General features: G+C 43.8%; 51 protein-coding genes (2 of these 51 cut by a window edge). 20 read left to right on the forward strand and 31 right to left on the reverse strand.

Annotated features, from left to right (window positions below; translation table 11 throughout):
- The 10 genes from BLT53_RS15965 to BLT53_RS16010 all read right to left on the reverse strand — a co-directional run.
- On the reverse strand, positions 1-332 hold the beginning of the coding sequence (locus BLT53_RS15965) for an ABC transporter substrate-binding protein (protein ID WP_090236195.1). Its footprint begins 1,123 nt before the window's first position; the window shows 332 of its 1,455 coding nt (coding positions 1-332); its start codon is at positions 330-332; its stop codon lies off the left edge, out of view.
- 21 nt (positions 333-353) lie between these two features.
- A complete protein-coding gene (locus BLT53_RS15970; RefSeq protein ID WP_425284710.1) occupies positions 354-1,286 on the reverse strand; it encodes a carbohydrate ABC transporter permease in 933 nt (310 codons plus the stop codon).
- Positions 1,287-1,378: 92 nt separating this feature from the next.
- Complete coding sequence (locus BLT53_RS15975) at positions 1,379-2,308, reverse strand: ABC transporter permease (RefSeq protein ID WP_090236198.1); 930 nt, start codon at positions 2,306-2,308, stop codon at positions 1,379-1,381.
- 249 nt (positions 2,309-2,557) lie between these two features.
- The gene (locus tag BLT53_RS15980; protein ID WP_090236200.1) at positions 2,558-5,668 is read right to left on the reverse strand and encodes an alpha-mannosidase; all 3,111 of its coding nucleotides are present in this window, start codon (positions 5,666-5,668) and stop codon (positions 2,558-2,560) included.
- A gap of 17 nt (positions 5,669-5,685) precedes the next feature.
- Positions 5,686-7,569: a beta-N-acetylhexosaminidase gene (locus BLT53_RS15985; protein WP_090236944.1), complete on the reverse strand. Its 1,884-nt coding sequence runs from the start codon at positions 7,567-7,569 to the stop codon at positions 5,686-5,688.
- A gap of 32 nt (positions 7,570-7,601) precedes the next feature.
- Positions 7,602-8,231: a YesL family protein gene (locus BLT53_RS15990; protein ID WP_090236201.1), complete on the reverse strand. Its 630-nt coding sequence runs from the start codon at positions 8,229-8,231 to the stop codon at positions 7,602-7,604.
- Positions 8,232-8,256: 25 nt separating this feature from the next.
- Positions 8,257-9,585, reverse strand: a complete 1,329-nt coding sequence (locus BLT53_RS15995) for a glycoside hydrolase family 125 protein (RefSeq protein ID WP_090236203.1) — start codon at positions 9,583-9,585, stop codon at positions 8,257-8,259.
- A 10-nt stretch (positions 9,586-9,595) separates the two neighbouring features.
- Entirely contained in the window at positions 9,596-12,301 is a 2,706-nt protein-coding gene (locus BLT53_RS16000) for an alpha-mannosidase (protein WP_090236208.1), read from the reverse strand.
- Between the two features lie 259 nt (positions 12,302-12,560).
- Positions 12,561-15,554: an endo-beta-N-acetylglucosaminidase gene (locus BLT53_RS16005; RefSeq protein ID WP_090236210.1), complete on the reverse strand. Its 2,994-nt coding sequence runs from the start codon at positions 15,552-15,554 to the stop codon at positions 12,561-12,563.
- Positions 15,555-15,622: 68 nt separating this feature from the next.
- On the reverse strand, positions 15,623-18,295 hold the full coding sequence (locus BLT53_RS16010) for an endo-beta-N-acetylglucosaminidase (RefSeq protein ID WP_090236945.1): 2,673 nt from the start codon (positions 18,293-18,295) through the stop codon (positions 15,623-15,625).
- Between the two features lie 539 nt (positions 18,296-18,834).
- On the opposite strand from BLT53_RS16010, the gene BLT53_RS16015 reads away from it, so the two are divergent.
- From BLT53_RS16015 to eat, 4 genes are all read left to right on the forward strand, one after another.
- Positions 18,835-20,253 carry an ethanolamine ammonia-lyase reactivating factor EutA gene (locus BLT53_RS16015; protein ID WP_090236211.1) on the forward strand — a complete coding sequence of 473 codons (1,419 nt, stop codon included), beginning with the start codon at positions 18,835-18,837 and terminating at the stop codon, positions 20,251-20,253.
- Positions 20,254-20,280: 27 nt separating this feature from the next.
- Positions 20,281-21,651 carry an ethanolamine ammonia-lyase subunit EutB gene (locus BLT53_RS16020; RefSeq protein ID WP_090236212.1) on the forward strand — a complete coding sequence of 457 codons (1,371 nt, stop codon included), beginning with the start codon at positions 20,281-20,283 and terminating at the stop codon, positions 21,649-21,651.
- A 15-nt stretch (positions 21,652-21,666) separates the two neighbouring features.
- Positions 21,667-22,377, forward strand: coding sequence for an ethanolamine ammonia-lyase subunit EutC (eutC, locus tag BLT53_RS16025; protein WP_090236213.1), 711 nt, complete (start codon positions 21,667-21,669; stop codon positions 22,375-22,377).
- Between the two features lie 159 nt (positions 22,378-22,536).
- Positions 22,537-23,895 carry an ethanolamine permease gene (gene eat / locus BLT53_RS16030; protein WP_090236215.1) on the forward strand — a complete coding sequence of 453 codons (1,359 nt, stop codon included), beginning with the start codon at positions 22,537-22,539 and terminating at the stop codon, positions 23,893-23,895.
- A 53-nt stretch (positions 23,896-23,948) separates the two neighbouring features.
- Here eat and BLT53_RS16035 read toward each other — a convergent pair whose 3' ends face one another.
- Positions 23,949-24,533, reverse strand: a complete 585-nt coding sequence (locus tag BLT53_RS16035; RefSeq protein ID WP_090236216.1) for a LysE family translocator — start codon at positions 24,531-24,533, stop codon at positions 23,949-23,951.
- A gap of 111 nt (positions 24,534-24,644) precedes the next feature.
- On the opposite strand from BLT53_RS16035, the gene BLT53_RS16040 reads away from it, so the two are divergent.
- From BLT53_RS16040 to BLT53_RS16065, 6 genes are all read left to right on the forward strand, one after another.
- Complete coding sequence (locus tag BLT53_RS16040) at positions 24,645-25,202, forward strand: helix-turn-helix domain-containing protein (protein ID WP_090236217.1); 558 nt, start codon at positions 24,645-24,647, stop codon at positions 25,200-25,202.
- A 203-nt stretch (positions 25,203-25,405) separates the two neighbouring features.
- Positions 25,406-25,756 carry a group-specific protein gene (locus tag BLT53_RS16045; RefSeq protein ID WP_342027864.1) on the forward strand — a complete coding sequence of 117 codons (351 nt, stop codon included), beginning with the start codon at positions 25,406-25,408 and terminating at the stop codon, positions 25,754-25,756.
- 110 nt (positions 25,757-25,866) lie between these two features.
- Positions 25,867-26,337: an NUDIX domain-containing protein gene (locus BLT53_RS16050; RefSeq protein WP_090236218.1), complete on the forward strand. Its 471-nt coding sequence runs from the start codon at positions 25,867-25,869 to the stop codon at positions 26,335-26,337.
- A gap of 207 nt (positions 26,338-26,544) precedes the next feature.
- Positions 26,545-27,081 carry a DinB family protein gene (locus BLT53_RS16055; RefSeq protein WP_090236219.1) on the forward strand — a complete coding sequence of 179 codons (537 nt, stop codon included), beginning with the start codon at positions 26,545-26,547 and terminating at the stop codon, positions 27,079-27,081.
- 191 nt (positions 27,082-27,272) lie between these two features.
- On the forward strand, positions 27,273-28,034 hold the full coding sequence (locus tag BLT53_RS16060) for an STAS domain-containing protein (RefSeq protein WP_090236221.1): 762 nt from the start codon (positions 27,273-27,275) through the stop codon (positions 28,032-28,034).
- Positions 28,035-28,140: 106 nt separating this feature from the next.
- Entirely contained in the window at positions 28,141-28,662 is a 522-nt protein-coding gene (locus BLT53_RS16065) for an MEDS domain-containing protein (protein ID WP_170834374.1), read from the forward strand.
- Positions 28,663-29,000: 338 nt separating this feature from the next.
- On the opposite strand, the gene BLT53_RS16070 is transcribed toward BLT53_RS16065, so the two are convergent.
- Positions 29,001-29,321: an antibiotic biosynthesis monooxygenase family protein gene (locus BLT53_RS16070; RefSeq protein ID WP_090236223.1), complete on the reverse strand. Its 321-nt coding sequence runs from the start codon at positions 29,319-29,321 to the stop codon at positions 29,001-29,003.
- Between the two features lie 269 nt (positions 29,322-29,590).
- Here BLT53_RS16070 and BLT53_RS16075 point away from each other — a divergent pair, with 269 nt between their 5' ends.
- The gene (locus BLT53_RS16075; RefSeq protein ID WP_090236225.1) at positions 29,591-30,190 is read left to right on the forward strand and encodes a hypothetical protein; all 600 of its coding nucleotides are present in this window, start codon (positions 29,591-29,593) and stop codon (positions 30,188-30,190) included.
- On the opposite strand, the gene BLT53_RS16080 is transcribed toward BLT53_RS16075, so the two are convergent.
- The 3 genes from BLT53_RS16080 to BLT53_RS16090 form a co-directional block, all read right to left on the reverse strand.
- Positions 30,183-30,749, reverse strand: a complete 567-nt coding sequence (locus BLT53_RS16080) for an HD domain-containing protein (protein WP_090236226.1) — start codon at positions 30,747-30,749, stop codon at positions 30,183-30,185. The two genes, BLT53_RS16075 and BLT53_RS16080, sit on opposite strands and share 8 nt — an antisense overlap.
- Before the next feature lie 20 nt (positions 30,750-30,769).
- Entirely contained in the window at positions 30,770-32,626 is a 1,857-nt protein-coding gene (locus tag BLT53_RS16085; protein ID WP_090236227.1) for an EAL domain-containing protein, read from the reverse strand.
- 67 nt (positions 32,627-32,693) lie between these two features.
- Positions 32,694-33,449, reverse strand: coding sequence for a CBS domain-containing protein (locus BLT53_RS16090; RefSeq protein ID WP_090236229.1), 756 nt, complete (start codon positions 33,447-33,449; stop codon positions 32,694-32,696).
- Between the two features lie 155 nt (positions 33,450-33,604).
- On the opposite strand from BLT53_RS16090, the gene BLT53_RS16095 reads away from it, so the two are divergent.
- From BLT53_RS16095 to BLT53_RS16105, 3 genes are read left to right on the forward strand one after another with little or no spacing between them, the layout of a single operon-like run.
- On the forward strand, positions 33,605-35,149 hold the full coding sequence (locus tag BLT53_RS16095) for a PTS transporter subunit EIIC (protein WP_090236230.1): 1,545 nt from the start codon (positions 33,605-33,607) through the stop codon (positions 35,147-35,149).
- Positions 35,142-35,822 (forward strand): N-acetylmannosamine-6-phosphate 2-epimerase, encoded by a 681-nt coding sequence (locus BLT53_RS16100; protein WP_090236232.1) that lies wholly within the window; start codon positions 35,142-35,144, stop codon positions 35,820-35,822. Before BLT53_RS16095 ends, BLT53_RS16100 begins: the two co-directional genes overlap by 8 nt.
- Positions 35,823-35,835: 13 nt before the next feature.
- A complete protein-coding gene (locus tag BLT53_RS16105; protein ID WP_090236233.1) occupies positions 35,836-36,651 on the forward strand; it encodes a MurR/RpiR family transcriptional regulator in 816 nt (271 codons plus the stop codon).
- Between the two features lie 310 nt (positions 36,652-36,961).
- Here BLT53_RS16105 and BLT53_RS16110 read toward each other — a convergent pair whose 3' ends face one another.
- Genes BLT53_RS16110 through BLT53_RS16125 form a run of 3 tightly spaced genes read right to left on the reverse strand, consistent with a single transcriptional unit; the run spans position 36,962 to position 38,865 of the window.
- Positions 36,962-37,318 (reverse strand): hypothetical protein, encoded by a 357-nt coding sequence (locus tag BLT53_RS16110; protein ID WP_090236235.1) that lies wholly within the window; start codon positions 37,316-37,318, stop codon positions 36,962-36,964.
- A gap of 17 nt (positions 37,319-37,335) precedes the next feature.
- Positions 37,336-38,478, reverse strand: coding sequence for a pre-toxin TG domain-containing protein (locus BLT53_RS25465; protein WP_244520435.1), 1,143 nt, complete (start codon positions 38,476-38,478; stop codon positions 37,336-37,338).
- A gap of 15 nt (positions 38,479-38,493) precedes the next feature.
- Positions 38,494-38,865: a hypothetical protein gene (locus BLT53_RS16125; RefSeq protein WP_090236237.1), complete on the reverse strand. Its 372-nt coding sequence runs from the start codon at positions 38,863-38,865 to the stop codon at positions 38,494-38,496.
- 252 nt (positions 38,866-39,117) lie between these two features.
- Here BLT53_RS16125 and BLT53_RS16130 point away from each other — a divergent pair, with 252 nt between their 5' ends.
- From BLT53_RS16130 to BLT53_RS16155, 6 genes are all read left to right on the forward strand, one after another.
- Positions 39,118-39,681, forward strand: a complete 564-nt coding sequence (locus BLT53_RS16130) for a glycerol-3-phosphate responsive antiterminator (protein WP_090236238.1) — start codon at positions 39,118-39,120, stop codon at positions 39,679-39,681.
- Between the two features lie 139 nt (positions 39,682-39,820).
- Positions 39,821-41,083, forward strand: a complete 1,263-nt coding sequence (locus BLT53_RS16135) for a PTS galactitol transporter subunit IIC (RefSeq protein ID WP_090236240.1) — start codon at positions 39,821-39,823, stop codon at positions 41,081-41,083.
- A gap of 14 nt (positions 41,084-41,097) precedes the next feature.
- Positions 41,098-42,603 (forward strand): FGGY-family carbohydrate kinase, encoded by a 1,506-nt coding sequence (locus tag BLT53_RS16140; protein ID WP_090236241.1) that lies wholly within the window; start codon positions 41,098-41,100, stop codon positions 42,601-42,603.
- A gap of 20 nt (positions 42,604-42,623) precedes the next feature.
- Positions 42,624-43,382: an SDR family NAD(P)-dependent oxidoreductase gene (locus BLT53_RS16145; RefSeq protein WP_090236242.1), complete on the forward strand. Its 759-nt coding sequence runs from the start codon at positions 42,624-42,626 to the stop codon at positions 43,380-43,382.
- Positions 43,383-43,401: 19 nt separating this feature from the next.
- Entirely contained in the window at positions 43,402-44,256 is an 855-nt protein-coding gene (locus BLT53_RS16150) for a class II fructose-bisphosphate aldolase (RefSeq protein WP_090236245.1), read from the forward strand.
- A 12-nt stretch (positions 44,257-44,268) separates the two neighbouring features.
- Positions 44,269-45,264 (forward strand): 2-hydroxyacid dehydrogenase, encoded by a 996-nt coding sequence (locus BLT53_RS16155; RefSeq protein WP_090236247.1) that lies wholly within the window; start codon positions 44,269-44,271, stop codon positions 45,262-45,264.
- Between the two features lie 183 nt (positions 45,265-45,447).
- Here BLT53_RS16155 and BLT53_RS16160 read toward each other — a convergent pair whose 3' ends face one another.
- The 13 genes from BLT53_RS16160 to BLT53_RS16220 all read right to left on the reverse strand — a co-directional run.
- Entirely contained in the window at positions 45,448-46,560 is a 1,113-nt protein-coding gene (locus tag BLT53_RS16160; RefSeq protein ID WP_090236249.1) for an ROK family transcriptional regulator, read from the reverse strand.
- Positions 46,561-46,590: 30 nt separating this feature from the next.
- Complete coding sequence (locus tag BLT53_RS16165) at positions 46,591-47,349, reverse strand: sugar isomerase domain-containing protein (protein ID WP_090236250.1); 759 nt, start codon at positions 47,347-47,349, stop codon at positions 46,591-46,593.
- Positions 47,349-48,506 carry an N-acetylglucosamine-6-phosphate deacetylase gene (locus tag BLT53_RS16170; protein ID WP_090236251.1) on the reverse strand — a complete coding sequence of 386 codons (1,158 nt, stop codon included), beginning with the start codon at positions 48,504-48,506 and terminating at the stop codon, positions 47,349-47,351. The genes BLT53_RS16165 and BLT53_RS16170 overlap by 1 nt, the downstream gene beginning before the upstream one ends.
- The gene (locus BLT53_RS16175) at positions 48,507-49,280 is read right to left on the reverse strand and encodes a glucosamine-6-phosphate deaminase (RefSeq protein ID WP_090236252.1); all 774 of its coding nucleotides are present in this window, start codon (positions 49,278-49,280) and stop codon (positions 48,507-48,509) included.
- The gene (locus tag BLT53_RS16180; protein ID WP_090236254.1) at positions 49,264-50,571 is read right to left on the reverse strand and encodes a neutral/alkaline non-lysosomal ceramidase N-terminal domain-containing protein; all 1,308 of its coding nucleotides are present in this window, start codon (positions 50,569-50,571) and stop codon (positions 49,264-49,266) included. Before BLT53_RS16180 ends, BLT53_RS16175 begins: the two co-directional genes overlap by 17 nt.
- A 6-nt stretch (positions 50,572-50,577) precedes the next feature.
- Positions 50,578-51,840 carry an AGE family epimerase/isomerase gene (locus tag BLT53_RS16185; RefSeq protein WP_090236255.1) on the reverse strand — a complete coding sequence of 421 codons (1,263 nt, stop codon included), beginning with the start codon at positions 51,838-51,840 and terminating at the stop codon, positions 50,578-50,580.
- Positions 51,841-51,863: 23 nt separating this feature from the next.
- Positions 51,864-53,372, reverse strand: a complete 1,509-nt coding sequence (locus BLT53_RS16190) for a sodium:solute symporter family protein (protein WP_090236257.1) — start codon at positions 53,370-53,372, stop codon at positions 51,864-51,866.
- 288 nt (positions 53,373-53,660) lie between these two features.
- Positions 53,661-53,876: a hypothetical protein gene (locus tag BLT53_RS24755; RefSeq protein WP_139168416.1), complete on the reverse strand. Its 216-nt coding sequence runs from the start codon at positions 53,874-53,876 to the stop codon at positions 53,661-53,663.
- A gap of 68 nt (positions 53,877-53,944) precedes the next feature.
- Complete coding sequence (locus tag BLT53_RS16200; protein ID WP_170834375.1) at positions 53,945-54,382, reverse strand: YkyB family protein; 438 nt, start codon at positions 54,380-54,382, stop codon at positions 53,945-53,947.
- Between the two features lie 89 nt (positions 54,383-54,471).
- Positions 54,472-54,894, reverse strand: coding sequence for a VanZ family protein (locus BLT53_RS16205; RefSeq protein ID WP_090236261.1), 423 nt, complete (start codon positions 54,892-54,894; stop codon positions 54,472-54,474).
- Positions 54,895-54,918: 24 nt separating this feature from the next.
- Complete coding sequence (gene galE, locus BLT53_RS16210) at positions 54,919-55,950, reverse strand: UDP-glucose 4-epimerase GalE (RefSeq protein WP_090236262.1); 1,032 nt, start codon at positions 55,948-55,950, stop codon at positions 54,919-54,921.
- Position 55,951: 1 nt separating this feature from the next.
- Entirely contained in the window at positions 55,952-57,469 is a 1,518-nt protein-coding gene (gene murJ, locus BLT53_RS16215) for a murein biosynthesis integral membrane protein MurJ (protein ID WP_090236264.1), read from the reverse strand.
- Between the two features lie 16 nt (positions 57,470-57,485).
- Positions 57,486-57,671, reverse strand: partial view of a glycosyltransferase gene (locus BLT53_RS16220; RefSeq protein WP_090236947.1) — the 3' end only. 639 nt of this gene lie beyond the right edge of the window; only the last 186 of its 825 coding nucleotides appear in the window; the start codon falls outside the window, past its right edge; its stop codon occupies positions 57,486-57,488.

Here is a 57,671-nt window from a genome sequence, read left to right on the forward strand (position 1 = left end):
GCGTTTTGAACATAATCAGTGCCATTTGTAAAAATTATATCAAATGGTTCACCGGAGTTAATCATAACTTGTGATTTTTGCGCCCAATCACCCCAGTCAATCTGGGTCATTTTGACTGTTGCATTGATTTTTTTCTTAACATACTTATTCACTTCAGCAAAAACTTTATCTGTATCTTTTTGCGGTGTTCCAATGGTGTACCATTTAATCTCGTATGGCTGCCCATTTTTGCCATCCTTTTCCGCTGAGGAACTATCTTTACTGCTGCAGGCAGAAAGGATGGTTCCGATTGAAAGGACTAATGCAAGTAAAACAACTAACTTTTTCTTCATCCAACTCTCCTCTTTCTGTTGTTATTCTTTAACGCCGCCAATAGTCAATCCGCTGATAAAATACTTTTGGAAGAACGGGTACGAAACAGCTATTGGTAAAGTGGCGATTACAACCATAGCCATTTTGGCTGACTCTTGTGGAATCGTGCTGAATATGCTTAGCTGCATGTTCGCAACATCCATATTTTGCCGTATAAATTCAAGGTTCGCTTCTATTTTCATTAACAAAGCTTGAAGCGGTACTAGATCTGGATTATTAATATAAAGCAACGCGGTAAACCAATCGTTCCAATAGCCCAGTGTACTAAACAAGGCGATTGTGGCAATTCCCGGCAACGAAAGCGGGAAAATAATTTGGAAGAAAATCCGCAATTCACTTGCTCCGTCAATCCTTGCTGATTCTAAAATGGATTCAGAAACAGACTTTAGGAAGAATGTTCTCATAATGATGATATAAAAGGCGTTCATGGAAAGCGGTAAGATCAAGGCCCAAATTGTATCTTTCAAATGCAGAAACTGGGTGACAACGATATATGTAGGAACCAGCCCGCCACTGAAAAGCAGGGTAAAGAATGCCAGGAATGTAAAGAATCTGCGATATTTGAATTGAGGCCTTGAAATCGCATACGCATAAAAGGTAATCATAAACACACTAATTACTGTGCCGACGATGGTGACAAAAATGGTCACACCGTAGGAACGGAAAAGCTGCTCTTTCATACTCCAGAGATAATGGTATGCATCCATACTCCAATTTTTTGGTATTATTTGGAACCCGTTCCTGACAATACTTTCTTCACTGGTAAAGGAAATGATAATGACGTAGATGAAAGGAAAAATACACGCAAACGCCAGAATCCCCAATAAAATAGTAATGATTGTATTAACGGCCGGACTCAAAGCCCGAGGGTCACGGTGCTTTTTCCTGCCTTTTTTCACCTTACTCCCTTTCATTACTTTTACCGTACTAGATAAATCAACTCCCAGCTGATTTTGTCCTAATTCAGGCATTTTGATAACGACCTCCCTCCGTAAGAAAATGATGATTAAAACAAGGCGCTTTCTTCATCAACTTTTCTAACAATGTAGTTGGTAATGAGTACAAGGATGAATCCTACAAATGACTGATAAAGGCCCGCCGCTGTGCTCATCCCGATATCTCCGAGATTCATCAGGCCGCGATACACGAATGTATCAATAACGTTTGTAACCGAATACAATGCACCCGAATCCCTTGGCACTTGATAAAATAAGCCGAAATCGGAGTTGAAAATCCGGCCGATATTCATGATAGTCAAAATGATCATGAGCGGCTTGAGCATGGGTAAGGTCACGTGCTTAATCTGTTTCCATTTTGTCGCACCATCGATCATGGCTGCTTCGTAATAGGTCCGGTCAATTGCCACGATCGAAGCCAGATAAACGATACTTCCGTACCCAACACCTTTCCATAGACTCATAAATACTAGAATGAAGGGCCAATATTTGGATTCGCTGTACCACGAAACAGCATCGATATGGAACCAGCCGAGGACATGGTTCAGCAGCCCGTGTTCCGTGCTTAAGAATGTGAAGACAAAATAGCTTCCAATAACCCAAGAGATAAAATGTGGAAAGAGAATAGAAGTTTGATATACCTTGGATAACCTCTTATTCATCAGCTCACTAAGCAGGATTGCGGTTCCTACCGCTGCCAACAGCCCTACTACAATAAAGATAATATTGTATACCAGGGTATTCCTCGTAATGACCCACGCATCATCCGTACTAAACAGATATTTAAAGTTACTCCAGCCGACCCATTCACTGTTCATGACACTGGCAAAAAAGCCGTCAGGATCAATCCGGAATTTCTTAAACGCCAAGACCTGTCCGAACATTGGCAAATAAGAGAATATTAATAACCAAATAGTTCCTGGCAATACCATGAGGAGCCAGACGCGATTTTTATAGATATCACGTGCAAATTTCTTCATGTTTTTCCTCCCCCCGCGTTATGTAAGCACTTCCATAACTATATTTTATAGGGAGAATAGGCCGATTTATAGTTGACTAATTTGGGATTCACTGCAAAAATCTTAGAAATTGACAGAACTCCACTTCTTTTTCCAGATACAAATGTAACCGGATTCATTTGATGGAAGAAATGTACGCCTATCACTTTGATGCAGCTGCTTTGAAGGCAAGGTTAAACGACCGGCAGGAATATCCACCGGTCGTTTTTCTTATACCATTATTCTAATCGTTTTAATTTCATAAGGCTTTATTTCTAACTCAATCGGCACGTCAGATTCCGCTCCAATCGGTTCTTCCATCAAATTGGTTTCCACCCATGATGTGATTGCCTTTCGGATATTCAAAGAAACAGGGCCTCTGCGTCCCTCATATTCATGGAATCGGACAATGATGCCGTTTCCATCGTATGCCGGCTTAATCGCATCAAACCAAATATGGTTTGAATCCGTGTCGAGGAAGGATTCCTTCATCTTCCATTCTCCTTCCACCACAAGATTCGGTTCATTCAAATCCCAGGCTTTTTCCACCGTTTTCGCTGTCCGCCAATTGCCTGTATGCGGATAAAGCGAATACGTAAAGGTATGCTGCCCCTGGTCTGCCTCAGGATCAGGATGGATTGCCGATTTCAATAAAGTTAAACGGATGACGTTTTCCTTAATGTCATAGCCATATTTCGAATCATTGAGCAAACTGACCCCGTAATCCGGTTCGGACAGGTCAGCCCACTGGTGGCCGACGGTTTCAAACTTCGCCATATCCCAGCTTGTATTCCAGTGTGTCGGGCGTTTCACATTCCCATATTGAATATCATACGTCGCATCAGTTGCGCGAATATCCACAGGGAAAGACGCCTTTAGTAATTTCCGTTTCTCATGCCAGTCCACATGGGTTTCAAAGTCAATCCGGCGGTCATTTTGATAAAAGATCATCCGCTGCGAAATCTCTGAATGATGATACGTCCACGAAGCATGAATACTTACGTAAAGCGGGCCATTTTCGACGACTTCGAATTTTGTGAGATTGCGGATTTCTTCCATCTTTTCCTGATAAAAAAGATCGATATCCCAAGCATCGTGGGCAAGTGGTTTGTCTTCAAAAATTTGCAGGACATTGCCGGTTCGGCAGTCTGCTAATACCTCACGCTGTGCTTCCTTGTCATAAATGCTTACCAGCTGGCCAAACTCATTCCACTCAACATGGTAAAACGGCGTTTCCAGCTTGCGGTCCTGATAGCTGAAATTTGCTGCTTTCGGTGCTGCTTCAGCCGGTTCGAAATACAAGGTGGCAGCACCAAAGGATGGAAGGCGGTTGACTTCTACAAGCCAGCCTTTTTCACATTTCTGGTGATTTAATACGTGTCCACTGCCATCTTTCCAAACTCCTGAGGAAAACTCGGCGAACTGCGGAAGAAACACATTTTTGCTTCCGGTAAGGTGCGTTGAATTAAAGACGATGACAGAATGGCCAGCTTTTTCGATTCCGATTTCAACCATCTTGGCTTCTTCCCGCTGAACGATTTCGGTCGCCTCGGCGTACTCTCCCTTTGCATCCTCATACACCTCATGAATCGAGGAACCAGGAATGATATCATGAAACTGGTTTCGCAGGATAATCTTCCAGCCGTTCTTCAGTTCTTCGGCACTCATCCAGTCTCCCTTATCAGACAGCCATGAGGAGAGAATTTCAGCCCGGCGATATAAAAGCTCAAGTCGGCGGTTTATTTTTTTCATAAACGCCTGGCTCGTATAGGTACCGCGATGGTATTCCAGGTAAAGCTCGCCATCCCATTTATGGATATACCCCGAAGACTTCTCGACATTTTCATGCAATCTATCAAAAAATTCGCCGGCTTTAGACGTTTTCACATTTGGCATGCCTGGCAGTTGATCGAACCTGCGGCGCATTTCAAGCATATGGCGGTTCACGCCGCCACCGCCATCCCCATAGCCGTAGGAAAGCAGGAGATCTTTGGATAAATCCTTATCGCGATAGCTGCTCCAGGCCCCTTTTACCGTCTTCGCTGTAATATAGCCATTATAGGTATAAAACCAGGAGTCCGGTCCGTTCCACGGTTCAGGGGTGGTGATAAAGTGTGTCAGAATCTCAGAGCCGTCAATCCCCTTCCAGTAAAATGTATCATGAGGCATCCGGTTATATTGGTTCCAGCTGATCTTTGTCGTCATCATCGTGTTGATGCCGGATTTTTTTAAAATCTGCGGCAATGCCCAGCTGTAGCCGAAAACATCCGGCAGCCAGAGATAGTGGCAGTCAGCACCGAACTCTTCCTTGTAAAAGTTCTTTCCGTGCAGGATTTGCCGAACCAGCGACTCGCCGCTGGGGATGTTGCAGTCTGCTTCCAGCCACATTGCGCCGCCTGCTTCCCACTGGCCCTCCGCGATTTTGGCTTTTATCTGTTCGTAAATATCCGGATAGTCTGACTTGATGTAATCATAAAGCTGCGGCTGTGTCTGCAGGAACAGATACTCCGGAAACTGCTTCATTAAATGCAGGACCGTCGAAAAGGAACGCGCCGACTTCTCCCTGGTATTCCTTAACCGCCATAGCCAGGCAACATCAATATGTGTATGGCCGACCGTATGGATCGTAATATCCGATGTCTTTTGGAAAGACAGCAGCGCTGCTGTCAGGCTTTCCTCCGCTTCATAACACGAATCATAAAATTCAGTGCTTCCCGGTTCCGTCCAATTCAACTTTTCCAAGGCATTTTCAACCATTTGCTTCAAAATGATATAGTTTGAATCCGCTTCTTGTGTTTCCTTCAGCACTTCGTAAGCAGCTAAAAGGGTATAGTAAAGATTATCAACCCGGGTATCAAGCCAGCCGATTTTCGCAGTCTGCAGTTTAAATTCATTTTCAACAGGTACCCCGCCGCCCTCAAGACCGGACCAAAGCCTGAAATCCAGCCGGATCGGCCCTTTTGCTGTCTTTTCATCAAAGAGGACCTCTTCATGGTTGGAATCGACGCCCTGGTATGGCTTGCCGTTGACAAACAATAAGGATTCAAAGCCGGAGTTATTGCCTCCTCCTGTCTTCCCGAATGAGAACAGTCCTATGACCTGCCGGCCGTCACTCGGCAAATGGGCAGCCACATCCGCACGAAGCCAGAGGTACCGGTCGCGCCCCTTCCAATAATCGCCGATTCTCATGGTGTTTTTTTCATCATAGTCAGCAGGAGGGAACGCACCAGCTTTCCCGTCATCATCATGTGTGAAAAATTGCTCTATTTCAATACAGTCCCGGTAGCGATACCCTTCTAATTCATGAATGCGCGCTTCAAACTTTCTTTCCGTTAAAAACATTTTCTCACCTCTGTATGTTAGAGAGAAAAACTGCCGGCAGTCACTATACGGTGATAGATATTGCCGCCAACTAACCCCTCCACGGTTTCCCATGGTCCATCATGGCGCAAGCGCTGTTCTTCCAACTCTTCAATTCTGGCAAGCCGCCCCTCTAGCCACTCATTGATCCGGTATTTTACGGAATCAATCCTGGTAATCACACCACCGTAACGAATATCGATGACTTCCCAGCCAAAAGGCTTATAGGCTGAAAACCAGATGTTCCGGTGCCTTTTCCGTAAATCGTCCACATTGGATTGAATCCAATCCAGCTTAGGCAAAATGGACCTGACTTCTTCGACATCGTTTTGGTCATATGCTTCCTTCAGCTGAAGGCCCAGCTCCGTCTTAACGCTTAGAACCCTGGCCATCTGCTCGTAAAAACCGAACAAATCCTCCCATTCCGGGTTGCGCAGCCTGGCCATTTCAAGCTCGGGAACTAGGTTTCTATAATGCTCGCCAAGTTCAAGGCCCCGGATATTTTCATCATATAATCCTATTAAAATATCTTGAAACAACGCCACTTTAGACGTCATAGAAGTGTTCATATTATCCTTCATGACCCCTGGTGTTTCATCCAAAAGCTTCAACATCATAAAGTCATCAAAGTGTCCCCCACAGCAAAAGGCAAAGCGTTCAGCTGTTTGTTCAGGCATTACAACCGGGTGATACGTATGCTCGGCAAACAATTGCAGGATTGGGTAAGCCGCTGAAAAAGGCGTTTCAGCCCCATTATCGCCCCATAGCGTAACAAACACCTCTTTGATCCCTTCTTTTTTACAGGCAGCCATCGCAGCTTCAGTAGTGGCAATGGCTTTGCCGTAGTTCGGGACCATCCCGTTCCAGGTCCATGCCCCACCGGCGAAAATCGGCATCTTCCCAAGCTCTTTGTGATGCTGGAAGTCTTTCTCATACACTTCCTGCTCTTTGCGGTAATAATTCCAATACACAAGTTCGACATCTGCTGGAATGCCCGCAAGAATTTCTTCACGGATCTGGCCGGTTTCGTCCCGGAACGTACTGTCTTTTGGAAACAATGGGAAATACATGTCGCTCCAAATCATTGGTTTATAACCGTACTTTTCGGTGATTTCCACGACCTTTTGCAAGTGGCGGTTCATGATCTGGATATGGTTCCGGTATCCGTGTTTGACCAGATATTGCCCGAGTCCAAGCTGAAATGTCTCATCCATCCCGATATGAATCCGTTTTGTCCCGTACGCTTCGGATGCAGCCCTGATACAGTTTTCCAGGAATTCATACGTCTCAGGCTCATCCACCAGCAAGATGTCATCGGTATCCCTGATGCCTGACGCATAGTTCCACTTGAGTGCTTCCCTGAGGTGGCCTAACGTCTGAATACATGGGATCATTTCAATTCCGAGCTGGCGCGCGTAGCGGTCACATGTCCTCAGCTCCTCCGTCGTATAGCGGCCGCGCATATACCCGAAATAAGGATGCTCTTTTACCTCGTATGTGTCTTCGGTATACAGCATCAAACTGTCCAAACCAATGACAGCCATTTTTTCCAGCAGCTTTTTGATCTCCCCTACCGTCGGGACGGCGTTTCTTGACGCATCCAACATTACACCGCTCATGCTGAACTGCGGGGATTCTGTTACAGCAAATTCACTGTTTTTCCGATTATTCTCCACCCAGAGTCCTAAAGCCCGAAAGAAGTGTATCGGTTTTTCAAACGTTATTTCCCCTTGGCCATTCTGATTGGCAGCTTTTAAAGGACCTGGTTGATTTTTGACCTGAATCGGGTAACCCTCCAGGGAAAGTTCAATATTCAAATTACGAGCGATCAACTTAAGCCCTTCTTCGACTGAGGAAATGTCCCCTTTTACATGTAGTTTCATGATAATCCCCCTGTATTCCTTTTTGGCACCCATTACGGTTGCAGGGCTTGCCCTTTTCTTCCTTCTAAAGCGTCAAACCGGCTGAGGCAGACCCTCATTATCCAAAACGCCGGTGCGACAGCAGAAATAAACGGGATCAGGCCTGGATACTGATTGATCACATAGCCGATGAAAGTAAGGCCGATTACGATGATAATCGTCGCTGGCAGGCTGGTCATCGCAAACAGAAACGACTGTTTGATATATCCCTTATTCGACATTTCATAGTGGGCGTATATGGCAAAGAAGTAGCCGATCGCCGCAATTAACACCAAAACAAGAACATACAAGAGAATGGAGAGGAAACTAGCCAAAAGACCCGTCATGACCTGGCCGACAATTCGAATATCGACAAAAAGGAAAAGGCCAATTCCGTAAAAAAACAGGCCGATTCCATTGCTCCGCTTCCATTCTTTAAAATAGATTTGCCTGAACGCCTTCACGACAGGAAGATCAGTATCGTTCCTCATCCATTTCCGTACAACAGTGAATAGGGCCACAGACGCTGGAAAAAAGCCCAGAATCCCCAAGCCTATGGCCGTAAAGGCAAACCAGCACCAATTGGCCAGTATGGCTCTCCAAATCCATTCACAAACGACAATCATCCATGGCACTTTTTTCATTGCGTCATCCCCTCAACCTATTTTCTTACGCCTTGATGCCGTCTTTCATTAATTGCTGATGAAGCGGACTGCCTTTCACCGCTTTTCCGGCCAGGCTTAAGATGAATTCACTAAACATCGTGTTGGCCCAGGCAAACCAATCCCGGGTGAACTCTTCCGGACAATCAGCGTTAAAGCCTTCGTGCATATAGCCGGTTCCGCCATCCGTGTTTTTAAAATATCCCAAAATCCGCTGCTTTTCAGCTTCATTGGTTGTTGTCATCCCCTGGATGGCCAGAGCAATATGCCAAATGTAATGGTCGGGGGTATGCGGGCTTCCGATTCCATTTGCATACTTTCCTTCGTAATAATATGGATTATCCCTGCTCAACAAAAATTGCCGTGTATTGGCATAGGCTGGATCGTCAAAGGGCAGGTAGCCCAAATAAGGCGCAGCCATCAGGCTTGGCACATTGGCATCATCCATCAAATTAACCCGGCCCTCTCCGTCTGTTTCATACACGTACATATCGCCATATACGGGATGATTAAGCTTGGCATATGCTTCAATCCCTTGCTTGATTTCCTCTCGAAGCTTCAGGCATTCCTCTTGCAAGGCTGGCTTTTGCAGCACATCGCCGCTCATTTCCGCCGCATATCCCAATACAACCACCACAAACATATTCGCCGGCACAAGGTAGCCATAGGTACAGGCATCATCACTGGGACGAAAGGCGCTCCAGGTCATCCCGGTGGGGACGACACGTCCCCCTTTTCCATTCCGGATTAACGTGTCAGAATGGCGGACGTCAACCCGTTCGAACAGGTATGGTGAAAGATTTTCATGGTCTTGCTCCGTCCGCCACACCTGCAGGATGGTTTCAATGACCTCCTGGAACATTTCTTCAAGTATTGCAGTCCGCCCGGTCGACTTCCAGAATAAGTAGGCAAGCTGAACGGGATAGCATAAGGAGTCAATTTCATATTTTCGTTCCCAAATATGCGGTGTCATTGTTGTCAGGTCGGTTTGATGCCCATTTCCATTCGCACTTTCATTGAACGCATTCGCATACGGATCGTGGAGAATGAATGCAAACTGCTGGCGAATCACTCCCTCAAGCAAATCCGCCATTTCTTCGTCCTCTTCCGCGGCCAGTAAATATGGCCTTACCTGCGCGGCCGAATCCCGCAGCCACATGGCCGGTATATCACCGGTGATGACGAAAGTCTTGTTATCTTCCTTTTTCTGTAATGTTGTTGTATACGTGTTTACAAAACATTGCTCGAACATTTGCTGCAATTTTTCATCCTCGGGAAAGAATTCCTTCACATGATTGATGAGCTTTTGCATGGATTCGGGAATCGCAACTGTCATTTTCCTGCTCCTATCCTTTTTTATAAAAACCAAGTGTGATAATTTCGTATTTTCCTGCTTCATAGTGTTCTTTTTCCAGACCGGTCCGTTCTTCCAGAATTGTACTTTTATAGGATTGATAGTCCTCGATAGATGCGGTTAGGCTCACCGCTTCTTTGGCCGGATTGAACCAGCGGACCATTACATCCTTGCAGTCTTCAGCCACCTTCAGTGATGACCAGGCAAGCTTGTTTGCCTCGGTTTTGATGAATTGATGCGTTGTTGGCCAGGACCCTTTATGAATGCCTGGTTGAACCACAACGAGCGGTACTTTATATTGGTAAGCGTCAATATAGGCCTGTGACTGGACCACATCCTTTTCGTGCATCAAAACCTGCCACTCAGCTGTCTGAATCCCCAAGCATTGCGCTTCAGGCGTCGGAAAATAGCCCCAGTCGCCAAGTTCTGCTGTTGCGCGCAGCACGGTCACCGCAATCGTCCCGTCCTCTTTCAGGATTTCGTATTCCTGCAGGCCATCCGTCGCAACCGTTAAGCCCATATGCTCATCAGCCACACTGCTAAAGCGCTGCTGGTGATGGCAAAAGCTTGGATTTTCCCATTCCTGCTCCGGTGTATTCGGGCGGGTCACAATTTCAAAAATACTGTCGGCCTTATGGTTGTCTGTTTTCAGGCCGGTAGGGAACAGCACGCGCAAGCGGTGGTCTGTTGCCTGATTATCGATTGTCAGCTTGAAGGCCGGCCCCTTCATTCCCTTTGCCAGCGTGACAACAGTCCGCAGTGTGATTGACTTCATTTCTTTTGACCTGCCTGCTGTCCGCTCCTTATGCCAAATCAGTTGATTCCGTTCAACTTCCAGGCGGTCATCCGCGGAAGCAGGAATTTCCAGGGTGTGCGTATATTCAAGAACGGTCCTCAGCGGGCTTTTTTCCAGGTAATGAAATTCAGCTGCAGCACCTTTTGACGTAATCGCGGCCTGCCCTTTTGCTTCCTTGAACATATATTCATTCCCGACATCGCCAGTGTCCTCGTAAATGCCAAGATTGCGGAAGCACTTACCGGTATCCTTTTGCAACAAATCAAAACTGCCATCTTCATGGAACTGGACGTACACAAATTCATTTTCCATATCAAAGATGCTTGTTTCTGTTATCATTTGGGCCGGGTCTACCTGTTTAACCGAAGACTCTGCCGGCATCAGATAGAACGTTTTGTACCCAAAGGCCGGAATTTCTTCCGCAAAAAAAGACAGCTGCGCCCGCTTGGCGAAATAAGGCTGGCGGAATTTATCATCCGGCAAGTCATAGCCGAATTCGATCTTCGGTTCATCCAACTGGTATACCATTGTCCGGCCTTGATCATCGACCAGCTTATAACCCGGCGTTTCCCTTTCATGGAGATAATCCGGGATTTCTTCAAAATGCATTTTTGAGAAATACACTTTATCAAGGTCGACAGCTTCGGTGATTACATCATTTTTTTCCCATCCTGTTGTATTGATGACAACAATTGGAATGCCGCCTTCGGGTATTTCCGAAGTATCAATTCTGCGTGCAAGTTCAGCAGCCTGTTCCTTAACAAATACATCGCCCATTTGCGCAACCGTCTCAAAACGGGTGACCATTTCACGATGGACTTCATCAACACTGCAGCCGCAAATGCTGTCATGCGGATGGTTCTTCATCAGTGACTTCCACATGAAGCGGATGTATTCACGCGGATAGCTGCCTCCCGCCAGCAGGTTGAGGGACGCAAGCGGTTCGGCAACCTTTTCAAGCAGGGTTTGGCAATGGTTGTTCCATTGCTTCAGGTATATCCGGCTCGATGCTGTGTTAACAAGTGTGGACCAGCCGTCCGTCCGCTGGTTGCGGAGCTCACCCTCAATCACTTGCAGGTTGTCTGGCTGCGATTCTTTTAACACTTCTGTATATTCATTAAAACTGGAATGCTTGAACGTATAATCCGGGTACAGCACCGATGCCGTTTCAAGTGCCGCGGGAATTGCTTTCTGCAGGGGCTGATGGTCACAGCCATTCATGAACAGCAGCTGATTGGTTGAGGAGTATTTCTCCGCATCCTGCAGTTTTTTATCCCAGAACACTTTTGCCTCTTCCTCATCCACCGGGATCTCATTCCCGTTTGAATACCAGTTGGCAAAAAGGATACCCAGGACGCCGGAGCCGTCTGGCGATTTCCAAATCATTTCAGAATATGGCGATTCAAAGTTTGGTGTATCCGATACCGTATTATTGAAGCCGGTTGGTTTTACACCCCGTCCGAAGGCGGCCGTATCGATGCCCGCTTGTTTTAAAATTTGCGGCGCCTGGCCGTAAATGCCGAATGTATCAGGAAAATAGCCAATCTTAGCAGCCTGCCCGTAAGCTTTCGTATCATTTAAGCCAATCTGCAGGTTGCGGATATTCGCTTCCGAGCTGGTTAAAAAAGCATCCTGCAGCACATACCAAGGGCCGATTTGAAGTTTTTTCTCTTCAATTAATTGTTTAATGATCTCACGGTTTTCCGGATGAACGGCGAAATAATCCTCCAACAGCACAGTTTGCCCGTCCAGGTGAAAGGATTGGAACGCATTCCCCTCCTTCTTGAACTGTTCAATCAAATCATTCATCAGTTTGATAAAGTAAAAACGGTGTTGTTCAAAAGGCAGATACCACTCTCTGTCCCAGTGGGAATGGGAGATAATATGGGCCGTCTTTTGCATAAGACATTCCCTCCTATAATCATGTATCCAGCGGCGAGAAAACGCTCTCATTTTTATGTAATGTGCTTTCTTCATTACCTACATTAAAAAAACCTGCCCTATGTAGCAATAGAATGGCGGCAAGTTATAAAGTTATTACAGTGTATATAAAATTAGTCCAATGAAATGGGCGGCTGGGGTACTTTTGCCAAAAAGACAGGCCATTTAAAAGAGGCCAGCCCCATGCCGCCGAAAAGCTGCAGAGGGCTGCCCCTTAATCCTATGACTGTTTCTTCAATTCCTGCATACGCTCCATTGCTTTTGCTAAGCGATCATAGTTGGTCACTGTTTTCCTTAGTTTCGGATGTAACTTGTTGTATGCCACTTTGCAATCATTGACAATGTGCTTGTCAGCAAGCGTCAGGTCGTTAACATCCGGCAATTCGCTGATTTGCTGAATAACCCCGGTCACCTTCTCATGAAGGTAGGGCGCACTAAACCTTAGGCTTTCCCGCTCATCTTCGGTTTGGACAGTATAATAGATTCTCCCGGCATCAGCAGTACCAAAGTCCAAGTGATCAAATGTAATTGCTCCATCCTTTTCAGCCTTCTTCTCTGCAAGAGCCTCCTTCGCGCCCAAGGATTGATATAAGCGAACGGTCTGTCCTTCCTTCACTCTTTCAATGGTAACTTTATCGTTTGCCCCAGCATGGTTTTCTGCTGACACAAAATGCATCATCATATTTTCTGTACGCGTAAGGGCCGCGCTTTCGAACATCTGCCATTCATAGATACGGATAGCGCCCCACGGAGAAGTCCCGCTATTATAAATCTGCAGTTTGAATTCCCTTGCGGTCACCGGCTGATCGAGGACAATGTCCGTCACTGCTTTCGTATTATCGGTAACCCTTTTCGCACTGACCCACTCACCTTTTTTATTTTTGTAAAGCAGTTCAAAATCGACGGTATTCATGTTGATCGCTTCCCCGCCATATTCGGCATGTTCCACGCGCCAGCGGCGGATCGTTTTTTCCTCGCCGATATCAATAGTCATGTAACCGGTTTTGGCATTGACCGCGCACCATTTACTGTTGGCCATGGCCGTTCCGTCCAAAGCTTTGGCTGCCGGCTCTGCAGCATTTTCAGCCGATACACCTGTTACCTTCGCATGAAGGGCCACATTTGGAGATGTCGGATTGTTCTCTACCTCTGTAGCATCTGTTCCCATGCCCCAATCAAAGGCCAGTTCAGCCGCTTCTCCGCGCGCATAATCGCGATTTACCGGAACGACCTTCAGTGTGGTCATGTTATCAGCCGCTGCGTTTTCCACGGTCCTGGTAATATTCGGCGTATAGAAATAGTTGTTCGGTGTCACGCCCAAAAGCGTGTCCACACCGTCGGCATTCTTCTGGTAAACCTCATAATATAAGGCATTTTCGTTGTCAGCCCAGCTTAGGCGGGCCTCTGCCTCAAATGCATTCCGAAGCATCTTTTCCAAAATCTTCGTGTCTTTAGGTTTTGTTAAGATCGCTGCATTTTCATCGAAGACTGACAGCTGGCCTAAATAGATCGACTCGTTGTCCATTTCTGCCGCATTACTCACTTTTAAGCTTAACGCATAGGCCGTTTTTCCAGCATCCTTCCCAAGGTCAACAACCGCTGTCTGCCAGCCATCACCGGATTCAGGCAATGAATAATATTTCATCTTATCCTGTGTATAATCTTCACCGTATGCCACACCAAGCGACACATCCGCGCCAGTTGGATTTTGATAGACAACACGTACCTTTGTTGAATCCGTTATCGCCAATTTGGTGCTGTACAGCATGATATCATTGACAGAACCTGCTTTAGCGCCGCTAAATTTCAGTGAGTTGCCGCCGTTATAGGCTTTTTCAAAATCATATGAAACATTGATCCGGCTTCCTTCGTGGCGGATCCACCAACGCCAGGTCGGCATAAGGTCCTGGATGGAGCGATTGTTCCACTCCAGATTACTGGCAGCCTTCCCGTTTACAAAATATTGCTTCCCGTGTCCGCTATTAAAATTCGTTGTAAAAGGCATCTCCTCGATCACGGATGAATCCGTCACAAAGCGCGCCATTCCTTTCCAATCGGCGGAATCATCGGCAAGTGATGGATCTCCCTGAGGCCCTGTCCACAGGGTTTTCTCCTTCTCATGGAAATCGGCCGGGTCTTTCGCTAATCCCATCGTCGAGTTCGGTGTATAAAGTGCGATGGAAACCTTCGGCTGCTTGTTCCCGTCCAGAAGGGCATCCGTGTTAATTTTGGTATTATACGAATTTCCCTGCAGTTCGAAACCTGCATAGGCATCAAAAGGGTTCCGATTATGGCCCTTCATCGTCTCAACGGTTGTGTTGATTTTGCCCGTTGTCCAGTTATAGTTTAAAAAGAACTCATCAACGGCATAAACGCCATCTTCCGCTGGTTTTACATACATGTCGTTCTTGCTGTTGATCGAGTCCTGGTAGTTGATGGCCCCGCTATTATCCTGGGCATCGTACCAGCTCACATTCAGCTGGGAGTTCCGCTTAATATAGCGCATCATTTCATTCATGCGTTCAGCCGTCGCCTTTGAGACACCGTATGTTTCCTGGTTAAAGAAATAGCCATCAAATCCAAAGTATTCCGCTGCCTCAATCATCTTGTCCGCAACCGGGAAACTTCCGTCAGGCTCCTGCCTGGTAAATTTCTCGATTTCAGCAACCCCATCAGCTGACCTTCCCCATGGAAAACCAAGCGTGGCATAGACAGGCACGCCATTACGGTGAGCGGCATCAACGATATCCGGTGTTGGGATTGCAAAAATTCCTTCATTTGTCCCTGCCCAATAAATATAGGAATCTAGCAATTGCCAGTTGTCAAAAGCGTATACATTGAAATCATTGCTTCCGACAGAGCTTGCCTCATCGTGGTTCCAGTTGGTAATGGAAGCAGAAGTGATTCCTGCCTTTGGATTGGCCAGCGGGTTGACCTGGGCTCCTTTGAAGCGGTCTTTGTTCAGCGGTATGCTCGCGCGATTCAATTCAGCATCAGGATCATTTTCTGGCGACCACTTCAGCAATGTGTCCACTCTAAATGCCGGAGCCAGCGGTTTTAGGCTGAGGCGATCCGCATAATTTTCATTCACGACGTCTGTACCGTCGCCATTCACCTCTGCATGTGCTCCAGTGGCACCCACCGAACTTAACAACATGAAGGCGGCAGATACTGACAACATCCGGCGGTACAACTTATTCTGTATTCTCCCCACAACATTCTTCCTCCTTTTTAAAAATTAGCTCTTGGAATTCTGTTTAGTGACTATTCAACAAAGAATTCCTATTGGGCCGGGAATCCATAAACCTCAAATTCATAGATTCTCGCAGCCTGGTCCCCGCCCTGCGTAGGTTTATCCGTCCATAGCCGGACATAGCGGGCTGTTGCTAAGGAGATGCTGTGTTCTGAAACAGCTGCTGCGTTATCAGTCACCTTGACGGCCTCTGACCAGGTTTCACCGTCTGTACTTACCTCGATCCTGAATCCCCGGGTGTTAAAGGCCTGCGGTTCACCACCCGCTTCCGCATGATGGATGACGAACTTGGATATGCTGTATTGGCCGCCTAAGTCGACCTTTAACCAATGAGGAGCATCTCCGAGTGCGCACCATTTGCTTTTGAAAGTCCCGTCAAAAGCATATTGGGCCGCTTCTCCCGGTGCGCACTGGCCACTCGCAACCGCGGTCTTTTTCAACGCGACATTTTGAATATCCTTGGCAGCTTCCGAAATCGTAATCATGCCTTTCTTTGTCAGGACACTCTCACCCTCGCTGTTTTTCGCAATCAGCGTGACAGCGTAGACGCCTTCCTTATCATAGGTTACAACCGGATTATTCTCTGTGCTGACAGACGGGGTCCCGCCCTCAAACTGCCATTCCACTTCCTCCGTCACCTCGGAAGAAGTATTGAAAAAGTGAATTCCCTCCCCAGGCGCGGCAACCGTCTTATCCGCCCGGAAATCCGCTTCAGGCTTAGGATATGGCGGCCACTCAAACGTTACTGTTTCGGGTTCGCTTCGTTTGAACTCTTTGTTCACTGCAACAATCTCTAGCTCAGTGCTGCTTTCCTTACCGCTTCTTCTTAAATTGGAAAGGTAATAAACATGGTTAGGTGTGGCACCCACAAACTCTTTATCGTTGTTTGGAAGCTTCCGGTAAATTTCATAATGGCTCACATCGGAGTCTGCAACAGGTTCCCATCCAAGTGTTGCATCCGCATAAATTCCCTTGGCAAATTCAACCTTATCTATCTCGCCCTGCTTTGGAGCATGAATGTCGTTATGTTTCGATTGTTTGTTATAAACCTTGATTTCACCGATATTTGCCGTGAAATCCTTCACATCGCGGTCACTTTCAATGAAAAGCGAGAGGGCTGCGATCCTTTTTCCGCTGTACTTTTTCAATTTAAAGGAGTCTGTCATCCATTGCTGATGGCTGTGTTTTTTCACATCGAAAAAGACAAAGTCATCGGGATGGTCAGTAAAGCTGACGCCAAGCTTCATGTTCGGCTTTTTCAAATCTGTTTTATACGTCAGGGCGATTTCAGTGTCTTTTTGAACCGACAGGTTGGTTTTATACAGCTTAAGGTAGGTTGGGTTATCCTGCTCAATCGAGCCGGAAAGCTTTAATGAACTTCCCCCGTAGTAGGCTGTGTTCCAATCGAAATCAACATTCAAGCCTTGTCCGCCCTCTTTTAACCAGCGCCAGGTCGGCAGGATATCCTGAAGACTTCGGTTATTCCAGGATTGTTCCCTTACCGTTTGCCCATCAACTGCGAAGAACTTGCCGCTTCCCGTATTAAAATGAGTCACAAAAGGCAGTTCCTCAATGGCTGTTTTGGCCGTGAAATAGTGTGCCATTCCTTTCCAACTTCCGTTCTCGTTTGTGGTCACAGGATTCCCGGACTTTCCAACCCAGAATTCGTTTTCCTTTTGGTAAAACTGTTCCATGTTCTCCGCTGTTTTGAAGGCCCAGTCCGGACGATAAATGCCTAAGGAAGTTAAAGGAGATTTACCCTCAGGGAAGATCCCCTGCCAAGCTACATTTGTATCGGTCCCTTTGGCCTCCACATCAATTCCGGTAAACAAATCATAGGAGCTTCTGCCGAGTTCCTGCGCTTTAATGGAAGATGCCTGCTGGTCTCGCCACCAGAAGTTTAAAAACATACTGTCGGAAACACGGGTATTCCCGTTTTGCAAAAAGCTGCTGTTTTTATCAGTTAACGCATTTTGCCAATTAATACGTCCATCATTTGTCATGGAATCGTACCACATAATGTGCATATCCTTTTGCTTATGTTTCTGCAAGTACCCAAGGAATTGCTGCATTTTTTGCGCTGTTACAGCATTACCGCCTTCAGTTTCCTGGTTGATGAACCAGCCGTCAAACCCATAGTAATTGGCGACGTCCAATAGCTTGTCGGCTGCCGGGAAGGAACCATCCTCACGCTGTGTCAGCATTTGGTTAACCCATTCCGTCTTTCCGCCATAAACAGTCGGGGGAAAGAAAATATTCCCTAAAATCGGCACACCGTTTTTATGAGCCGCATCAATCACGTCCGCGCTTGGTGGCACGATGATCCCCTCACCCGCAGAACCTGCCCAATATACCATGAGGTCTACATATTGCCAGTAACTGAAGGTGTTTGCAAAAAAGTCCTTCCCTCCTTGAGAAGGGACACCGCTCGTGTTCGGATTCAGTGCGGACAATGCCACCAGCTTCGCGTCTGATTGGGCATGATCATTGACCTTGTATAACACTTCCCGCTTGGCTAATGGTAGTTGACTGCGGTTAAAACTGGCGTTGGGATCCTTTTCCGGTGTCCATTTTAACAGCTGTTCGGGATACCAGTAAGATGATTCCGGCTGTTTGGCAAAACCCGGATTCGGCAGTAACAGAAACAAAAACAAGCCGAAAATAGCGGCCAGCCACACATGGCTCTTTTTCGATGAAAACATTTTCCCATCTCTCCCTTTTTCAATATTTATCGTGAAGCTTATAAAGCCGGCTTCCATTTACAAGAACCCTCTAGACAGAACTTGAAAGCGCTATCAAAACTATGTATGTAATTTCTTCTGCCAATCATGTCTCTACCATATTTGCGTGCTATTCCAGCGTCAATAAACTTTCCGAATCTACTATAGTTTTTTAACCTTTTCTAAAATTAATTCATACTTTTCTCCAGTAACACAAAAGCAGACGGAATGGCCAGGGCGAATGGCCAATTACATTCCAGCAACTTGAACTCCTCGAGTAACAGCAGGTCTGGGAGGATCATCCCAATCCGATATAGGCTTTCCTACCTGTTTCGTTTCCTTGCTAAAACATGTTAGACTGCTAGAAAGCGGTTACACTTCGTTAAATCTCCCAACTTTTTATCTTTTGTAACCTTTTTCACATGAAAGTTTGTTAGATTTTGTGACACAGTTAGTGAAAGATGCCGAAAATCTGTACTATGATAGTCAACATATTCAAAAGGAGATGAAATATTGGTGATATGACCCGGCAATGGATGACGAGCATAGGATTAGATATTGGAACAAGCACAACCAAACTGATTGTCAGTGAGCTGTTGATTGCCCAATCACAGGATCAGTTCACGCTGCCAGGCTGTCAAATCATCGACCGCCGGGTAACGTATGCCAGTTCCATCTATACCACCCCTATGGTAAACGAGGTTGAAATTGATGTAGAGCCATTAACGCAGTTGCTACAGAAGGAGTATAAACAAGCCGGGGTTACCCTGGAACAAGTTCATGCAGGGGCGGTCATCATTACAGGCGAAAGTGCCCGCAAGCAAAATGCAGAGAAAATCGTTCATTACTTGGCTGAGCATGCCGGAAACTTTGTGGTGGCAACAGCAGGAGCCGATTTGGAAGGCGTGCTGGCCGCCAAGGGATCCGGAGCCATCGAATGCTCGACTCAAACCGAGCACATTATTGCAAATATCGATGTGGGCGGCGGCACGGCCAACATCGCTTTATGTCAGGACGGAAAAGTCATTGAAACGTTCACCCTTCATGTCGGCGGAAGACTGATTCGCCTGGATAAGAATGGCCAAGTGACCTATGTGTCTTCCCATTTGACTGAATTTTTAGAAAACAGTTCCAGCCCACTGAGGGAAGGAGGAAAAGCGAGCTTCGAACAACTCTCCACCATCTGCCAGCGGATGGCGGAAGAAACGGTCAACTACGTTAAAGGAAGCAGCATGGCCTCTTCCCTGCTCGTGTTGCCTCATACAAGATCCGCGGTTCAGCCCGATAGCCTTCTCGTATCCGGCGGCGTGGGCGCCATGATGAACGGGAAAAAGCCCGAAACGTTAGAGGAAGTGACCGTGCACGGAGATATCGGCCCGCTTCTCGCCTATCATTTTCAAGCCCTTGGTGTGTCGCAGGCGCCTGAAACCGCACGGGCAACCGTCATTGGTGCCGGGATGCAAAATACAGAAGTGAGCGGATCAACCGTTTACATCAAGTCTGACCGGCTTCCGCTAAAAAACGTCCCAATTGTGAACATACCGGTGCAACAGGAAGAAGAGTGGGAACCGGTTCGCTTTCAGAAACGGGTGCAACAAGCATTAACACAGTCTTACACTTTGTTTAGCGAAGGCGACCCTCCGGTTGCTCTGGCGTTATCCCACTTTCCATACTGCAGCTATAAAATGCTGCAGCAGCTGACAAAAACGATTCTTGCTGAATTTACCGCCTGTTTTAAGGAAGCAAAGTGCCTTGTTGTCCTTTGTGAGCAGGATATCGCCAAAGCCTTGGGACAGGCCCTGGCCAAACAGAGCAAGACGCTCGATATCATTTGTCTGGATCAGATTGATTTTACACATGGAGACTATATCGATTTAGGATTGCCAGTCGCAGGAGAAGCCATTTCCGTTTCGGTAAAAACACTGGCCTTTTCATCCTGATCCAAACCACTTTCAAGGAGACTGACCATGTATAAAACGACGACCTTATTAGGAGAAACCTTTTCATTTCATAGTCTGAAAGAAATCATGGCAAAAGCAAATGAAGAACGTTCCGGGGACGAACTGGCAGGGATCAGCGCCAGCTCCATGAAAGAACGGATGGCTGCCAAGCAGGTGCTGGCGGATCTTACCCTTTCGGAAATTCGGAACTACCCGCTGCTCAGTCCCGATGAAGACAACATATCTGAACTCATTGAAAATCAGCTCGAAGCTGCAGTCTATGAAATCATTAAAAACTGGACCGTCGCCGAGCTGAGAGAATATATCCTGTCCGACCAGCACGTCAGCGATGATCTGTTAACACTTAGCCAAGGACTGAGCAGCGAAATGATTGCCGCGACAGCCAAGATCATGTCCAATCTGGATTTGATTCAGGCGGCATCCAAAATTGAAGTGCAAACAACCTGCCAGACGACCATTGGGCAAAAAGGGGTTCTCGCTTCCAGAGCCCAGCCCAATCACCCGTCCGATAACATCAAGGGCATGAGAGCTTCTTTATATGAAGCGCTGAGCTATGGAATCGGTGATGCGGTGATCGGAATCAACCCTGTCATCGACACGACCGATAACATCTATACCCTCCTTCATGAAACAAAAAATATGATCAATGAATGGTCAATTCCCACGCAAAACTGTGTGCTGTCCCATGTGACCAGCCAGATGAGAGCGATCGAAAAAGGAGCGCCTGCTGACCTGATTTTTCAAAGCCTGGCCGGAACTGAAGCCGGCAATGATTCATTCGGCATCTCCCTTCCCATGCTGGATGAAGCGACCGCTTTGATTCAGGAAAAAGGGACAGCAGCCGGACCGAACCGCTGGTATTTTGAAACCGGCCAGGGCTCGGAGCTGTCATCTGAAGCTCACTATGGCATCGACCAGGTAACACTTGAAGCCCGGTGCTACGGGCTCGCCCGCCATTATCAGCCGTTCATCGTAAACACCGTGGTCGGTTTCATCGGCCCGGAATATTTGTATAACAGCAAACAGGTTCTCCGGGCAGGTCTTGAAGATCATTTTATGGGCAAAATGCACGGACTGCCAATGGGTGTTGACGTCTGCTACACCAATCATATGGATGCCGACCAAAATGATATGGACAACCTGAGCATGCTGCTCGGTACCGCGGGAGTAAATTTTGTGATCGGCGTACCAATGGCCGATGACTGCATGCTGAATTACCAGTCCCTGAGCTATCATGACATCGCCACCGTCCGCCAGGTACTGGGCCAGACCCCCGCTCCCCTCTTTGCACAGTGGCTTGAAGAACAAGGCATCACGCAAAATGGACGGTTTACCTCCAAAGCTGGCGATCCGACGATTTTTATGAATCTAACGTAAGGAGTGGCTTATCAGTTGGCAAATTCAAAACGAGATCCGCTTGAATCGCTCAAACAATTCACCCCTGCCCGCATTGGCGTCGGCCGGACAGGAACAAGGCCCTTAACAAAAGACGTGCTGCAGTTTCGGACAGATCATGCTGCAGCTGTCGATTCGGTATATGGTACCGTCCCGGAAAAAATCCTGTCTGAATTCAACCTATTCTCCGTTGCCACACAAGTGGAATCCATGGAACATTACTTAAAACGGCCTGACTATGGAAGATTACTAGCCGATGAAGCGAAGTCCATCCTTCAGAAAAGCTGTCTGCAGGCACCTGATGTACAGGTCGTCGTGTCAGATGGATTAAGCGCAAAAGCCATTGAAGAAAACCTGAGCGACGTGTATCCGGCGTTGATCGATTCCCTGGACTCCTACAACCTTAAGATCGGAACCTCCTTTTTTGTCAAAGGTGGGCGCGTCGCCTGCATGGATGAAATTGGCGAGATCCTGAAACCTAAAGCCCTTGTCCTTTTGATCGGAGAACGGCCGGGACTGATGAGCGCCGAATCGATGAGTGCCTATATGTGCTACCAGCCAGGCAAAGGCAAAAAAGAATCCGATCGTATGGTCATTTCGAATATCCATAAACGGGGCACGCCTCCGATTGAAGCCGCTGCCCATATCGGAACCTTGATTGACAAGATGATTCAGCAGCAGATGAGCGGTGTACACCTGGTTATTTAGAGCTCTGCTTTGTTGCTTTTGGGAAGTGATTGATTTCCGTTTCAGGTCGCTCGCTTTCCGGGAGTCTCGCATCTTCCACTTCAATCAACTTATTAATGAAGATTTCTGCATTAATGTCCCCAAATCAACTTGGATAAAAACACTAAAGGAGGAGAAGAGATGGCGCTGCAAAAACAGTTAAAGCCGATTCATTTATGGGCAATTTCAGTAGGGATGGTAATCTCGGGGCAATATTTTGGATGGAACTACGGGTTTGAACAGGGCGGGATTATCGGGCTTGCAATCGCTACGCTGATTGTCACCGTATTCTACACCACCTTCATGTTCAGCTATGCCGAGCTTTCCACCTCCATCCCGCAAGCCGGTGGCCCTTCCGCGTATGCGAGACGAGCCATGGGGCCGTTTGGCGGCTATATGGCCGGCATGGCCTGTCTGCTTGAATTTATATTCGCACCTCCTGCGATTGCCGTATCCACCGGCGCGTACATTCACTTCCTTATTCCAGCCGTGAACCCGGTATATGCCACCGTAGGAGCATTTATCTTCTTCATTTTATTAAATTTAATAGGTGTAAAAGAAGTTGCCGTTATCGAGCTTACCGCTACCATTTTGGCACTGATCGGTTTGTCCATTTTTTATGTGGCCGGTTTGCCTCATGTCGAAGCTTCCAACATCTTGAACGACAACTCCTTTCTGAATGGCCCGACAGGTGTCATGGCCGCTATCCCGTTTGCCGTCTGGTTTTACCTGGCAATTGAAGGAGGAGCGATGGCTGCGGAAGAAGTGGAAAACCCAAGAAAAGATATCCCGAAAGGATTTATCGGCGCCATCATCACACTCGCCACGGCTACATTATTTACGCTGTTTGTCACCGCTGGTCTTGGCGGCGGAAACGGAAAGCTCGCGGATTATCCTCTGCCACAGGCTCTGTCCTCCGTATACGACAACGGCATTTCAACCGTTTTGGCTATTATAGGGTTGTTCGGCCTGATTGCCAGCCTGAATGGCATCATCATGGGCTTCTCCAGACAGACGTACGCCTTGGCGCGGGATGGCTACTTCCCGAAGTTCCTGGCCAAAACAAACAAAAAAGGCGTTCCGGTTGGAGGCCTCTTAATTCCAGGAGCCATCGGTGTTATCTGTGCAGGTTCAGCGAGCTTCGCCAACGCACTGATCATCCTTTCCGTTTTCGGGGCAATGATGATGTACTGCATCAGCATGGTTTCCCTTTTCATCCTTCGTAAAAAAGAACCCGAGCTCGCACGGCCGTTCAAGGTAAAGTATCCCGTTGTGCCAAGCATTGCCTTGATCCTCGGGTTGGTGTGCCTGTACAGCATCATTAAATACAGCGTGCTGACCACCAACATGATGCTGTTTGGCGCTTCAGTACCTTTGATCTATGTGATTCTCGGTATTTTCCTAGTATCTTTGGTTTACTACGTGCTGTATGGTTCTGCCCGGCTTAAAAGACAAGCAGATCCTTCGTATATGGAGAAAGAGAGAGTTTCGGTGAATTAAATAAGGATAAGAAAACACCCGTACCGCAGGATGGTACGGGTGTATCTTTTAGATTAATGAAACAAAATCGTAGCCGCTGTATAAACAAGCAGCAAGGCCATGGTAATGTTGAAAACCATTTGATATTGTGCAATCCACTTCTTAAACAATGACCCAAACAAGCTCCAGCTGAACGTCCCCAGGAATCCAATCACAGCCAACACGATTACAAAAAAGAATTGGGACAAATAATGATGGTAAAAAGGAGCAACGAATGTGGCCGTGACCGTAATGGCATAAACGGTTCCTTTAGGATTGATAAATTGCAGCAGCGCACCTGATTTCAAATTATTGTACCGGCTGTTGAACTGTTGTTCTTTTCCCAGCTTGCTTTTCATGATCTTATAGGCCAGATAGAGCAAATAGAGACAGCCAAATAGTTTCATAATAAACTCAACTTGTGGAAAAACGGTATTTAATGCCACGGTAAAATAATTAGCGACCGACAGTAAAATGAAGAATCCAAGACCCACACCTACACAAAATCTGAACGTCTGTTTCAAACCAAATTGATTGGCGAAATACAGCGACATAATATTATTAGGGCCAGGTGTGAAGCTTGCAACAAAGGCATAAACCAAAAGTGACAAAACAGACATTATGGCAGCACTCCTTGTATTCCATAAAGCACAAAAATACTTTATAGCGTCTTGTGCTTTAAATTGTATTATTTATACGTTATATTGTAAATAAAAAATTGAGGGATAAATGTGAAGGAAATCCATGTTGTGGTCGCTGAAAACATGAAGGCATTCAGAAGAATGAATAAACTAAGTTTGGATAACGTATCTGAACTAACCGGTGTCAGCAAAACCATGTTAGGACAAATCGAACGCGGAGAATCGATTCCAACCATAACAACGCTCTGGAAAATCGCGAATGGACTAAAGGTTTCATTTACTTCGCTCATTAAGGAATCAACGAATGATATAACCATCATTTCCAAAGATGACTTATTGGAATTGCCCGAGAATGATGGGAAATATAAAGTATATCCCTATTTCCCCTTTGAAAACGACAAGCAGTTTGAAATATACATGGTAGAAATCGAGCCAGGGGGGTATTTAGAGGCAGCTCCTCATCATGATGGCACAGAGGAATACATTACGGTATTTGAGGGCAGCCTCGAATTAACGATATCCGGGCAAACCTACTTACTCGAAAAAGATCAGTCGATCCGTTTCAAAGCCAATTGTAACCATGCGTACCACAATCCAGGCGGCGAATTAACAAGACTAAATATGACGATTAATTATCGATCCATGTAGCAAAAGTGAAAAAGGATAAATAGATACACCCGTACCAGGAGATGGTACGGGTGTATCTATTTATCTTAATAAAAGGCCCTTTTCGCAAAGATTGTTGCTTTAGAATAAGACAAGGTTAAATTTACTTATTATGGTATTATTTTTACAGTAGCTTATTAACGTGCGGATTGTTGAATAACGGATGTCTTAAAAGGAGGAGAAGAATGAAGTTTTATGTTGCATCAAGTTTCAAAAATATAGATAAGGTAAGACGGGTAAGTAAAATGTTGAAAAGCAGGGGTTATATACTGACATATGATTGGACCCAAAATGAAAGAGCATCAACACTTGAAGAGCTAAAGCTGATTGGTCATCAAGAAAAGAATGCTGTTACGGAAGCTGATTTTATTGTTGTTTTATTACCAGCTGGAAAAGGAAGTCACATTGAATTTGGAATAGCTTTGGGACTCAATAAAGAATTATTCTTTATTCACCCAACAATGAAATCAATAACCTTACTACCACAAGCACTTTTTATCACTTATCAGGGGTTGAAACTTTCATCGGTTCGTTAGATGAATTAGTTGAATTTTTGACATCAAATGAAGATAAGATCCTCAGTTAAAAGGCGTATTTCTTCAAGAAGGACAATTGCTCTTTTTTATTGAATTTAGAGGTGATTTAATTGCAGAAACCATTTCATCATTTAGCCAGAGCTGTCATTATTAAAAATAATAGGATTCTACTTGCAAAAGCAATCGGAACCATAAATACTTTTCTACCTGGTGGTCACATTGAGTTTGGAGAAAGCGCAAAAGACGCACTTGAAAGAGAGTTAGCAGAAGAATTAGGTATTAGACCTACAGTGGGGAAATTGCTTGGACTGGTCGAGCATAAATGGGAAAAACAAGGTATATTACATTGTGAAATTAATCAATTTTTTGAGGTGGAAAGCGATGAATTAGACTCAGATGATTTTCCCGTATCAAGAGAGTCTCATATAACGTTTTTCTGGTCTGAAGCCGGTAAATTAGAAGCCAACAACGTACAACCCTATCCAATTAGAGGTTTACTTAAGGGTTATCTAAATGGCATTAATGATGTCTGGTGGGAAAGTACGTTGAAGACTGATATTGATGTATTCAACAAAAATTAAGTTTTATCTTCTTCCATACTCGGGTGCTTTTATTGAATAACGAATACAGCCGTTTCTCAACATCTAAAACCTTACTGAAACAGTATTCCATGACCTCTCAGATGAATGGTCAAAATAGCAACAATATATACGAAAAGAGCCTAATAAAATAAAATCGTGCAGCAATGGTATGATAATCAAAACTGGCTGGTTGAAGGGAGAAAGCAAATGAACCTGGAACTAATGGATATTTTCCGCATGGAATTTGACTTTAGTTGGGATGCTGAGACCTGGTTTTTGCCTTTAGAATCTGCTCTTAAGGATTTAAATTCAACCGATGCAAGCTGGCAGCCTCCTGGAGGAGGGAATACCATTTGGCAAACGGTGAACCATCTGAATTATTACAATGCCCTGCTTGTTAAACAAATCAATGACACACCGCCTAAAAAAGAGGCATCTGATACCAAGGCTACATTTGGAGATATTGGAGAACCGGAAAATTCTAAATGGCAGTCAATCTTGGAAGTGAATACCTTTGGGGATACCGGGGATCCATCAGATTCTGAAAAATGGAAGGCGGCCTTGGCAGAAACACACCAAATTTGTGAAAACTTGCGTCAATCACTAGCAAAAGTGAATGACAGTCACCTGGATAAGGAACTTGTTGGGCGTCTGGCTCGTCAAATCCTGCACAACGTGTATCATATCGGGCAAATTGTATTAATTCGTAAACAACAAGGCTCTTGGCCAAAGGAGCGGGAATAATTGGCATACGCGAATAGGTCGCAGATCATGTAGTCCATAGAAGATATGAATTTTCTCCACCCCTTAAATGGTTATGTGCTTTTTAGTGAGTTGCCTTTATCCCAGTCCACTTTGTTTCAAAAGATTAATCCCTGATATTTTGGATACAACTTGCTATAATAAAGGTCAACTGAACTAAAGGAGTTTTCACTATGGACCAGATAGGAATAAACATATCAAATGCTGACTTGTTAAATAGCATTGGAGAAGTAATAATCATTTCAGACACTGAATACAGGATCGTTTGGTTAAACAAAAAAGCAGAAGAAGTGATGAAAAACATCTATCCGTTATACGGTTTAAATTCTATCGATGAGATCATTGGTAAAAATATGGATTTTTTTCATAAAAGCCCTAAAAACCAGCGCTTTATTATGGACAAAGGCATTAAGGATGGCCATAAGGCAAGGATTAATATTAAAAGCAAAATTATTGCTGATATTATCATTACCCCTATCCAGGACAATAAAGAACTAGTTGGTTATACAGTAATGTTAATGGATATGACAACAAAAGATGAGGAAGAACGCAGGAAGGATCAACTGATTCAAGAACTTTCCGTACCTATACTACATATTTGGGATAAAACGATCGCATTACCTTTATATGGGGATTTAACGGTGTTAAGGGGAGAACATATTATTTCAACTGTTCTACAAGAATGTGTAACCAAAAGACTACATTACGTTATGCTTGATCTTTCTGGTGTTTCTGGTTTTGATGAAACTGTGCACTATAACCTTAACCGTTTAAGTGAAACATTGCGCTTGATTGGTGTAAAATCGATTATTGTAGGGATTACTCCTGATTTAGCATTAGCAATACCAGAGCTTATTGATGCACCAATTTTTAAAGATGCACATTCGGGTCTAAAATATATTATTAATTTAGAAAAAGATAATGAAAATGCATGAAGAATGATATGATACTGCATTAACTAAATTACCAATTTTATTAAAAGAACTACTTGAAGGGTTATTAAGTAATTGATGAAGTTATCATATACTAAGGATGGTTATCATGGGGCAGCCAATCGAGGAGTTAAGGAGTCTAAAACAAGGACACATTCTTTATAAATATGAAAATGAAGTGAAGTACCTATCCAATCTATTATCTTTTATCATGTTAGGACTGAAAAGACAACATCGTGTTTTAGTGGTGGAGAGTGAGAAAAACCTACCGAAATTAAAAGAGCAATTGGAGAGCTTGATTCCTGTTGATAAAATGTCAGAAATTCTTCTTATAAATAATTTTGACTTTTATCTTTTAAACGGAGATTTTCACACACATACCATTGTCAACCACTTCTCTAATCAAACAATGGTTCTAGATCAGGTAAATAAGCCAGCATGGACATGGGCCCACGTCGAATGGAGCTCTCAAGAAGCCAATTGTGAATTGGTACAAAAATTTGAATTCAAGGCGAATGAGGTAATTCATAAGGAGAGAAGACTTTCAGTATGTGCTTATCCACTTGAGCGGCTTACTCCTAAATTAAATTCAATCTTATCCAATAATCATGATTATTTGCTCAGTGATTAATTTTTCTCGCATTCTTACAAAATTGGAAAAAGGTTTTGTGTAAACAGCGTACTGATTTTTTTCTGGCCGAAACGTCAGTCATATGGAACGATGTAGAACAAATGAGATGACGTTACATAAGATACAGCAGGTATAAGAAGCCCTGGTTATTTAAACTTCATGTTCTCTTTGTAACTCTGTGGAAAAGGGAAGTAGTCAGTTTCATACTTTTTTGTCTGGTTCTAATTTAATTAGAACCTCCTGGCATTTGTGAACAGCCTCCAGATGTCCAGTTAAAAGCCTCTCTTCACTTAAGTTTTTGGCTATGTTAATGATATGAAATAAAAATCAGGAGTCCCTTACTCCTTAATTAGAAAATCCCCTTGGTTCAAATTTACTTTTTCAAAATGCTCCACTGTTGGAAAAGGGTGATAGAAACGATGTAATAACGATTTCCATTCTTGATATTCCTTTGATTGTCTGAATCCTACAGTATGGTCTTCTAAACTCTCCCACTTTACAAGAAGCAAATATTTGCCTTCTTCTCCCATACAACGCTGTAATTCGTGTGAAATATAACCCTTCATCGATGAAATAATCGTAGATGCTTTGCGAAATGATTCTTCATATTCCTGCTCCATTCCGGGTTTCACCTGAAGCATAGCGGCTTCCAGTATCATTGACCTTTCCCCCTTCATAAACATGCGATCTGCTGCTGAAATCTTGATATCATCCTATTTACCTTACCCTGTTAATTCTTTAACTCTATCGTTTTTACCAACATGTCTTGGTTCATCTAGTGCTTCTTACACCTCTCAACTCATTTAGACAGCAAAAAAAGGCAAAGAAGATTTTCATTTTTTATTCTCTTATTCCAACTATTCACAAAAATGGCCATTCACTATAAAATAATAAAGCTTGGCATTTTTATTATGTATGGAGGATCGGTATGGGAAATACGACAAATATGCTGATTGAGCATCTCATTAATGGATTTCATTTTTTTATCGCTTTGGTTTTATGCGCCATCATGGTCTTGGGCGTGGATTTTTTCCAGCCTTTGTTTGGTTATCTAAAGAGCACCAACAAGGACACATTATTGGCTCTTTTTGTTCTTATGCTTCCCTTTGTCTATACACTTGGTATTTTGATCGACAATTTTGTAGATGATGTCGTTTTTAAGAAGAGGAAAAAAGAAACAAGGGACGAAAACCGAAAAACAGCACGGGAGCTCATCCTTCTCACAAATGACCAAAACCAGGCGAACCAATTGGACTACATCCGGACGAAAATCCGCATTACCCGTACGGCCTGCTTCAACTTCGCACTCATTACTCTCTTTTCTTTGGTCATCATGTACCGAACGTACCATTTTAAATACATAGCTGTAATGATACTGATTGGTCTACTCGGCGGTCTGCTTACGTTTTTGGCCTATTGGTCATGGGAACATAACACAAAATCCTCCAACAAACGGGTGAGGGATGGATTTCGCATTTATGAGAAGCACAAGACAGCAAAAAAAGAAGAAACTACAACACCTATGTAGTCGGATAAAAGAGGTTCTGCACCTCTTTTTTTAATTGGAGAAACAGCGGGAATGTCCCTACCCGACGGCCAAGTGCCTCAACGAGTGAGGTATAATACCACTCCTGCACATCCTTGCCTCGTTTAAAATGGCTCCAAACGGCCTCTCCCTGCTTCTCCAGGTCTTGCCTTAACGAAAGGACATTATGGAGCTTATCGGCGCATACAATTTGGCAAACTTCCACTGAAGCTTCTTTCTGCAAATACGTAATCGTATGCTTTTTTCTCGCTTCCCACGATTGAGATTTATCCGGTTCAGAGCTTCCCTTCACCATTTCCATGACCCGATCGCCAAATGCTGAAGTAATGGCTCCATACGTAACATCCGTATCCTCGATCACATCATGTAAAATACCGGCAAGAACGGTCTCCTCTGCGCAGCCGGCATCCAGCAGCAGCATTCCTACAAAATAGGGGTGGGAAATATAAGGCTTCTTATTCCCTTTTCTGACTTGTGATTGATGAGCAGCAGCAGCCATTTCAATGGCTGTGCTCATTTTATCTAATTGTTGGATTTTCATTTTTTACACTTCCCATTGGTTTATCCTTTTAAAAAACCGGCGTTCCATTGGTCGGCATCAATGTCCTTGAGTTTTTTTGCGACAGAACAGAGCCAGCCTTGAACATACTTGATGCCATCCTGTGTAAGCTGCTTCAATTCTTCCTCTTCAACGTGTTCAATGACCATTTTCCGGATGTATTGTCGGTCCAAATCCATAATTGCATTATAGTACTCCTGCAGCTTGTTTCTTTTCATTTTTACAAAGGCTGGCTGCAAAACTGTGATTTCTTCCAGCTCAGTTGCCGCTTTTTCTCCGAAATCATCCAAAGAAAGAGCAACGCCCTCTTCTTCAGCAATGCTTTTCCAAAGCACCAAATCCTTCTTTACATGCTCTGTGATCTCTATCGTGAACGAAAGCTGAGTCTGTTTTAATAGCTCAATGCATTTCACAATGGTCTCTTTTGTCAAATCGGCTTCTAGATTATAAAAGATTCCTTTAATCTTTAATGCTTTCAAATCGTTGGCATTTCGGACAAATTCTTCACAGGTGGCAATCGTAATCTCATCCAATCGGCCATCCCTTCTCGCCATGTCATACCAGTGATCAGGACTCTTGCTGTTGAATCTCGTCAGGATCTCAACATATTCCATTTCTTTGGTCAATGTATTTACGATCGGCTGTGCGTAAATCGAAAACAACTTTTCCTGGATGATCTGCTCAAGCTCCTTACTCTCCCGGTCAGCAGGCCAGGAGAGCGGAAGGGAAACTTCATTGGGCAAACCAATGTTCAAGCATTGAAGGGCCTTTTTTAGGTTAAATAGGGCATAAACAAAGGCGGCAAACCGGTTCAATACATTTATTTTTGTTCTTCTTGCATAAATCAATCCGGCGCATACTCCTGCAATATAGTAGGACGGCAGATAATCCTTAACAGCGATTTCGCCCACTTCTTCAATGAATTCCGCTCCAAAACAAGGCAAAATCTTATCGAACGGAGCAATGCCATCCGGAATATCATGTGGTTGCTGGAGCTCTTTCATGAGGTCTCGTGTCACATAACTGCCGATTTCCATCCATTTATCCTGATTGTCACTGGACTCCAGCGGAAAGCAATCCAGCAAAAGGTGAAGCTCCAAGTACCGATAATCATAGAATAGATTCGTATGCTGCTTTAATTCCGCAAAGTCAATAATAGAAATATCACTCTTGTTTTTATCGGTGACGATAATATTGTTTCCATGGTAGTCTCCATGTGAATGACTGTGTTTGACATACATGGTTTCTTCTTTCCATAGATTTTTATTGTACAGGTAAACAAGAGGATTGGGGAATAGATTTCCATGAAAACTCAATACGGCAGAATTGGTATCAGCCCCCAATTCCTTAATGGGAGTAAACAGCGTCTCCCACCTTTCCGTCCCCAGTGTTTCAATCATATGATCATAAGGAGAGACGATCTTTTTTTTCTCCACGCCCCAACCATTTATAAAATTTAATGCCTCATTGATGATGCCAGAATAATCGACAGCCATCTGTTTTTCAACGGCTTCATTGATTGTAAAACTCTCAGCAGCTCCGGCAAACTCATACATTACCGCATGCTGATTTTCAAACGTTTTAATATCCAGGACACTTGGAATATAATGGTTCATTTCTGCTTCACTAGCAAGATGAAGAGCCATTTTGTATGCTGCCTCTTCCCGCTCTCCTTCTTCCATGGTGGTAATCTTTACGAGAGCTGGCACCCGGCGGCGTTTCTTTTCTACTTTTTTAATATATTGGACAAGGTAGATCTCTGCCCCTGACTTCCCGGTATTGATTTTTCTATGTATATCGGGTAAAAGATCAAACTCAAACCGATCAAGCCTCTCCTGGCTTTCTTCAAAATTAAACATAGACCTTATATCCCCCAAACTCCTTTTTGATTCGTTACATTCTTACTTAAGTATCTTGCTCATATTGCTAGTCTCTGCTTACCAATAAATCAATCTCAATAAGGTCCCATGAGGTTACAATGCCTAAGGGAGCTTCCAGAGGGGAACCGTTCTGGGTGATGATAACTGCTTCCAGCTTTCTTTTTTTCTGAAAGGATTCCTCATAAATGTCCTCCAGCTCAAAGATATCCATCGAACGTTTAACAAACACGACATTATGATGCTCTTCATAGGGCTTAAGATTCTCCACTGTTTTTCCTTCGACGTGGATACTTCCTTTGTGAATAGAAGCCGCCATCCACTTCGTTAACCCATTCTCTGAGATCAAGAACTGAAACACACCCTTCTCATAGACAGGAAATTGATTATACGAAGAAGTGCCCATTATTTTAATCAAATCTTGAAGCGGTGTTGTGAGGTTTACGGATACAACAAAAGCAGTTGCAATATCCAATACGGTCGGTGGCTTAGAAAGCAGCTTGGCGATATTTTCAATTTTAAGAACCGTATTTTCATGAGGAATAGCGATGAACGTTTTCCGCTCCAATTTTTCATGAACCAGTGCATTTCGCAGCTTAGCAAACTGTCTTAAGTCATAATAGACTTGCTGAATCACCCGGTGTTTGCGGCTGGAGTCCGTGAGAAGCTTCATAAAAGCATCGTTGTATTCATTGGGATTCAGGCGTTTTAAGATATGGTGGATTTGGTTGAATGCTACTTCAAAGCGTTCAGCCCATTCACTGTCTGGAGTTATCGTTGGTTTATCCATATTCGATTTGTGCATTTTCACACCTCAGGTAAATGTTATGTAGGAATATTATACCAACCGTATATAGGCTTTTCTACCTGTATATTTAAATTGAAAACCCTTTCTTGACCTCTCTTCCCTCTGCTCTTATACTAAATATGAAAATCATTTTCATAAAAGGGGGTTATTTGATGAGTAGTTTCTTCGAGAAGGCACAACAGTTTGGTAAATCGTTTATGCTTCCGATTGCCGTATTGCCGGCAGCGGGGTTGTTATTGGGAATTGGCGGAGCGCTGTCGAACCCGAATACGGTTAAAGCATATCCGTTTTTGGATATTGGATGGCTTCAAGTGATTTTTACGATTATGTCGAGTGCTGGAAACGTAGTGTTTGCGAATCTGGCCTTGCTTTTTGCAGTGGGTATTTCCGTTGGCCTCGCACGAGGGGATAAGGGGACAGCAGGCCTTGCCGGTGTTCTTGCCTTCCTGGTCATGAACGCGACCATTTCTGCGCTCTTAACGATTACCGGAACATTGGACGCAAAAAATCCGGCAGCTGCCGGACAGGGAATGAGTCTCGGGATTCAGACACTGGAAACCGGTGTGTTTGGCGGCGTGGTGGTCGGGATCATGACGTCCTGGCTTCATAATCGCTATAACAAAAAACAGCTGCCACAGTTCCTTGGGTTCTTCAGCGGATCCCGATTCGTTCCGATCATTGCTTCCTTTTCCGCGATTTTGCTCGGGGCCGTTGTCTTTTTCGTCTGGCCGTTCATCCAGGAGGGAATTTTTCAGATGGGCGGTCTGGTGGAAGCGACCGGTTATATCGGTACGCTGATCTATGGCTTTGTGCTCCGCATGCTCGGACCGTTTGGGCTTCATCATATCTTCTATATGCCGTTTTGGACGACGAGTCTTGGCGGATCCCTAACCGTGGACGGGAAATTGGTGGAAGGCACACAGCGTATTTTCTTTGCGCAATTGGCCGATCCAGGCACACAGCACTTTTATATCGGTACCGCCCGCTTCATGTCCGGACGTTTTATTACGATGATGTTCGGCTTGATCGGTGCCTGTCTGGCCATGTACCGTACAGCCAAACCTGAAAACCGGAAAAAAGTGGCCGGACTGCTGGCTTCAGCTGCTCTCACCTCCTTTTTGACCGGTATCACAGAACCTATTGAATTTTCATTTTTGTTTGTGGCTCCTATGCTCTATGTGCTCCATGCCTTTTTGGACGGAATGGCCTTCATGCTTGCCCATATCTTTCAAATTACGATCGGCCAAACGTTCTCTGGCGGTTTCATCGACTTCCTCTTGTTCGGGGTGTTTCAGGGTACAGCGAAAACCAACTGGCTCATGGTGCCGGTAATCGGTATTCCGTGGTTCTTCGTCTATTACTTCTCCTTCACCTTCCTGATCAAAAAGTTCAACTTCAAAACACCAGGGCGTGAAGATGCGGGTGAAGCCTCCGTGAACATTACAAATGGAAGCGAACGTGCCGGGGCTGTTATTCAGGGTCTTGGCGGCAAAGAGAATCTGCAGAACGTGGATTGCTGCGCCACAAGGCTCCGGGTAACTGTCAATAATCCGGCACTGATTGATGAAGAGATTCTAAAGAAAACAGGATCAAAAGGAGTTATCAAAAAAGGCAACGGCATCCAGATCATCTATGGACCGGATGTCACGATTATTAAAAACGAAGTTGAAGAAATGGCAGGGGAAAAATATGCTTGAACAGATTAACGGCGGCCTGGTGGTTTCGTGCCAGGCCTTACAACACGAACCACTTCACAGCTCCTACATTATGGCGAAGATGGCACTGGCGGCCAAAGAAGGCGGAGCTTCTGGCATACGGGCCAACTCGAAAGAAGACATTTTGGCCATTAAACAGGAGATCAGTCTTCCCGTCATTGGCATTGTAAAACGAGATTATGAAGATAGCGAAGTATTTATCACCGCAACGAAAAAAGAAGTGGACGAACTGATCGAAAGCGGCTGTGAAATGATCGCAATGGACGCGACTTTAAGAAAGCGTCCCGATGACCTTCCATTAAAAGAGCTCGTGTCCTACGTTCGGAAACAGAAACCGAACGTTCAGCTTATGGCAGACATTTCCTCTGTAGAAGAAGCATACCAAGCGGAGGAGCTGGGCTTTGATTGTGTGGGGACCACCCTCTTTGGCTATACAAACGAAACAAAAGGCAGTAAGCTGTATGAGAACGACTTCGCCTTTTTAAGAGAAGTCCTCCAGAACGTAACCCTTCCTGTGATTGCGGAAGGAAACATCATGACACCTGAAATGGTAAAAGAAGCGCTCGATGCCGGTGTGCATGCCGTCGTGGTTGGCGGTGCCATTACCCGGCCTCAGCAGATCACCGCACGATTTGCCGCTGAAACTAAGAGATAAAAGGATGTAGACGATGGCTTCCCTGCTTAAGGAAATTCAAAGTATTTATTCTTCCCTTTCCCTAAAGGAGAAAAATATTGCCGACTATATACTGTCCGATCCGGATGGTGCATCACACAGCTCGATCCAGGAAATGGCCGAGAAAACCGGCGTATCGGTGAGCACCATCACCCGGTTCGCAAAAAAAGCCTCCTGCGCAAGTTTTGTGGAGATGAAAGTGAAGCTTGCATCAGGCTCTGAAAAATCAGATGAGGAAGGGATCGAACAGACCCTGCTCTCCTCCTACCGGGAGATGCTGGCCGATGTCCGTTCCCTATCAGACAACCAGGCGTTTGACCAGGTTATGACCCTGCTTCGGGAAGCCAAGCGGCTGTTCATCTACGGCCTGGGCAGCTCGGGTCTTGCCGCACAGGAGCTGAACTACCGGCTCAGCCGGATGGGTTTTGTTTCGGAAGCCGTAACCGACCCGCACTTAATGGTCATCAAAAGCACCCTGCAGCAGCCGGGAGACGTAATCATCGCCTTTTCACGATCTGGCCAGACGGTAGATCTTCTTCAATCCGTAAACAAAGGAAAAGAAAAAGGCGCCAGGCTGATTGCACTGACGGCCTTTGGCAACACCCCGCTCACGGAGCTGTCGGATGCGATTCTTTGGACGATCCATCCAGCACGGAATAACTTCCTTCTGACCGGCCTCGACATGAGCATGCTTTACCTCATCGACCGAATCAGCCTGCACTTCCTCTCAGAACCGGAGCGGGAAGCCAAGTACCTGGAAACGGTAGAAGCAATTACGTCGACGGGAATTTCGTCGGTGAAGAAAAATTAATAGATAATGCAAAAAAGCCGAGCCAGCACACTACTGACTCGGCTTATTAAACTATTTGCTAACCTATTATCTCTACAACTTGCTAGAAAGTTCAGCATTCAGTGATTTGGCTTCTATCCCCTCCACCAGTAAAATCATTTGATTCCATGTATTATCGCATAAAATCCATTAATTCTTTTTCATTCATTTTATTTCCTCATTCTGATTTATAATAAAGAAACCTTGGGAGCTTTTTCAGCTTTTCAAGGTTTAGGTTACACTTAAAGAACAGAATTTCTTTTTAAATCATTTTTGTTGTATCGGTAGCTAATTAATCTTCATCAGATACTGCATCGTCATAATCCTGTAATTCTTCCAAAATTTCTTTCAATCGACCAATATTATTTTTAAACTCTTCGTAAGAAATTTCTTGGTAATTAAAAGTCCCTTGGCCAAATTCATCACTATCAAATATTTTTACATTCGCGCCTAATTTAATAAGATCATCGACTAAGTCTTTTAAATTTTCCATTTCATCAATATCGTCGGCATCCGTTTCAGCAAGCAGATCTTTATTTTCAATTTTATTTTTTATATCGGTAATTCCTAAACCTGTGGACTTTCTTATGGGTACTATATATTTACTAACCGGACCATCTGGAAGTATTTTAATTGCCATTGTACTCATCTATCATTCTCCTTCCGTTAAAATTCTTCTAAATAATTTGGATTTACTGGCTTACCCGGTGCATTTTTACTATAGCTCCCACCATGCCATCCCTTTAGATGTTCCTTACCGGTTACAGGATAAATTAATTCTCCTTTATTAGATATATGTGGATAATTCATAGCATTGTAAGTATGGTGCCCAATTACCGGTTGCCCATTATGCTTAGGTTTTTTTCCAATTAATATCTCTTGTTTTTGTTCATTAGTCCAATTCCTTGTTGGAGGTTCTCCATCTATAATTCTTTTCTTTTCTTGCTTCCAAAATTGATTAACTCCTGCAGCCCTTCTTTTGGAAAATCTTTTATCCCACTGATATCTTTTATATTCTTCTTTTGTTACTGTTCGATTTTCAATCTTTTCCATTATTTTTTTCTGCTGAGCTCTACTTAAAGATTTATAAGGGGTAATCTTAGGTGTTATATCAAGCCCTGATTTCTGAGCCCTTTGGGCAATAATTTTTTCACCTACAGCTACTTTTTTATTACCTAGACCAATTACATCCGCCGACCCAACAACTCTCCTCGCTGCCTGCCCTTCCTTCGTCACACCAATCACTTTATCAGCCGTTCTCACAACCTTGAATGCCTTAACGCCCTTCCCAATTGGGGTAAGCCCAAAGACAAACATTCCTCCGGCCAAAACTCTTCCCCATCCAGAGATTTTTTCTCCGGTGGCTGGGTCAATGCCGGTGGCGGCGCGCTGGGCGTCATATATTCCGCTTAGTTCTCCTGCAGCATCTTTTGCGAGCTTGCCTGCATCAATGCCATCTGTCTTGCCTGGATCCTTGAACCGGTCGTCGTACTTGGCAAGGATGGCTGTGGCCTGGGTGAGCGAGAGCGGTACGTTATCGGCTCCAGAGGCCTTATGGGCAAAATAGGAGAGCCAGGCGGCCTGGTATTCGAGAGTGTGTACGATCGTTTGGCTCGTTTCTTTTATACTACCATTTACGGCGGAAATCTGTCCCGAAAACGGAGGCGGGAATTCAGAACGAGAGAGGATGGAACTGGCTTTTTCAGTCTCTCTTTCCAGGCTGTGCTGAAGGTTCTTCGCCCGGTTTTGATGCTCCAGCATTCGTTTGGACAGGCTTGCCAGCCGATTCGGTTCGATTTTGATTTCCATGAAGTCCCTCCTGCCTTATTTCGTTGATTCCTGCTTCTTCAGTGCTTCTTTCATTTCGTGAAGGGACACCATTAACCTGGATCGTTCGCCCTCCAAATAATAGATCCAGTACTCCATGTAATAGACTTGCTGTCCAATGTCCCCTTTAAACATTGATAGGGTCTTATCCAGCGACTCATACATGTCCTTGTATTCCTGCTGCTTCTTTCCCTTCCAGATGTCTTCCCTAGTTTCCTGAGTCACATCACGAGCAATATTCTGAGATAGCGTATTTGTCTCTTTTTGCAAGGTAAGAAGGCCTAGCTGAACCTCTTTAATTTGCTGTATATCCCGATTAATCGATTCGATCTGCCTTTGTACACGAACCCCATCCATAAACCCGAGCATACCGGCCATCCTCCTTTCGCCCTTAGATCTTTACCGTACAAATCCCTATAAAAGATAGTCACCATCCTATTTTACCTTATTTTGTTAATCCTTTAACTCTATCCTTTTTACCAACTTTTATTTATTAGCTAAAAACTTTTTTACAATCATTTCATCACATGATCGATCATCTAATATTCATAAAGTAATTGACAATTTCGACAAGTTATTATTATTATCTATGTAAACGCTTTAATAAATAGGTGAGTCTTCATGAGTAATAGCTTTATACTAGAAAACACAGTCATACCATCTGTCAGAGATCTTAAACAACTAAGCATGGCACTTAAAAGTGTATCTCCCATTATTCTCCTTTCTGAGACTCACATTGGGAATTTACAGAGCTTAACGAGAAAATGCCATGAATCGAATAAAAAAGTCATTGTGCACCTGGATCTGGTCGGGGGCTTAAATAAGGATCCCATCGGACTGAAGATGCTTCGTGATCTGTTTAAAGTAGATGGCATTATCTCCCCCAATGTTAAAATTATTAACCAGGCAAAAGATTTAGGTTTGTTCAGCATTCATCGTCTTTTTTTGCTCGATTCCCGATCTTTGGAAACCGGCTTAAAAAGTACAAACGGCAGCCAATTGGATGCCATTGAAGTATTGCCTGGTCCCTTTGCGAAAAATTTTATCGAGCAGATCAAAACGTACAAAAAAGCTCCTGTTTTGGCTGGAGGTTTTATATCCGCAAAGGAAGACGTTAAAGAGCTCTTCAATGCCGGCTTTCATGGCATTACTACCAGCAGTTCCGAGCTATGGAAAACAAAATAGTTTAGATGGGTGATGTGACATCGATAAAACCCTGCAGGGCACTAGCAAAAGCTAGTGTTCTGTAGGGTTTTTTATTTTTTAAGGAGGTGAGGCACAGAAACTTTGATTGGCTTGTAAAACTAATAAGGGGGAGATGTAAATGGGAATCATCAATTCCATCATTCAATTAGGACCTGCCGTTATGATGCCGATTATCTTTTTTATCTTGGCCTTGGTCTTCCGAATTAAAATCGGTCAGGGGTTTAAAGCCGCTATGTTGATTGGCATTGGTTTTGTCGGGATCAACCTGGTAATCGGTTTGCTTCTGGACTCCTTGGGACCAGCAGCACAAGCAATGGTTGACCGCTTTGGATTAAAATTAACCGTTGTAGATCCAGGATGGCCTGTAGGTGCAACGATAGGCTGGGGTACTCCTATTGTTCCATTTGTTGTATTTGGAGCAATTATTTTGAATCTCGTTCTGTTACTATTAAAGTTAACAAAAACAGTAAATATTGACATTTTTAATTACTGGCAATTTATGCTGACAGGTGGTGTGGTTTATGCCATTACAAAAAGCATTACCATCTCAGTCATCGTTTCATTGCTGCATTTTCTCATCGCCATTATCATTGCGGACTTAACAGCCAAACGAATTCAAGAGGAGTTTGACCTGAAGGGTATTTCCTTCGCTCACGCTACCTCCGCAATCTTTGTTCCGATTGGGATGGGGATGAATTGGCTGATCGAAAGGATCCCGGGTCTAAGGAATGTCAAAGCTTCACCAGATGAGATTACAAAGAAATATGGGATTATGGGTGAACCGCTGACATTAGGTTCGATTTTGGGTGTTCTATTAGGCATACTAGCCGGCTTTAATGTGGCTGATATTCTTACACTTGGTATAAAGGTTGCTGCCGTCATGGTGCTGTTGCCTTCCATGATTAATATCCTGGTGCAAGGATTAGACATTATCCGGGAAGCGGCCGAAGCGTTACTAAAAAAGCGATTTCCTGACCGTGAGTTCTACATTGGCCTTGATACTGCGCTGCTGGTTGGAAACCCCGCGGTTCTTGCTACAGGGTTGCTGTTGATTCCGGGTGCCCTACTGCTGGCCATTTTGCTGCCTGGAAACAAGGTCCTTCCTTTTGTCGATTTGGCCTCGCTGGTTTTCCTTATTCCAATGGCAGCTCCATATTTAAAGAAAAATTTGATTCGGTTATTTATTACCGGACTTGTGATTGTCACGCTAGTCTTGTATGCGGGTACTTCAATCGCTCCTTATTACACGGAAGCTGCGGAAATGGTTAATGTAAAACTGCCGGCCAATGTATCATCAACGACAGAGTTAGCCAATCTGGTTGGAGGTGCGACCACTCCATTAGGCTGGATTTTCATCGAGTTATCTAAGCTATTTTCTTAAAGGAGCTGACGGTTATGCCAAAGTTTATATTAGGAATTGATAATGGCGGAACGGTTACCAAAGCAGGACTATTTACGTTAGACGGTAAAGAACTGGCAGTAGCCAGCCGTACCACAGAAATGTTTATGCCTGCACCCGGCCACACCGAAAGAAATATGCATGAGCTGTGGGATGCCAATGTTCAGGTCATTCAAGAAGTATTACAGCAATCGGGAATTGACCCTGACTATATTGTTGGAATCGCTACTACCGGACATGGAAACGGAATCTATTTAGTGGATGAGAATGGAGAGCCTGTAACAAATGGAATTATATCGACTGATTCAAGGGCAAAAGACATTATTAGTGAATGGAATGACGATGGCACAGCAAATAAAGTACTTCCAAAGACAATGCAATCCCTCTGGGCGGGTCAACCGGCAGCCTTATTAGCCTGGTTTAAGAAACATCAACCCGAAGTCCTTTCCCAGACTCGTTGGATATTCATGTGCAAGGATTACATTCGCTATAAGCTTACAGGTAAGCCCCATGCAGAAATCACAGATATCTCCGGATCCAGCCTCTTTAACATCAGGGAACGGAAGTACGATGAGGAGATCCTTCGTACATTGGGGATTGAAGAAGTCTTTACCAAACTGCCCCCTGTAAAATACTCCGGGGAAATCTGTGGATATGTAACAGAGGAGGCAGCACAGCTCACCGGGCTGAAAGCAGGGACTCCAGTAGCTGGAGGATTATTTGATATTGATGCCTCTGCTATCGCAACAGGAATCACCGATGAAGAGAAACTGTGTATCGTTGCAGGAACATGGAGTATTAACGAATATATAACGAAAGAACCAGTCGTTGATAAAGAACTGTTCATGACATCGATCTACTGTATTCCCGGGTACTGGCTGACCCTTGAAGGGAGCCCCACTTCTGCCAGCAACCTGGAGTGGTTTGTCAAAGAATATTTCAATCACGAATACGAAGAAGCAAAGAAACGAAAGATCTCCGTTTATGAGCTGTGTAATGAAATGGTTGAAAAAACACAACCCACTGAATCCAATATCCTGTTCTTCCCCTTTTTGTTTGGGTCGAATGTCCACCCTAACGCAAAGGCATGCTTCTTTGGATTTAACGGCTGGCATACAAAGGCTCATATGTTAAGAGCCCTCTATGAGGGAGTCGTGTTTGGCCATAAAATTCATGTTGATAAATTATTGAAATACCGAAAAAAGCCCGAAATCATTCGAATTGCGGGAGGAGCGACTCGGTCGGAGGTTTGGATGCAGATGTTTGCCGATATCCTTCAAACACCCATTGAAGTCGTTGAAGGAACCGAACAAGGAACATTAGGTGCTGCCATCTGTGCCGCCGTTGCAACCGGACAGTACCCCTCCTTTACCGAGGCCGCTCAAGAAATGATAAAAGTGGGAAAAACATATACCCCTGATCAACAGTGCCAGGCTGTATATGAGGAAAAATATAGGTATTTTAATAAAGTACTTGATGCACTGGAGCCTATTTGGCAATAACCAAGGAGTTGATGGTCGTAATGAACCTTAATTTAATCGGAAAGACAGCTATTGTAACGGGGGGCTCAAGAGGTGTAGGACGCGCAATCACCCTGGCGCTTGCCCAAGAAGGTGCCAATGTTGTCGTTAATTACAACAACAGTCAATCGGCAGCAGATGAAACGGTCAATCAGATCAAACAATCCGGGGGCGGCGCCATTGCAGTTCAAGCCAACTTAGATAACCCCGATGATTGCCGAAAGCTAATTGAGACCGCTAAAGAAGCCTTTGGCACAGTAGATATTTTAGTCAACAATGCAGGTATCTGGCCCAAAAACTGGGTAAAGGACATTTCCTTGGATGAATGGAACCATACCATGCAAGTGAACCTGACCTCTGTCTTTCTTACCTGTCAAACGTTCGTTCAAATGTTATCCGAAGAAAAGAGAAAAGGAAAAATATTAAACATTACCTCCCAGGCTGCTTTTCACGGCTCTACCACGGGTCACTCCCACTATGCTGCAAGTAAAGCCGGTGTTGTTTCCTTTACGGTTTCCCTGGCAAGAGAGGTGGCGGGGCAAGGTATCAATGTAAACGCACTGGCTTTGGGAATTGTGGAAACCGACATGATCGGTGATGCCCTGCAGAAGAACAAAGACTACTATGTAAACCGTATTCCACTTGGCAGGGTGGCACAGCCCAATGAAATTGCGGATATCGCAGCATTTCTGGTATCGGAAAGAGCAAACTACATCACCGGAGCCACCCTGGATGCCACCGGCGGCATGCTGATGAGATAAGAAAAAGGAGAGAAACGATATGCTAGTTACGTTACAAGAAGTATTACAGGATGCTCGGCAAAAACAATATGCGGTACCTGCGTTTGACTGCATTGGCGATATCATGGTGCGAACCATCCTGGACACGGCGGAGAAGGAACAATCACCTGTCATTCTTATGTGCCTGGAGCATAACCTGCGTGAGCCAAAGGGGTTTGCGTTTCTTGCGGAATATATTAAAACCGTTGCTTCTCAATACAGCATTCCAGTTGTCCTTCATTTGGACCATGCCATGGATTTCCCCTTGGTTAAAGAAGCAATCGAACACGGATTTACTTCCGTGATGATTGATGGATCAAGCTTGCCTTTTGAGGAAAACATCAAATTGACAAAAGAGGTCGCAGATTATGCCCATCCATACAAGATTAGTGTGGAAGCTGAATTGGGGCATGTGGGAGGAAATGAACTTGGCGGCAATTATGGGACAGACTCCCTTCTGACGGAACCTGAACAGGTAGCCGAGTTTATTGAACGTACAAATTGTGATGCCCTTGCTGTGTCCATCGGGACGGCTCATGGCGTTTATCATGCGGAACCAAACTTAAATATCGAACGCACGAAAGAGATTAATAGAGTCAGTAAAGCCCCTCTTGTCCTGCATGGAGGATCCGGCACTCCCGAACATCAAATCAAAGAGGTGATAGCAAACGGAATTACGAAGGTGAACCTGTATGCAGACTGCAGAATCGCCATGGCCAACGGGCTGAAAGAAGCAGCGAAGAGTTTAAAGAGAATTGATCCTTTGCCAGAAGATATGCTGTCACCGATCAAACATTCGCTTGCAGAAGTCGTCGCACAAAAAATCCACTTACTGGGGTCCAATAATCGCGCATAGGAGATGATTTTCTTGAAGTTGTTAGCCATATCCGATTTATTTATTCCTTCAGATGTGATGGAAAACGGTTTATCCAGTCTAAAATCAAAAGGTATTGAAATTGAAGTAAGAGAATGGAACCATACCTCTTTAGAAATGCTGCAAAAGGATAATATCGAGGTGGAAACCAAAGGGCCTGAAGCGGTTTCAGTGCCAGAAGCGTTATATGAGGGAATTGAAGACTTTGATATGCTCATTGTTCATTTTGCACCCGTAACGAAAACGGTTCTTCAACGAGCAAAAAAATTACAACTTGTTGGTGTTTTAAGGGGCGGTACAGAAAATATCGACCAGGAAGCCGCCGCTCAACAAAATATCGAAGTTCTTAATACGCCAGGACGAAACGCCAGAGCTGTGGCCGAATTTACTTTAGGAATGATTCTTTCTGAAGTAAGAAACATTGCCCGCTCCCATGCCGCATTAAAACAAGGAAACTGGATAAAGGATTTTCCAAACAGTGATGCCATACCTGAACTTGCAGGCAAGACAGTAGGAATTATTGGCTTGGGCAATATTGGAATTCGGTTAGCCACGTACTTACATGCTTTAGAATGCAATATTATCGTTTTTGACGAGTACACGAATGACATACCTGCTCCCTATAAGAAAGTGGATCTTGATACTTTGCTAAGGGAATCAGATATCGTTTCCCTCCATCTGCGACTGAGCAAGGACACCCAGCACTTTATCGGCCAGGAGGAACTGGATCAAATGAAACCTTCCGCCGTACTTATTAACACTGCTCGCTCCGGCCTCATCGATGAAAAAGCATTAGTTCAACGTCTTAAGGAAAAGAAAATCATGGGAGCTGCCCTGGATGTCTTTGATCATGAACCGTTGGATGCAAATGATGAGCTAGTAAAGCTGGATAATGTAACGATTACGACTCACATTGCCGGCAGTACCATTGATGCTTTCAGGAATAGTCCTAAGCAGTTGGCAAAGGAAATCCTGAATAAATTAAGATAAAATACTTCCTCAATACTCAGGTGTAATCCAAGAGCGCTTATGAACAACAGAAGGCTTTAGCAAAGTCGAATATCCTCCAAAATTCGCTTGGCACACTTTAAAGACATACTGTCTCTGGGATTACCTCAATCAAAAAAGACGGTCCATAGAGGATCGTCTTTTTAGTAATCTGTTTCCATTGAGTTAATCATTCAATAGAATAGAAATTGCTGCTCCTTTTGCAGGAGAAAACCTTTCGCTGGTAAAGGTAACTTCTGTTTTCTCGAAGGCATATGGAAGGGTATGTTTTTGAGAAAATTCCAGCGTGTTGGTTCTGAATGGATCGAACATGTTATACGGAGAATCAATAATAATCTTTTGAGGATTGATCAAGTGAATGACTTGAACCAGTGCGCGTCCCAATAATAGGCCGTATCTTGTGATTTCCTTATTCAGCCTACTATCATTTTGAATCATTTTCATCCAATCGTTCGTATGCACTTGATTTCCAATCTCTTGATTCGCATACTCCTTAAGAGCATTTAAACCTATCATTTGCTCCAAGCACCCGCGTTGTCCACATTTACAAAGCGGTCCTTCCGGGTCTACCGAAATATGTCCAATTTCACCGGCAGTCCAGCTATTCCCATTCACAATATGATCATTGATAATATAGGCGCCACCCACACCTTCGCTGATTCGAATATAAAAATAGCTGGAAAGCGGACTCTCCTCTTTCAACATCCCTTCAGCTGCTATTTTTACACTGTTAAACACGGCAACAGGCTGGCTGACTATACGTTCTACCTCCTGTTTCAAGGGGATGTTCTTCCAATCCAGTTTAGAGGATTGGTACACATATCCTGTTTCCGGGTCAACAAGGCCCGGTATTCCTATGCCAATCCCTTTTGAGTTCGGAAAACGCTTCGAGAGCCGTTCAGCAAGCCGTATAAGCTCTTGCAACACATCCTGGTCAGAACTAACCCGTAATTCTCCTTCTTCTATTTCATTTAAACGAAAGTCCAGTACGACGTATTCCAGTTTATCTTGTTGAACAAGAAGTCCAATCGACTGAAAAGCATCCGGTACCAAGGTCAGCATGATTCTTGGCCTTCCTGCTCCATGAAGCTCTTTAATTCCCGATTCCGCCACAATGCCATCTTTTAAAAGCTGCTCGACAATTAACGAAATTGTATTCTTGCTCAAGCCAAGGCCTTGAGCAATTTCCAGCCGCGAACAAGGCTGATGCGCCCGAATGTAATCGAGAATTTTCTTTTGATTTTGTTCCCGTAAGACCGCGGTACCTTTGCTTTTCATTCTCAGACTCCTATATATTTAATCCAAATGCTATAATTTTTTGATTTTCCCTTTGAACCGCTCAATGAATTGTCCATTCCACTCATCTCCGCCCGAGGCATTGCCACTCTTCCATATAGGGGGAGATACACCGTCCTTCGCCAGCATACCGATTGCTTCTGCGGCCATGGCATTGAGCAGAAACGCATTAGCGAAGGTTGAAATGGCTGCCACTTTCTGTTCAACGTTCCCTACCTCTAGTATAGCATCTCCTACTGGCACTTTACTGTCGAGAACGACATCTACTAACTCATACAAATTCTTTTTTGATGGATGCCTTGCCGGGTGATCTTCCGGAGTTTCGTCCGCATGCTTTCTCGAGGTGACTCCAATTGTCCGTATGCCCCGTTTCTTCGCTTCCAATGCCGCATCAATCGTTGCTGAATTAATACCATAAGCATTGATGATAATCAGCAGGTCTCCTTGCTGAAGCTCATAATCATCCAATACGATACTGCTGTATCCCGGAGTCCTCTCTATCGCCATGGAACGCAATGCCCCGCTGCTTAACAAGGTCCCTTCATCCAAAATGGCACTCACATGCATCAGGCCGCCGGCACGAAAAAAAAGCTCTTGTGACCCCAGATTGGAATGCCCTCCTGGACCATAGGCATAGACCAGTCGATCGTCTTTAATTTGGTCTGCGACCATCCGGGCAGCCTCTAGAATGGATTCACTTTCCTCATCATGAAGCTTCTTCAGATGGTTCGTTACTTGATCCAAATACTGAGTGCTTAACAGACTGCTCATTATACATATGCCTCCCTATTCTTGTACATCTTTATCCCTCGTTTGTAAGTTTCTACAACCTCAATTCCCGCTGGAGTCCGGTGAAAAAGGATAAAATCCGCTGGAGCTCCTGCAGCAATACCCATTTGTTGAGGGAGCTCTAGCAATGCAGCGGGATAAACGGATGCCATATCGATGGCTTTCGTGAGGTCGCATATTTCCTTTTTCAAGAGATGATTTATGCCCCAAAGTTGAGACTGGGCGGAACCCGCTAATAATTCAGGTTGATCCCGCATGGAAAGCCTGCCGGATGGATGGAGTTCTACTGCTCCCCCGATATGCAGGTCATATTTTCCAGAAGGCATCCCGGCTAATGAGACGCAATCACTAATGAGGATGGCTTTCTCTCCTTTCATCCTGATAAAAACCTTTAGCACAGAATCAGGCAAGTGAAAGCCATCAGCAATCATACTTGCCGATAAATGATCACTGGCCAGTTGCTCCCAGAGATAATTAGGATGTCTCTTTAAGAAGAGATCCGCTCCGTTTCCAAGATGAGTGGACAACCGAGCCCCTGCTTTGACCGCTTCTTGAATTTGTTCAGGCTCTGCTGAGGTATGCCCAATGGATACAACAATGCCTTGAGACGTGCATTTTTTTATAAAATCAACGGAATTCGGCCATTCAGGTGATAGAGTTATAATGGAGATCCTTCCTCCTGATGCTTCCTGCCACTCAAGGAACTCCGTCCAGTCTGATCCTTTGACATACTGTTGATTATGAGCCCCTCTTGGACCATCTTTCGGAGATATATAAGGGCCCTCCAGGTGAATTCCTGCCATCATACGGTTGATGACATCATCTTGTTCTGCTGCTTTACGGATTGCTTGTAATAAAGCAAGAATATGGTCAGGGCTGTTGGTGATGACCGTTGGGTAGAAAGTGGTTACTCCCTGACTCGCCAATGCACGGCATACCTGTTTAATCGACTCAAAATTCAGTGGTGGAGTATTGAAGTCCACTCCTCTATACCCATTGACTTGGAGGTCTATGAAGCCAGGCGCGATATAAGGTAAAGATTCTTCTGCAGGGTGAGGATTGACTGCTGAAAATGTTCCATCTTCAATTGTTAAATCTATCGGGTGACCAGTTTTATAGTGAATTGCTTGTAATCCCACCTATTCACCACCACCATATGAGTCACTGTCCACGTAGAGGATGCAGTTTGGATGAGTTCGTAAAATGGATGCCGGGCAACGCTCAGAGATTTCTCCATTTAACGTCTGATGGACAGCAGTTGCTTTCGTTGGGCCAGGAACGACACAAAACAGATAGTGTCCTGATAACAAAGCAGGAATCGTTAACGTCAAAGCTGTTTTGGGCACGTCATCAAAGGCAGCGAAACAGCCATCATTTACTTGCTGCTGTCTGCATGCTTCATCCAGTTCTACTTCTTTCATTGTTTCAGGGTCCTTAAAATCAGCAACTGGCGGATCATTAAAAGCAAGATGACCATTCTCCCCGATTCCCAAACACACAATATCAATCGGCTTTTCATTGATTAGCTCAGCATAACGTCTGCATTCCTCATGAGATGGATTTGTTCCATTGATTACGTAAGTCCGTTTAAAGGGAACTTTTGAAAAAATATGAGTTGTTAAAAAGTAACCAAAGCTTTGTGGTGAATCTTCAGCCAGACCAGCATACTCATCCATATGAAAAGCGATCACCCGTGACCAGTCAATCGCAGGATTTTGGACCAATGCTTCTAGCAGTTCATTTTGTGAAGGAGCAGCTGCGAAAACCATTCTTACTTCTGATTGTTTAGACAAAAGCTCTATTATTTTATCTGCAACATCTGACGCAGCCTCTTTCCCCATAGCTTCCCTGGCCAAAAATACTTTTACCTTCAAATGATCAAACTGTTTAACAATTTCAGGGCTGTATTCCATTAGATAACTGTTCTCCCTTCAGTATGAGTTCATCTATTCCTCGATAAATCTCCATTTCAATTTCTTTTGAAAACGGAGAGGGCAATGCAAAGTAATAACAAGACTCAATCGCTTCATAGCCACCCTCGGAAATTTGGTTGGCTGTTGGTACATAGCCAATCATCCCATTGCTGTAGGGAAGCGGTATAATTTTTCCCTCATATTTCTCTTTAAGTTGAAGTCCATATTCAGTCACCACTTCAGCATTAAAGGCAAGAAAGGATAGACTCGAGCTAATCTTCCACAATGTCATTTGCAATGGGACCGTGTTACCTTGACCAAAGAACTTTTTCTGCACAGCCCTTTTCCATTCACTCTTCATTTCAACAGGCTGTATTGTTTCTTCAAAACCATGCTGGTCATAAAATTCTAAACGAATCTCAGAGCTATGAACCTGAAACTCTTCTACTTCAACCCCGCTCCACTGACCATTTGTTAAAACCTCGTCAATTTTTTTTGCCAGCTTCATTCCCAATCGCTCGATGTCCTCCTGTTTGCCTCTGTAAAATTGCCCATCTTTGATTAGAGCAGGCCGGATATCTCCACAGCATCCCTGTAGGTATCCTGCTACGAATCTCTGATTATACGATTCCTCAAGAACCGTCATCGCATGGCCCGGAAACTCAGAGGATACCGCATTGTCACCTGTCGTGGTGGGGTGGCATGTATAATGCGTTAACAATGCTTTCATGTTTCCGGTTACTGTTAGAAACTGTAATAGAATGACCTCAGAGTCTATCACACCGTCCGGATTGGGTGCCATCACGATTTTCCCATGATCTGACCGCCTTCTGTTCATACCAATGTGACAGTTGGTCGCTGCTCTTTTAATGGTAACGGCTTCTATATTATTTCTTGCTGATTCGATTGCTTCCCGTAATTGCAGCTTCAGAAACCTTAAGTAGTGTTCATCCGCCTTGCCCAGGTAAGCAGTAAAATGACTGCTGGTTTGAGGCCCGGAATGATTATGGGTCGCATGTAAAATGATGGCATCCGACTCAATCCCCCACTCTTTTTTTATTTCTTTTTTGAGAAGCGATACATAGTCCGATCCCCACCAGATTAAGTCGCCAATTAACAGCACACCATGCTTCGTTTCTTCCTTTCCTTGATGCCAGGAAAAGTAAAATGTCCGTAAGTTTAACCGCGACTTCACCTCCTCAAAGGGAGTTTGTCTATGGGCATATCCAGCAAGTTCAATGGGATGCTCAGGTGTGATATCTACTGTTGATGTTCCAAGAAACAACTGCAACCTCGATCACTCCCCGCCATGCTGCTTTTGGAGCAGTTCGATCATTAATAAAAAATTACGCAAAATATGATAAGGATCCTTCACCGGCAGAGCGACCTGCTTATTGATAGGAATACCCTTGCGATCCCTGATCTGGATCCACTCTCCTATTTCTTGATTCTTGTTAGGAAACGTCTGAAAGACATATTCCTGAATTCGATAAAACCAGTCCTCAAACGCGGGGTTCCTCGTATAGCAAAACGCATAAAGTGTGGCATACAACGCCTCGGAATGAGGCCACCAAAGCTTCGTATCCCACGTCTCTTCAATCAGCCTTTCGTATTCTGTACCCGTTCTCCGCCCTTTTGGCTTTCCTCCATCCGCATCAATAAACCGGTAAAGGCCTCCATATTCATGGTCCCAGCCTTCCTCTAGTAACGTTAATATGGACGTGCATGCGTCTTCCATCGTTTTTTTATCGTTCCTTTTTTCGGCCAGTACCATCACAAACCACATGCATTCAATCCCATGTCCGGGGTTTCGGTGCCGGTATAAAAGTGTATCCTGTAATCGTTCTTGATCTGTCTTTAATTCTTGAATCGTCCCGTCCTTCCTCCGAAATGTATCCGTCACTTCCATCATGAACCCTGCCGCTCGCTGCTCAAGGGATGATGCATCTGGACTTCCGAGCTGCTCTGCTGATTCTGCCAGCTCCTGAGCCACATTTAAGAGGATCATCGGAAACGAATGGGAAGAGAACCCCTGGGGAACAGGATAGGGTTCACTCCTCACCTTTCCCATGTCCAACCGATTCAAGAGATGGTTAAACGTGTTTATAGCTTCCGTTAGTATTCCTTTGTTACGTGTGGCTCTGCTGTATTCGGAAAGACCGAGTATGACGAAACAATCTGCAAAGAAACTCGTATCATACCCCTCTCCTGCTATACTTTCCTTCTTTTTTCCGTCTTCCGTTAGCAAAAAAGCACAGTTTCCATTCTCCAAAAAAGCATTTCCCCTCAGGAATTCGTATGTTTTTTCTGCATGCTGCAGGAAAAATTCCTGATTTCCATTCATCAGGCCTTTTTTCATCATCCGATACAGCCGGCTCTCTATCCATAAGAATCTTCCTTGTGACCAGGTATACTTATCCCGTGAAAGAAGGGTATCCCCCTTGTTGTTAAAGCATGTGTAGACTCCGCCGTAAATATGGTCCATCGCTTTTTCCCAAAACGGCAGCAAGGAGGTTTGGACATGTCGCTCGGTATTCTTTAATAGCTCGTTAAAATTCATGTTTCTCTCCTTTTTTATCCCTCTTATAAGGCGAGATCACTTCCATCTCCAGTTTTATCTTTTTCCTTACCGTTTAAGGAGGCCAATAAATCACCTACATCTGATGACACTGGCTGATTACGGTTTAGCCAGCCCACTGCGCTATAGGTAATAAATGAAATGAGGACAGGTGTACCTACCTGAACCGCTAAAGATACGTCGAGACCATAATTCACCACAACAAATCCAGCAAGCCCCGCTGCAATGGAAACAATAGCTGCGACCGGACCACAATGCTTAAATGCAGGAAGAAGTCCAAACAGCATAGGAATGGAAACCGGACCTACCAGTGCGGCAAACCATGTGATTAATAATCCGATGACGCCTCCGAACATGTCAGAATTAATAGCGACTACCAGTGTTAAAGCAGTGAATAGGAGTGTTGTAATCCGGGCGATTTTTAAAGCCCGTTTTTGGGACATCCCGACAAACCGTTTAGACATAACAGGCAGAATATCACGGGTAATAACCGAAGCAATGGTGTTCGAATCAGAGGATGTCATGGACATGGTGGCCGCAAATAATGAAGCAAGAACAAGACCGACCAATCCTTGTGGGAGTAGTTCTTGGGTGAGAAGAGCATAAGATTGTGTAGGATCTTTTAAGTTCGGCAGGATCAGCGGGGCTGCCCACATTGGGAAAAACAAAATGATCGGCCAAACGAGATAAAGAATAGCGGAAAGCAAGGATGACTTTTTGGCCTCTTTGCCAGAAGGAGAGGAAATAAAGCGTGTCGCCAAATTCCACGTCCCCCCGTTATAGCTGAGCAGTACGATAAAGGCGTAAATGATAACGTATCCGGCCGTATAGGGTTCCCTGAAAGGATCACTGTTTGCTGCCGGAAGCTGATCCCATATCCCCGTAAAGGAACTCGGTCCGCCAAGTTTTATCATGACCACAATAAACATAACGATCCCGCCAAGAAGCTGAACGACAAATTGGACAAAGTCATTTAGCACATCTGCCCACAATCCCCCAACCGTAATATAGACAAGAGAAATCAATCCAGAGATTAATACACCTGTCATAATAGGAATCCCCGTAAACACATTTAGGAGAATACCAATTGCCGCCCATTTGGCACCAACATCGAATAGCTTGAGCAGTACTCCGCTCCAGGCAATGACTTGCTGTGTCGGGATGTTATACCGGAGTGCTAAATACTCAGTGGGTGACTCAATGTTCAAGGTGGATCGGAGCCGGGACCAGCGGGGTGCAAATAAATACGCACCAATCGTACAGGCTACGAAAATGGGGAGCGCCCACCAAAAATAAAGACTGACTCCTTGTGTATAAGCTAATCCTGCATACGCCACAAATACAGCACCACTATGGCCCGATACGTGATGAGAAATTCCCGATAACCACCAGGGCATTTTCCCGCCTGCGACAAAATAGTCCTCGGATCCTTTGACCATTTTGAATGACCAGAATCCAATAATGAGCATGACAATAAAAAACAAACCTAAGACCAACCAATCCAAAAAATGCATTCCCTAACCCCCTTCTACTAATTAATCCTAGTCTATGACTAATTAAAGTTAAAATATCACCAACGAGTTTCATTGTCAACAATATTCTGATAATTTAATGTGTAAATGCCGTTCTATCCCTTGTCATGTCCAAAAATCTTGAAAGGTTACTCTAAAAAATTTTAAAAGCGATGCCTCCTTTTCCCCCTTTTTCTCTATTTAAAGAGTGAAGACCTTTATATAGAGAGGAAGAGCCACATGTTGCCTGGAAAGATTACGAATTTTAAAACCTTGAATGACAAACACTTTTTAGAGGTACATGGAGAGAAGTTTACGAAGGGGGAGTTGATCGTCTTTCACCAGCTCACACGGTATAGTGTCAAAGTCATTGGTGTATGCAATGCAAGAAAGTTTGGCGTCATCTCCATCCACCACACCATCCGGAACCAGGGCGGGTATGCCCACAACATTTTTGTGTTCCATCGTTTTGACAGACCGCTTCCACACAAATTGATGGGTCAGCAAAGTCCTCTACCCCCTTGCAGCTCTGGGAAAAATCCCGACATTTCAGTTCCGGAAACTTAAAAACCTCTTTATTTGTATGTACCATTCAAGTAGGTGGAAAACCCAATATAGAAAGTTTGTAGCTTAGGAAAGGGGTTCTTACGATCTTCAGAAGATTTTACGGGAGGAGAATAGGCATTTATAATTTGCTTGGCATGAAATATAGACATTCTCTCTTTGGGATTACGGAAACTAGAATCATATTCTAACACCTTCAATGTTCTTCGATCTTCTTTCGTGGAGGGCAGATGAAAGAAGAAATCTTCAATTCTGATGAGTACATCCAACCGCTGCAAGGCTCTTTCCGGGTTGGTTGAATAATGCAGTCCTACTTTCTCAGCTCGTCCTTCTTTCAGCAGCTGCTCGATCGCCCTATTCTTGAAGGAATAAAGGACAGGCGCATTTTTCGCATGGTTGTTGATAACATAGATCGCAATAGCAATTTCTCGAATTGTTATTTCCCTCATCTCCATTCTTAAATACGTGAGAAAGCATCCATTCTTAATGAAATATCGGCGCTTTCTCACTCTTCTTTAGCTTGTAGGCTTGCTTTTTTTTACATGGACGACTCTTGGCTTCTCGCTTTAAATTGCTTTAGCAGCACATACACCGAAATGATTCCCATCGTATCAATAATTACATCATAAAGCCGACCATCCCGCCCAAAATACAGCTGCATTACCTCGGTAAAAACAGCAAATCCAAAGGACAAGACCACTGCCCTCCCATGCTTTCCTAACCAGGCAAAGAGCAAAACATCAAGGATGGCAAACCCTAAAAAGTGGCCGGTTTTAATGAGAATAAAGTTAGGATGAATCATGGTAATGTCTGAGAAACTAAAAAAGTGAGAGAAGTCAGGTGATGTCAGTCTAAATTCAATAATCCGGCTGCCCAACAGTGCTTCAAGATTGTCCGTAAAGGTATGAATACCAAGGAAAAGGGTCCAGGCAACAACGATAAGAAATTTACATGTCTTCATACTTCATTTATATCCATATAAACTTTACTTCATAAGCTCTTCTGTTTTATACCCATTTACATTTTTCATCTGCCAGTTCCAAGCATCAACACACATTTGGTCAATTTCCTTCTCGGCTTTCCAACCCAGGTCATTTTTGGCTTTTGTCGGATCAGCATAACTTACAGCAACGTCCCCAGGTCTACGATCAACTATTTTATAGGGAATATCTTTACCTGTAGCTTTTTCAAAAGCTCTAAGGACTTCAAGGACACTATAACCCTTCCCGGTTCCCAAATTGTATGCTTCAATTCCAGTACTCTTCATAACCTTATCCAAAGCTTTTAAATGCCCTTTAGCTAAATCTACTACGTGAATATAATCTCTAACACCAGTGCCATCTATAGTGTCATAGTCATCACCGAAGATCCGAAGTTCATTTAGCTTACCAACAGCCACTTGTGTAATATAAGGAGTTAAATTATTGGGAATACCGTTGGGATCCTCTCCGATAAGACCACTTTTATGAGCTCCAATTGGATTAAAATATCTAAGCAGAGCAATACTCCACTCCTTGTCTGATTCATATAAGTCCCTTAGAATTTCCTCGATTATCAACTTGGTTCTTCCATAGGGGTTTGTTGCATTAAGTGGAGTACTTTCCGAAATAGGGCTTTGCTGGGCCAATCCATAAACAGTAGCAGAAGAACTAAATACTAACTTCCTCACACTAAACTTTTTCATTACGTTGCAGAGAGAAATAGTTCCTGCAATATTATTGTGGTAATAATAAAGAGGATTCTGTACTGACTCACCTACCGATTTTAGTCCCGCAAAGTGAATTACCGCTTTAATATTGTTCTCAGAAAAAACCCTAATCAATTCTTGTGTATCTAATAAGTCAATTTTTTCAAATTTTATTCTTTTTCCTGTTAATTCTTCAACACGTTTTAAAGCTATTTGGTTACTATTTGAAAGATTATCTGTTACTATTACTTCATTATCTTTATTATTAAGTAGCTCGAGACATGTGTGACTACCAATGTAACCTGCTCCTCCAGTTAGTAAAATAGACACTTTATTTCCCCCTTTTTTTATTTTTCATTACTGCTAATAAGTAATTTGCACTATCAATTTTTAAAAATATGACTAAAAAGAAATAGATTAAAACCCCTACCACTATACTTACACCTAGGGATATGTATTGATTCACATGTAATTTAGTTAATTCAAAACAAACTTTTGAAAATATACCCATTAAAATAGAAGAGCATAAAATTTTTATGAAATTGATACTAATATGTTTAAGTCCAAAGGATCCGATTTTCTTTCTCAAGCTAAATATTAACAAAGTCGACGTAACTATCGCAGCAGTACTACTTGCTAAAGCTAAGCCACTAACACCCATAAATTTTGATAATATAATACTTAAAATTATATTTATTACCAAAGCAATAACAGCATTCCCCATTGGAGTTTTTGTATCCTGTAACGAATAAAACGTCCTAGCAAGTATTTCCCTTAAACCAGAACCAATCATTCCCAATGAGTAGAACATTAATGCAGAGGATGTCATATTAATGGCAGCATTATTAAATTCTCCTCTTCCGAATAGTAAACTTACTATTTGTTCAGAATAAATAATGGATCCTACCGCCGCAGGTACAACCAATAGATTAACTGCGGTTATAGATTCACCAACAGAATTTTTCAACCCTATAATATTCTTCTCTACTACCATTTTTGATATTTTTGGATACATTACAGTAGCAATTGATAGTACAAAAACACCTTCTACAAACCAGCTTAATCTATTTGCATAGTTTAAAACGGAAATTCCACCTTCTGCTATTTGGGATGCTAACGTCCTATCAATCAATAAGTTAATTTGGTTCACTGAAACTCCCAAAATAAGTGGTAGTGCTAATAAAGCCATATCCTTAATATGCTTATCCCTAATATCTAAAAATGCTTGATATTTATATCCATTCTTTAAAATAAAGGGAATCATTATTACAAACTGCGATATTGTTGCAAAAACTGTTCCAATCACTAATATATTTATATTGTATTTTGTGCTAAGTAAAATAGCCAAAATAGTAAATATATGCAATGGGAAGTTTGACAAAGTAGAGATTATAAAATTCCCTTTCAATTGAAGATAGCCATTAAATATTGATATGAGCATGGTGAAATATATTCCTATTAGACTAATCTGTGTAAAGTGGACTGTTAAGTTGAGCGTGCTTCCTTCAAATCCAGAAGCAAAAAGTTTTACTATTGAATTTGTGAATATTAGGCTAATAATAATAATTGCAGTACAAAATATCAACAAGAAATTAACTAAGTTATTTGTATACTTATCACTCTTTAGTGATCCTTCCATTCCTTCTATTTTGCTATACATAGGTATATATCCTGTAGCAATTCCAGTACCTATGAACGAGAAAATGACGCTAGGTATTGTAAGGGCAATTAAATATGCATCACTAATGTTTGATGCCCCGTAAAAATAAGAAAGAATAACATCTCTAGCAAAACCAAAAATTTTCGAGAAAATACTTAATAGCATAATAATTAATGCTGCTTTTTTCATAAAAATACCCTTAATATTATATAGATTTTGACCTTAAAAACTTCAAATATATAAAAGCCCTTATTTTATTTGGAAGAAATCTTATAGATGTTCTTAATATAATATTTAAAATAAATTCTTTCATATTTATAAAACCTAACTTATAGTATTCTATTTGCAATTTTATATCTGCTTGTGCATAATTTTTTCCGCCTCTTCTCTC

The organism is Fictibacillus solisalsi, from assembly GCF_900103485.1.
Taxonomy (GTDB): domain Bacteria; phylum Bacillota; class Bacilli; order Bacillales; family Fictibacillaceae; genus Fictibacillus_C; species Fictibacillus_C solisalsi.

Coding starts and splice junctions, on each gene's coding strand:
- eat (WP_090236215.1), top strand. CDS start 22,537: ATGGCGCTGCAAAAACAGTTAAAGCCGATTCATTTATGGGCAATTTCA.
- BLT53_RS16065 (WP_170834374.1), top strand. CDS start 28,141: ATGGGGCAGCCAATCGAGGAGTTAAGGAGTCTAAAACAAGGACACATT.
- BLT53_RS16125 (WP_090236237.1), bottom strand. CDS start 38,865: ATGCTCGGGTTTATGGATGGGGTTCGTGTACAAAGGCAGATCGAATCG.
- BLT53_RS16165 (WP_090236250.1), bottom strand. CDS start 47,349: ATGAGCAGTCTGTTAAGCACTCAGTATTTGGATCAAGTAACGAACCAT.
- BLT53_RS16200 (WP_170834375.1), bottom strand. CDS start 54,382: ATGAGGGAAATAACAATTCGAGAAATTGCTATTGCGATCTATGTTATC.
- BLT53_RS15985 (WP_090236944.1), bottom strand. CDS start 7,569: ATGAAACTACATGTAAAAGGGGACATTTCCTCAGTCGAAGAAGGGCTT.
- BLT53_RS16130 (WP_090236238.1), top strand. CDS start 39,118: ATGAGTAATAGCTTTATACTAGAAAACACAGTCATACCATCTGTCAGA.
- BLT53_RS16190 (WP_090236257.1), bottom strand. CDS start 53,372: ATGCATTTTTTGGATTGGTTGGTCTTAGGTTTGTTTTTTATTGTCATG.
- BLT53_RS25465 (WP_244520435.1), bottom strand. CDS start 38,478: ATGGAAATCAAAATCGAACCGAATCGGCTGGCAAGCCTGTCCAAACGA.
- BLT53_RS16160 (WP_090236249.1), bottom strand. CDS start 46,560: ATGAAAAGCAAAGGTACCGCGGTCTTACGGGAACAAAATCAAAAGAAA.
- BLT53_RS16020 (WP_090236212.1), top strand. CDS start 20,281: ATGTATAAAACGACGACCTTATTAGGAGAAACCTTTTCATTTCATAGT.
- BLT53_RS15980 (WP_090236200.1), bottom strand. CDS start 5,668: ATGTTTTTAACGGAAAGAAAGTTTGAAGCGCGCATTCATGAATTAGAA.
- BLT53_RS16010 (WP_090236945.1), bottom strand. CDS start 18,295: ATGTTTTCATCGAAAAAGAGCCATGTGTGGCTGGCCGCTATTTTCGGC.
- murJ (WP_090236264.1), bottom strand. CDS start 57,469: ATGAAAAAAGCAGCATTAATTATTATGCTATTAAGTATTTTCTCGAAA.
- BLT53_RS16035 (WP_090236216.1), bottom strand. CDS start 24,533: ATGTCTGTTTTGTCACTTTTGGTTTATGCCTTTGTTGCAAGCTTCACA.
- BLT53_RS15990 (WP_090236201.1), bottom strand. CDS start 8,231: ATGAAAAAAGTGCCATGGATGATTGTCGTTTGTGAATGGATTTGGAGA.
- BLT53_RS15970 (WP_425284710.1), bottom strand. CDS start 1,286: ATGAAAGGGAGTAAGGTGAAAAAAGGCAGGAAAAAGCACCGTGACCCT.
- BLT53_RS16045 (WP_342027864.1), top strand. CDS start 25,406: ATGAAGTTTTATGTTGCATCAAGTTTCAAAAATATAGATAAGGTAAGA.
- BLT53_RS16095 (WP_090236230.1), top strand. CDS start 33,605: ATGAGTAGTTTCTTCGAGAAGGCACAACAGTTTGGTAAATCGTTTATG.
- BLT53_RS15975 (WP_090236198.1), bottom strand. CDS start 2,308: ATGAAGAAATTTGCACGTGATATCTATAAAAATCGCGTCTGGCTCCTC.
- BLT53_RS16070 (WP_090236223.1), bottom strand. CDS start 29,321: ATGATACTGGAAGCCGCTATGCTTCAGGTGAAACCCGGAATGGAGCAG.
- BLT53_RS16110 (WP_090236235.1), bottom strand. CDS start 37,318: ATGAGTACAATGGCAATTAAAATACTTCCAGATGGTCCGGTTAGTAAA.
- BLT53_RS16085 (WP_090236227.1), bottom strand. CDS start 32,626: ATGTTTAATTTTGAAGAAAGCCAGGAGAGGCTTGATCGGTTTGAGTTT.
- BLT53_RS16090 (WP_090236229.1), bottom strand. CDS start 33,449: ATGCACAAATCGAATATGGATAAACCAACGATAACTCCAGACAGTGAA.
- BLT53_RS16140 (WP_090236241.1), top strand. CDS start 41,098: ATGCCAAAGTTTATATTAGGAATTGATAATGGCGGAACGGTTACCAAA.
- BLT53_RS16150 (WP_090236245.1), top strand. CDS start 43,402: ATGCTAGTTACGTTACAAGAAGTATTACAGGATGCTCGGCAAAAACAA.
- BLT53_RS16185 (WP_090236255.1), bottom strand. CDS start 51,840: ATGAATTTTAACGAGCTATTAAAGAATACCGAGCGACATGTCCAAACC.
- BLT53_RS16105 (WP_090236233.1), top strand. CDS start 35,836: ATGGCTTCCCTGCTTAAGGAAATTCAAAGTATTTATTCTTCCCTTTCC.
- BLT53_RS16175 (WP_090236252.1), bottom strand. CDS start 49,280: ATGGAATACAGCCCTGAAATTGTTAAACAGTTTGATCATTTGAAGGTA.
- BLT53_RS16080 (WP_090236226.1), bottom strand. CDS start 30,749: ATGAAAATCCAACAATTAGATAAAATGAGCACAGCCATTGAAATGGCT.
- BLT53_RS16135 (WP_090236240.1), top strand. CDS start 39,821: ATGGGAATCATCAATTCCATCATTCAATTAGGACCTGCCGTTATGATG.
- BLT53_RS16055 (WP_090236219.1), top strand. CDS start 26,545: ATGAACCTGGAACTAATGGATATTTTCCGCATGGAATTTGACTTTAGT.
- BLT53_RS16000 (WP_090236208.1), bottom strand. CDS start 12,301: ATGCAAAAGACGGCCCATATTATCTCCCATTCCCACTGGGACAGAGAG.
- BLT53_RS16145 (WP_090236242.1), top strand. CDS start 42,624: ATGAACCTTAATTTAATCGGAAAGACAGCTATTGTAACGGGGGGCTCA.
- BLT53_RS16100 (WP_090236232.1), top strand. CDS start 35,142: ATGCTTGAACAGATTAACGGCGGCCTGGTGGTTTCGTGCCAGGCCTTA.
- BLT53_RS16015 (WP_090236211.1), top strand. CDS start 18,835: ATGACCCGGCAATGGATGACGAGCATAGGATTAGATATTGGAACAAGC.
- BLT53_RS15995 (WP_090236203.1), bottom strand. CDS start 9,585: ATGACAGTTGCGATTCCCGAATCCATGCAAAAGCTCATCAATCATGTG.
- BLT53_RS16075 (WP_090236225.1), top strand. CDS start 29,591: ATGGGAAATACGACAAATATGCTGATTGAGCATCTCATTAATGGATTT.
- BLT53_RS16205 (WP_090236261.1), bottom strand. CDS start 54,894: ATGAAGACATGTAAATTTCTTATCGTTGTTGCCTGGACCCTTTTCCTT.
- BLT53_RS16060 (WP_090236221.1), top strand. CDS start 27,273: ATGGACCAGATAGGAATAAACATATCAAATGCTGACTTGTTAAATAGC.